Consider the following 44,339-nt stretch of genomic DNA (forward strand, 5'->3'; position numbering starts at 1 on the left):
GACCAGGTAGACCTATTGATATGCGATGAATGGGGATACATTCCAATTGACATTGAAGGGGCTAAACTATTATACCAGGTTATAGCAGGATGCTATGAGAAAAAAAGCATAATATTAACTACAAACCTTGAATTCAGTAAATGGAACAGTATTTTTTTCGATGAAAAGCTAACAAACGCTATACTTGATAGGATGGTCCATCACAGTCATTTACTAATATTTGACGGCCCCAGCTGGAGGCTCCAAAATTCATTAATGAAATACAATTAATTTACAATTATGGTAATGCGGATGTTGCAAAGATTTTTTTCAAAAGTTTGTATTTAATTATTGCAAAACACAGAAGATTAGTAATTCTATGATAGCGAGGAAGGAATTCAATATTTTCATAAAATCTTTTACCACAAACATTACAGCGGTACCTACGTTTTTTAATAATAAGTACAGTAGATTTTAAGAATAAAGGAAGATGTTTAACACATTGAATTCTATAGTCGTGAACTCTACTAGTTTGAGAATTACAACAAGGACAAGTGTGAGGTTTTCTTTTCATTTCTAAATAAACCTCAATACAGTTATCAGAATTATTTATTTTTGCAATTCGTTGTATTTTTATTTTACACTAAACATCTAAAACAGGTGCATATTTTTTTGTAAAAAAATATGCTGGGGCTACGCCCCAACATTTATTATAGAACCTTAATATATATATAATACTTAAATAATAGTTAATATGTTTCATAAAAAGGAATACGAGGAAGTTATAATATTTAAGTTTACTATTTTCGTGTTGCGATTATCTCCTCATCATATTTTTTTATCTTTTCTATATTATCGGCAGTAAGCTTTTTAAAAGTTTCTTCTCTGAATTTCATGCCAAGTTCCTGCCTTGTAAATCCTTTAGTTGAAGGCTCAAGGGCTTCAACCCAGTCAACCTTTTTCCCTTTATAAATAAGGTCTAAGTCTGAAATTCTTGTTCCATCCTCAAGGTATTCCATTGATAGAAGCATTTTTTTGATTTCAATAGGATTTAGTAATGTAAAGAGCCTTATCTGATATACAAGCACGCTCATTAAAAACCTCGGGTAGTCCTTTGCATAGGATTCACCAAGTACAAGCCCCGATTCGAGGTTATCAAGTACAATAGACAGTCTTTCATAATGGAGGCGGTACTTACTGTATCTGTCGTATATTCTAATCTGAAGATCATACCAATTTTTGTCCTCGAGCCCCTCGTTTAAAAATCTTAATGACTGGCTCATAAGCCTCTTATGGAGAATATGAGGAGGCATGTCAATAAGCATGTGCTCATCTTTAAAATCCTTTAAATTAAGATTTTTGTTTATGGGCTTTTCGGTAAAGCTCAATATAGTTTGATTGGATATGCCAATATCGAGGCATTTTTCAATAGACATTATCTTGCCGTCGTAGGTTTGCCTTATGCTTTCTATTATTTTTTCTGTATTTCCTAAAACCCTCATTATAACTGTACCTGGTGCTATATGGGAGTCCTTTATATATGAATAGGCATTTAAATTTAATATTGAAGAAAAAAGATAATCTGACCTCTCAGGAACTAAAATTATAGACTTTACATCCTCAAGGCGGGCTATTTTTTTCCCCGGCTCTGTAATAAAAATTATGGTGTTATCCTCCTGCGCTATCTCAAGAGCTTGTATTAAACCAACAGAAATTCCCTTTAAATTATCTTTGAAAAAGTTTGATAATTCACAAACGTTATCGCTTCCAAAAACGATGAGCTTTGGACCTGTTCTAACAAATGAAAACATAAAAAACCTCCTAAATCCCCATTTTCTTTTTTCTTGTTCTATGCGCATCTGTTCCAGATGGATAGTGAAGTTTAATTATATTCATATCCTCTATATTTATTATATTAATATTATCTATTCCATTCAAATATTCTTTTTGGTTTGTTATAATTTTGTCATGGCCGTATAAATATAAATTACATTCGTTAGGAAGATTATAAAAATCATGGGATAATCCAATGCTTATTCCATCTACGTTCAATATACTTCCTTCAGTTATTATTTCAATTGAATTTATAGATTTTAAAGTTTCGAAATCATCGTGATTCCCAGGTACGACTATTATTCTATCTTTAACATAAGGAGAAAGGGATGATAAAAATCTTGTAACTTTTACCCTATAGCTGTTTATAAGCTGAGGAGCCATCTGAAGTTTAATATCGTCAGCAACATCTCCGGTGTGTATTAAAATATCAGGTTTTGTATTTTTAATAAGCCTTATGATGCTTCCATATATTACAGTTGGGGTATCGCTTATATGAATAATTTTTCTATAATTTAAAGAGGCGCATTCAGGTATATAAATTTCTCCAGCTAAATTAAACAAAAATCTTTTTATCTTTTCCATCTTCTTCTCCTGTAGTTTGAATATTAAAATAATTATAGCAAATAAGATGCTTTTTTCAATTAAAATAAATATTTAACAAATTGTATTTGTTGACAAAATTTTCATGATACTTTATAATAAGCTTAGTTTAAGGAAAGGGGTTTTAATAATGTTGGAGGTTGTTCTTAACTAAAAAATATAAATATCAATACAATTTTTAACCTATTATTTAGGTTTATTTGTGTTGTATTTTTTGGTTTAAGACAGCCCGATATAAAACCTTAATTTATAGTTCATGTTTTATTTTTAAAGCTATACTATGCATTGCTTGTAGCGCTTTAAAATATCTAAAAATTTTTGATAAAATATGAAAATTAAGGCTGTAGATGGCTGTATCATCTATAGCTTTTTATTTTAGGGGGGATTCATCAAGATGTTTTTAAGGAAGGATAGGGATATTTGATTGTCAATTTGCAGAGGCTTAAAGAATTCGGAGGTGATAGAATGAGAAGAATATCTAATCTTTTAAATCCCTATAGAGGACTGCCAAAGGAGATATATGTTATATTCATATCGAGAATAGTTAACTCAGTAGGAAGCTTTGTAATGCCTCTTATGACATTAATACTAACTCAGAAGATTGGGCTTTCAAAATCAGAGGCAGGCTTATATATCAGTCTTGCAGGATTTTTGATGATGCCTGTATCCATACTTGGAGGAAAGCTTGCTGATACTATTGGGAGAAAGAAATTAATAATGGTTTTTGGATTTCTTGGAACATTGATGTATATAATATGTGGTTTTATGAAACCGACTATAAACATGATGTATGTTATTATGGCAGCTGGAGCCTGTCATTCAATATCAGGTCCTGCCTATGATGCACTTCTTGCTGACCTTACAACTCCAGAAAATAGAAAGGGCGCCTATTCTCTCGTATATATGGGGTGGAATATAGGCTTTGCAGTAGGCCCCATTATAGGAGGTTTTTTGTTTGAGAGGCATCTTCCAATCGTATTTATAGGGGATGCGGCAACAACTATAATATCTCTTATACTCGTTGGGATATACGTAAAGGAAACTATTAATCTTACAAAACAGGATATAGAGGATGAAGGCAGGGCTTTAGAAAAAAGAGAAGAAGGTTCAGTTATTTCGGTGCTTTTAAGAAGGCCAATTCTTCTTTATTTTGCCCTTATAATTTTTGGATATAATTTTGTATATTCACAGTGGTCCTTTATGCTTCCAATGCATGCAAGTCAGAACTTTAAAGAAATGGGTCCGAAATATTACGGCTTTATTGCAAGTTTTAATGGGCTTATCGTTATGCTCTTTACTCCGATTGTAACAAAGCTTACAGAAAAAATAAAAAACATAAGATGTATGTTTTATGGAGGAATATTATATGCAGTAGGATTTGGGATGCTTGGATTAATTAGTACCCTTCCTTTATTTTTCGTTTCAGCATTTATATTTACAATTGGAGAAATAGTTCTTTCAATAAATACATCTCCCTTTATTGCAAACCATACGCCTATATCCCACAGAGGAAGGATGAATGCAGTTCTTCCTATGATTTTAGGCCTTGGCTACACATTAGGACCTATGGGAATGGGAAAAGCTCTTTCCTATATAAGCATAGAGCAGGGGTGGATTATACTTGGAGGAGTTGTATTTGTTGCTTCTCTATTTATGAGAGGGCTTGAGGCATATGATGAGAAGACTTCAATTCCTGCAGCTGAAAATTGTTCATAATAGTACTGCAAATTGACAAGTGACAAATTCTATTTAAAAGTTTTGATTAAGTTTAAGCCCATAAACTGCTAAAGCCAATATAAAGCGAATTTTAGAAGCTCTTGCCTTGATGACGCAGAAAATCTTAGAACTTTTGGTTGTTTGAGCTTGCGAGTTTCCAAAAGTTCTTGATTTTCAAGGAATCAAGGCTTAGAGCTTATTAATGAGTGAAAAAGATTGGCTGTGCAGTTTATGAGCTTTAAGTATTATGGGCTTTGCAAATTTACTGTAAATCCTTTTTATTAATATATTAATCCTTTATTTTTTATGCTATCATAATATTTGTTCACATATTTCATAATGACAGGAGGATAATATGGATAGGTCAAAACAGCTTGGAGAAGAAAAAGTAGGAAAGCTTCTTTTAAAATTTTCAATACCTGCTATTGTTGGTATGATTGTAAATGCTCTTTACAATATTGTAGATAGAATATTCGTAGGACAGGGAGTAGGCTCCCTTGCTATATCAGGTATTGCAATAACTTTCCCCATAACTACGGTTATAATGGCCTTTGGAATGCTCGTTGGAATAGGCTCTGCTGCTCTTGTATCCATAAGGCTTGGGCAAAAAAGACGTGATGAGGCAGAAGAAATAGTAGGAAACGCCCTTGTACTTCTTATAATTATATCTTCCCTTCTTATGATTTTTGGTTTGATTTTTGAGAGAAGGATTTTAAGAAGTTTTGGGGCAGGGGATGCAGTAATAAAATATGCGCAGGATTATATAACTATAATATTGTCAGGAGTTATATTTCAAAGCGTTGGCTTTGGTATGAACAATTTAATAAGGGCTGATGCAAATCCAAAGAACGCAATGTTTACAATGCTAATAGGTGCTGTAACGAACACAATACTCGACCCTGTATTTATTTTTGTATTCCATATGGGAATAAAGGGGGCAGCTATTGCAACAATAATATCGCAGGCATTAAGTGCTGTATGGGTTCTGTCATACTTTTTCAGCAAAAGAAGCATGCTTAAGATTCATAGAAAAAATTTAAGGCTTAAAAAAAATATAATTCTTTCAATATTTTCAATTGGCATGTCTCCTTTTTCCATGCAGCTTGCTGCAAGCGTTGTTACTATAATTTTAAATAGAAGCCTTGTAAAATATGGGGGAGATATAGCAGTTGCTGCTATGGGGATTATAAACAGCATATCCATGCTGATTTTAATGCCCATATTTGGTATAAATCAAGGTGCTCAGCCTATTATAGGCTACAACTATGGAGCACAAAAATACGATAGAGTAAAACATACTTTAAAGCTTGCGATACTTGCGGCAACCACAATTTGTACTATAGGATTTGTTGCAGTTCAGCTTTTTCCAGTTGCTATTATTAGTATATTCAATAGAACGGATAAGGAGCTAATAAAAATAGGCTCAAATGGACTTAGAATATTTTTATCTATGCTTCCTATAATTGGCTTTCAAATAGTAAGTTCAAACTATTTTCAGGCTGTAGGAAAACCAAAGCATTCTATGTTTTTAAGCCTTTCAAGGCAGGTTATTATTTTAATACCGTTGCTTTTAATATTGCCACGAATATTTAAATTAAAGGGCGTATGGCTTGCAGGCCCAACAGCAGACTTTTTATCTTCACTTCTTACAGCAACATTTTTAATGTTTGAAATAAGAAATCTTAAACAAAAACATAGAGAAGGAGTATAAAGGAGGTTTTATTATGCGTTATGAAGCCACCTTAGAAGAGTGGAGAGAATTATATGAAGCTGCAATAAAGATTAAAGAAATGAAGCCTTGGGAAAAATTATGGGATATGGATTTGATAACCATAATGCCTGATAAAGAATCTGAGCCTACTATTTGCAGCATAATGGGAAAAGGTGGTAATTTTTGTGGAATAGGTGCATATATAGGATTAGAGGCAATACATAACTTCTTTTTACTATCACAAAGTGAAGAAATGCCCCCAAATCAATCTGTGAGATATCAGAAGTGTATATTGTGCAATTATGGAAATAGAGAAGAATTAACTCAAGATGAATATGAAATAATAAAAAAGTTAGGATATAAATTTAGAGGTAAGAATAATTGGATTTACTTTAAAGTTTATGATCCAATATATATGCCATTTATGCCTGATAAGAGTGAAGTTATTAAAATGACTGAAATTCTAAAACAGTTATATTTTGCATTAGAAGAACTAAATGATGGATTAAAAGTAAATTTTGAAGACGGAAATACATTGCTTAGAATGTTTGATAAAGAAAACAATACGTGGATAAATAAAGAAATGCCTGTGTTTATGCCCGAAATAGAATATAAAGTTCCAACATTAGATGATGAAGTGCTTATAAAAAGGTTAAAATCTAAAAAACCAAATAAAGCAATTTTAAATTTAGATATAGCATATTTGAATTCAGTAATTAATGATAAAAAATATGATAAGCCTTTGGCAATGAGATTATGTATTTTATCTGACATAAAAAATGGTATGGTTTTGCAACAGCATGTGATGGTTCCCGAAGATGATGAAATAAATGTAATATTTAATGTGGTTATTAGCTACATACTTAAAATGGGCATACCTAAAACGATTTATGTTAGGGATAAATATATGTATTGCATAATAAAAGACTTATGCCAAAAGGTAGGAATAGAATTAAAGATATCTCAGCAGCTACCAGCAGTAGACTTTTTTGTAGAAAGTTTTAATTCCTTTAGGTTTTAACTTTTGTCAATATTTTAAGCAGGTATTTACTTAGAATGCCTGCTTTTTAATTTTTTAGAAAACTTGAAGGGAAATATAATTTGATGTGGAAATATTAAATAATTGAAAGAATTAAATTTAAGGAGGCAGAAAAATGTCAACAGCAAATGTAGGTTTTGAAGAACAGCTTTGGAAAGCTGCGGATATATTAAGAGGAAGTATGGATGCGGCAGAATATAAGCATGTAGTTTTAGGATTATTATTTTTAAAATATATTTCTGACAGGTTTGAACAAAAGTATAGGTATCTATTAGAAGAAGGAGAAGGATTTGAAGAAGATAGGGATGAATACGAAGCAGAAAATATATTCTATGTACCAAAAGAGGCAAGATGGGACAATATAAAGAACAATGCAAAGGATCCAAGGATAGGACAAATAATAGATGACGCAATGCTTTTAATAGAAAAGGAAAATCCAAGCTTAAAAGGTGTCCTCGATAAAAGATATGCACGACCAGAGCTTGATAAAAGAAGGCTTGGTGAACTTATAGACGTTATTTCAAATATTAAGCTTTATCAAGACGGTCAAAAGGATATTTTAGGAAGAGTGTATGAATATTTCTTAAATCAGTTTGCTGAAAAGGAAGGCAAAGGCGGAGGAGAATTTTATACACCAAAAAGTGTTGTTAAAACATTAGTTGAAATGATTGAGCCTTATAAAGGAAGAATATATGACCCATGCTGTGGCAGTGGAGGTATGTTTATACAAAGTGAAAGGTTTGTTCAGGAACATCAAGGTAAGATAGATGATATATCAATTTATGGTCAAGAACTTAATCCTACAACATGGAAGCTATGTAAGATGAATCTTGCAATACACGGGCTTGATGGTGATTTAGGGCCACACAATGCAGATACATTCCATAACGATTTGCATAAAAATTTAAAGGCTGATTATATTTTAGCAAATCCTCCCTTTAATATTAGTGAATGGGGTGGAGAAAAACTTACAGAGGATGCAAGATGGAAGTATGGCATTCCTCCAGCAGGAAATGCAAACTATGCATGGCTGCAACACATGATATATCACTTAGCACCAAATGGAGTAGCAGGAGTTGTTCTTGCCAATGGTTCATTAAGTTCAAATACATCTAATGAGGGAGAAATAAGAAAGAATTTAATAGAAGAAGATATTGTTGATTGTATAGTTGCCTTGCCAGATAAATTATTTTACACAACAGCAATTCCAGCCTGCCTTTGGATATTAAACAGAAACAAAGCAAACAATCCAAAATACAGAAGCAGACGACATGAGTTTTTATTCATAGATGCAAGAAAACTTGGACAGCTTGTAGATAGAAGACATAGAGAACTTTCAGATGAAGACATAAAGAAAATTGCGGAAACTTATCATAATTGGCGAAATAAAGATGGCCAATATGTGGATATAAAAGGATTTTGCAAATCAGTAACAATTGATGAAATACGAGAGCATGAATATATTCTAACCCCAGGAAGATATGTAGGAATAGAAGAAGTTGAAGGTGATGGAATTGATTTTGAAGAGAAGATGGAGAACTTAACAAGTGAGCTTGCAGAACTGTTTTCAAAATCAAGACACCTTGAGGAAGAGATAAAGAAGAACTTAAGGGGGCTTGGATATGAGCTGTAATGAGTGGAGAGAGACAGAATTGGGATTAATTCCAGCTGATTGGGATGTAAAAGTAATTGGAGAAATTGGAAAAGTAGTTGGTGGAGGAACTCCTAATACAAAAGAATCTAAATATTGGGATGGAAATGTTAGTTGGATTACACCCAAAGATTTATCGGGTTTTTATGAAAGATATATATATAAAGGTGAACGTTCTATTACAAAGGAAGGTCTTGAAAATTCAAGTGCTAAATTAATGCCAAAGGGAACAGTTTTATTTAGTTCGAGAGCACCTATAGGATATGTAGCTATAGCAGGTAAAGAATTAGCTACTAATCAAGGATATAAAAATATTATTTGTAATGATGAAATAGCTTATAATATTTTCGTTTATTACTTAATGAAATATAAGAAGAATGAGATTGAACAAATAGCTAATGGGTCAACATTTAAAGAAGTATCAGGTAAAGTATTAAGTGAATTTAAAATTATTCTTCCTCCCCTTCATGAGCAAAAGGCCATAGCTAAAATTTTATCAGACATTGATGAAAAGATAGAAATAAACAACAGGATAAACAAAGTATTAGAAGAAATAGCCCAAACAATTTTTAAACACTATTTTGTGGATTTTGAATTTCCAAACGAAAATGGAGAGCCATATAAGTCAAGCGGCGGTGAAATGGTAGAAAGTGAACTTGGCCCTATTCCTAAGGGGTGGGAGGTAAGAAGGTTAGGAGAAATTTTAGAAACATCTTTAGGAGGAACACCTAAAAGGGAAAAGAAAGAATATTGGGAAAATGGAACTATACCTTGGTGTAATTCAGCAAAAGCAAATGATTTTAGAATAATTGAGCCTACAGAATACATAACTGAAAAGGGATTAAAAGAATCTTCTACAAAACTACTACCAAGGCGAACAATTGTTATTGCAATAACAGGAGCTACACTGGGTAAAATTTCATTGTTAGAAATTGACAGTTGTACTAATCAGTCTTTGGTTGGTATTTTAGAAAATAAATTATATAAAGCTGAATTTATTTATCCTTTAATGAAAATGCAGATAAAACAATTAATTAACTTACAAACAGGAGGAGCACAGCAACATATTAATAAAGATAATATAAATAAATTAAAAATAATATTACCCCAAAAGGAATTGTTAGAAAAATATTACGATATTACAGAAAAAATATTCAAACAAATTTCCATAAGAACATTTGAAGTAAATAATCTCTCCCAACTTCGTGATACCCTTCTTCCAAAGCTTATGTCTGGTGAAATTAGGGTGCCTCAAAATAATAAAAGAAAGGAATATAAAAATGTCTGAGGATATAAAAAATACAATTAAAGAACTAACATTAATGCTTATGTACTTAACATCATGGAAGGAAAAACAGTTTGGCATGGAATATCTAAGAACATGGAAAGGATATGACTTTGATATTTTAAATGAACTGACTGATGAAGATTTAATCACAGGCTCATATCGTGCTAAATCAGCTTTTATTACAGAAAAGGGAGAAAAGATTGCAGAAGAATTATTAAAAAAATACCAAATAAATATAAAATAAAGTATTTGAGAGTTAATAAAATTGTATAAATTCTATTTCAATTAATCAAAGGTGGGGATTTAAATGGGTTTATTAATTGATTTTACAGAGCAGCAGCTTGAAGAGGCGACAATAGAAATACTTGATGAGCTTGATTATGAACATCTGTATGGTCCAGATATTGCACCAGATAGCGATAATCCTGAAAGAAGAGACTTTAGAGAAGTAATATTAAAAAACAGAGTATTAGATGCTTTAAGACAAATTAATCCTACTTTGCCAGAGGATGCAATAGAAGAGGCATACAGGAAAATAATAACCTTCAACAGCCCGATACTTGAAGAAAACAACAGATACTTTCATAAACTTATGGTTGAAGGAATAGACGTTACATTTAAAAAGAATGGAATAATCAAAACAGAAAAGGCATATATAATTGACTTTATAAATATAGATAAAAATGATTTTTTGGTGGTAAATCAATTCAGAATAGAAGAAGTAGAAAAAAGAAGACCAGATGTAATTATATTTGTAAATGGTATTCCCCTTGTTGTAATGGAGCTTAAATCCTCAACCGATGAAAATGTAGGAATAGAAAAGGCATATAATCAAATACAAACATATAAAAGGGATATTCCAACACTTTTTTACTATAATGCATTTATAGTAATAACAGATGGAATAAATGCAAAGGCAGGGACAATAACAGCTAACTTTGAAAGGTTTATGAACTGGAGAAGTATAGATGGTATAAATGTAGAGCCACTATCTATTCCACAGTATGAAATTTTATTAAGAGGTATGCTAAGGAAGGATAGATTACTTGACATTGTAGAAAACTTCTTAACATACCAACAAACAAGTGCAGCAGACTATGATTCAAAGGGCAGAAAGATTGGAGATAAAATAAAACTTAATAAAATACTATCTGCATATCATCAATATTTTGCTGTAAAAAAGGCAGTAGAAAATACAGAGAAAGCTATAAATTCAATAGATAAAAAGATTGGTGTTGTATGGCATACCCAAGGTTCAGGAAAGAGCTTTACAATGGTATTTTATGCTGCACAGCTTGTTAAAAAATTTAACAACCCTACAATTGTGGTTATAACCGATAGAAACGACCTTGATGACCAGCTATATAATACTTTTTGCGGGGCAAAAGATATATTAAGACAAGATCCTGTTCAGGCAGATGTAAGAAAACTTTCTGACGAACAAAAAGAAAATAACAAAAAAGAAAAATCAAAAGTAATACATGGATTATTTGACCTTATTAATGAAAGAGAAGCAGGAGGAATAATATTTACTACTATACAAAAATTCAAAATAGAAGAAGGCGAAATGCCTGTTTTAACAGACAGACACAATGTAATAGTAATTGCAGATGAGGCCCATAGAAGCCAATATGGTTTTGATCCAAAAACTAATGTTAAAACTGGTGATGTAAAATATGGGTATGCTAAATATGTTAGAGATGCCCTGCCGAATGCTTCCTTTATAGGATTTACAGGAACGCCTATTGGAATAGAAGGTGAAGCAGGGGCTAAATCAACAACAGAAGTCTTTGGGGATTATATAGACATATATGATATGACAAGGGCTGTTGAAGATGGAGCAACAGTAAAAATATATTATGAAAACAGGATAATAAAGCTTGAGGCGGAGGAAGAAGAATTAAAGAAAATAGATGAAGAATTTGAAGAGCTTATGGAGGGACAGGAGGATGAACTAAAGGATAAATATAAAGGGCAGTGGTCAAGACTTGAGGCGGTTGTTGGTTCACCTAATAGATTAAAACTTTTAGCACAGGATATAGTAAATCATTTTGAAGAAAGAATAAAAACAATTGATGGGAAAGTTATGATTGTCTGCATGAGTAGAAGAATTTGTGCAGATCTTTATGAAGAAATAAAAAATTTAAGGCCGGATTGGCATAGTGATGATTTAAATAAAGGAAAGATTAAAGTTGTAATAACTGGGGATGCATCGGATGAAGAAAAGCTGCAAAAACATCTAACAGGCGGTTCACAAAGGAAAGAAATACTAGCAAAAAGAATGAAGGATATAAACGATGAACTTAAAATTGTTATAGTAAGGGATATGTGGCTTACAGGATTTGATGTTCCTTCAATGCACACAATGTATATTGACAAGCCAATGAAGGGACATAACCTAATGCAGGCAATTGCAAGAGTAAATAGAGTTTTTAAAGATAAGCCAGGTGGTGTAATTGTTGATTATATAGGAATATTCGAAAGCTTAAAGAAGGCACTTAAGGTTTATACAGAAAGCGATAAAAAGACAACAGGAATAGATACATCCGTTGCAGTTTCAATAATGCTTGAAAAACTTGAAGTTTTAAAAGATATGTTCCATAAATTAGATTACTCAGGATATGTAAACGGAACTGAGAAGCAAAGAATAAGAGCTATTACAGCGGGGATGGATTTTGTGCTTTCAATGGAAGAAAAGGAGCAAAAGGAATTTAAAAATACAGTTGTAGAACTTTCTAAATCCCATTCACTTTGTGCATCAACTAAGGAAGGAAGAGCTTCTGCCCTTGAGGTCTGCTATTTTAAAGCTGTAAAGGCAAGCCTTGTAAAGCTTGAGAATAAGGCAACAAACAAACTTTCAAAAAAAGAAATAGAGCACAGAGTAAATCAGCTTTTACAAAGGACAATAATATCGGAGGAAGTTATTGATGTTTTTGATTCATTAGGACTTGAAAGACCTAATATATCAATATTATCAGATGAATTTTTAGAAGAAGTAAAATCTATAAAGTATAAAAATCTTGCTGTTGAAATGTTAAAGAAACTTCTTGAAGGAAAAATAAAATCAATAGAAAAAAGAAATGTAGTAAAATCTGAAAAATTTTCAGAAAAGCTGGATAAGGCATTAAATAAATACAAAAATCAAGCAATAACAAATTTAGAAGTAATTGAAGAACTTATAAAACTTGCAGAGGAAATAAAAAAGGCAAGAGAAGAAGATATGAGTCTTGGTCTTTCAGAAGATGAAATAGCCTTTTATGATGCCTTAACATCAGATGATGCAGTAAAACTTTTTATGAGTGATGATGTTCTAAAACAAATAGCACATGAATTAACTGAAGCTATAAGAAGCAGCATAACAGTTGACTGGAGCAAAAGAAATTCGGCAAGGGCTAAAATGAGGACGATTATTAAGAGGCTGCTTAAAAAATATGATTACCCGCCAAAGCAGGCAGAAAAGGCGATGGATATAGTAATGAAGCAGGTTGAAAAGATGTGTGAAAATGAAGTGGAAGAATTGGATGAAGATGGTGACAGCACTGCAGTATCTATGGTGGCTGAAGGTAGAATAAAGTATAGGGTTTGAAGTAATTAGTTTTATAGAATTAAAGAGAATAGGTAATAATAATGGAGTTTACAAAAATGTGGATGGTTTTTTGCAGGATAAAAGTTAAAATAATCATCCAAAGATATATTTGAACGTTCTATTTATATGATAGATAGAAGCCTTGAGAAATCGGGGCTTTTATGTTTTTTTGATGGCAGCCATAACTTTTAGGTGGAATAAAGATGACACATTGTTGATTGTATGTATACAAGTTGAAAAAAAGGATTAAATATAATAATATAAAATTAAAGAATATATTTATTGATATTATTAATTGAGGCAATGTAGAAAAATTAGTAGGTGAAAATATGAAAATACAAAATCCCCACGATAAATTTTTCAAAGAAACCTTTTCTGATATAGATGTAGCAAAGGATTTTATGATAAACTATCTACCACAAGAAATAGTAAAACTAATAGATTTAGAAACATTGGTACTTCAGAAGGATAGCTTTATAAACGAAAAGCTCCAAGAAGTATATTCAGATATGCTGTTTAAGGTAAATATAAGTAATAGGGAAGGATATATATATTTTCTATTTGAACACAAAAGCTATGTAAGTAAACAAACAGCCCTGCAGTTATTAAGATATATTGTAGAGATATGGGAGATGAGCATAAAGAAGGAGGGAGTGGGTAAATTACCAATAATTATTCCTCTTGTAGTATATCATGGAAGTGAAAAATGGAACATAAGAAATGATTTAGGAACAATAATAGAAGGATATGATGAGCTTACAGAAGAAATAAAAAAATATATACCAAACTTTGAATATCTACTGTATGATATATCAAGATATAAAGATGAGGATATAAAGGGACGAGTACAGTTAAGAATAATGCTATCAATATTAAGAAATATATTTTCAGATGATGTAAGTAAGATGAAAAAAACGATATTAAATGCAGCAATGTATTTATCTGAACTTGAGGATAAACAAACAGGGCTGCATTACTTTGAAACATATATAAGATACATATTTAGTTCATATCAACAAATGACAGAAAGTGATTTTAAGGAGATAACTAAGGATATAGAGAAAATATTTGTAGAAGGGAGTGAGTATGCTATGACTTTAGCAGAAATATTTAGACGAGAAGGTATGGAAAAAGGTATAGAAAAAGGTATAGAAAAAGGTATAGAAAAAGGAGAAACTATAGCACTTTCAAAAACAGCAATAAAATTATTAACAAAGAAATTTGGCATAATACCTAATGAATTAAAAATGAAAATACAGGAGTTAGATGTTGCTACATTAGAAATTATAGTTGAATATATTTTAGACATGCAAAGCATAGATGAAATAAATAAGTATTTTGTTAAATAGTGTCACCCAGTTGACAAGTGACAAACTCGTGCATCTTTATGGCATTTTTTATAAAGAAAAGCCCATAAAACTGCTAAAGCTAATATAAAACGAATTTTAAAAGCTCTTGCGTTGATGACGTTGAAAATTTTAAAACTTTGGTTAGTTTGAGCTTGCGAGTTTATAGAAGTCCTTGATTTTTAAGGAATCAAGGCTTAGAGCTTATTAATGAGTGAAAAAGGTTGGCTTTAAGTTTATGGGCTTTATAAGTTTGATACAAGGAATATAATTTAAAAACTTTAATAATTATGCTTAAGCGCTCCTTCGTGCTTTAAAAGCCATTCCTTTATCCCTAATCCTCCTGCATAACCTATAAGTTTTCCATTGTTTCCTATTACCCTGTGGCAGGGGATTATAATAGGTATTTTATTTTTATTGTTGGCTCCTCCGACGGCTCTTACAGCTTTTTCATTTCCAATGGATTTTGCAATATATAGGTAGCTTACTGTTTTTCCGTAGGGTATTTTCATAAGCTCATTCCAAACTTTTTTCTGAAATTCTGTACCTGCAATATTTAGTTTAACGTTGAATTCCTTTAAGCTTCCTTCAAAATATCTTTGAAGCTGATCTATGCAGTCTATAAGGCTTGGATGGATTTCACTTGCCTTGGTCGGCTGCAATTTCCCATTAACAAAGTTTATAGCTGATATACCATCTTCGTTTCCTAAAATTTCAAGCATACCTATTTTAGACATGTAATAGGCTCTGTATATTTCCATAATAAAAATCCTCCAAAATGAATATATTTGTATATAATTTTACATTAAAAAATGGAAAAGCTAAATATATATTATCCTTTATTAAGGAGTGGACTTATGGCTTTAAAAAAATCCAAAAGGGAAGATTATCTTAAAAAGATATATGAAAGAAATCCTGATACAGGAAACTATATTATAGAGGTATCCCTTAATAAGTATACGGATATATTTAACGATTGGGACAACGCTCCCTTTCAAAAGAGAGATTTGGATCCTGATTTAGACTTTTTTTTGAGGAGCTGCTCCTATGATATACCCTTTAAACATGATATAGAAATATGTTTTTACATATCAAATGAGGTAAGAAATGAAGAGGCGGAGAGGCTTATAGCGTTAAAACTTAAAAATTACTATTCCTTTTATTTAAGAGGAGAGATACGAGTGCTGAGGCAGTCTTACAGAAGAGTGGCTTTATATGCCTTTATTTCCTTTTCTCTCTTGTTTTTAGCCTTGGTATTGGAAAAACAATTTGAATCTAATATATTTTTAAACACTGCACTTCAGGGGTTTAACATTGGAGGATGGGTACTTTTATGGGAAGCTATATCATTTTTGATTTCAAAGAGGAAGGATATTATAAATGATATTAATGTATTTGAACGATATGTCCATTGTGATGTTTATTTTAAATACAGTAAAGATTAAGGGAATAGTTTACCTATTCCCTTAAATATGATGCGCCATCAAGAGGAATGAGTACCTGAAGTGAGGGCTTTCCTCCTGCAAGGCCTACTGCATATATAGTATAGTATCTGTTTGGCAGAAGCCTGATGTTTGGTACAGTTAAAACAGTATTATTTGTGCCCGCTATATTTACATTTACAGAATAGGTACCGGGACTTATTTCTATATAATCAGCAACTTCTTTATAGGATATATCCTCAAAAAGTTTATTTCCATCGGGAGTTACTATATCAACAGCAGGCGCATCGGGAGATAGATGGGCAAATCTTAAATATAGTTTGTCTGGATTAAGGGGTTTTTTGTGCTCTACAATTGGGAATAGGTTTATATTCGGAAGCATACCAATTGCAGCAACTGTAAAAGCAGAGGAGCCTGGAAGTTCAATGCTTGTGTCTATTAGTGGGTTTTGAGTTGTATTAGCTTTAAAGACCTTTATTCTGTATTCTCCAACAGGAACTCCTATATATTGGGTAAAATTTCTATAGGAAAGATTTTTAGCTATTATTTTATCGTTGGCATATACATCAACTGCAGGTGTATTGGGAGATGCGTGAAGAATTCTTACGTAGGATACTTGGGGCTTCATCCTGTAAAGTGGGCAGTTATAGCATTCGCTGAAGGGATAGTTATACATTAAATCACCTCATATTTTGTTTTACTATATCATTATATGAAAGGATTTTTTTATTTGATTATAAAAAAATAGTTATAACATAAAAAAGATGATATAATATCAAAGGAATATTATAAGAAAAGGGGAATAGATATGAGTTTATTTGAAAAGTGGGAAGAAATTGCATCCATGCCAAGGACGCAGGAAGAATACGATAAGTTCTGGGAAGAATATTTAAAAAAAGAAATGGACATTTATGATGATATACTTAAAAACAAAGAGAATGTTATTGAAACAACAGTTAAGGGATTTGGAGAAAAGTATAATTTAAGCAGTGAAGAGGTTTTAGGTTTTCTTCAGGGCATAAATACGAGTTTAAATGAAATGCTTGAGCTTGAAAGCCTTGAAGAGGACTCAAATATAAAACTTGATATAAATTTTGAGAAGCTCTTTTATAACATGATAGATGCTAAGGCAAGCTGGCTCTATGAGCTGAAATCCTGGGATAATATACTTACATCTGAGAAAAGAAAGGAAATAAGAAAACAGTATAATATAGATCATACAGTTGTTAAGGAGAATAAAATAGGGAGAAATGATCCTTGTCCCTGTGGAAGCGGTAAGAAATATAAAAAATGCTGCGGTAAAAATGAATAAAAATATTAACTTTTTTCTCTCCTGATTCATATTATGTAATGAAATTATTTTAAGGGGAGAAAGTATGGATTTTGAATTTTATGAAGTCCCAATCGGAAATATAATGGAGCAGTTTGGAATGGGATTTGAAATGCAGGAAGAATTAAACATGAGGTCCTATGATGATAATCGCCAGTTTCCTTTTGGACCGTCCTTTAATCCATCTATAGCGGGACCTCCAAAGAACATGCCTCCTTTATCTGCTCCTTCAAAACCAAAGACCCAGGGCTTTAGTGCAGTTGATCCAAGAGCTATTAGAAAGTGCCTGTTTAGATTCACCTATATATGGCTTAGAAACGGCAGAGCCTTTTGGATGTATCTGACCTTTGTTGGGAGGAACTCTATAGCAGGCTGGAGATGGAATGGGAGAAGATGGGTTTATGTTGGTATTGATATTGACAGAATTGAATACTTTTTATGCAATTGAGCCTTCAAATGAAGGCTCATTGTTTTAACTTTTAAATGTGTTGTATTATAATAATATTTAGAAAAATAAAGGAGATGATAAGATGTCAGGCGTTTTGGGGAAATTTTTAGAATATGTTAAATTTGATACCCGCTCTGATGATGAATCAGATACTACTCCAAGTACTAAAAATCAGCTTAAACTTGCAGAATTTTTAGTAAAGCAATTAAAGTCAATAGGCATACAGGATGTATCGATGGACGAATATGGATATGTATACGCTTCTCTTCCTAAAAACACAGAAAAAGATGTCCCAACGATAGGCTTTATAGCACATATGGATACATCCCCAGAGATGGCAGGGGATGGTATAAAGCCTAATATAATTGAAAATTATGACGGTAAGGATATTGTTCTTAATGATGAGAAAAATATTATAATGCTTGTAGATGAGCATCCTCATCTTAAAAACTACATAGGAAAGACTATTATTACAACCGATGGAACAACCCTTCTTGGAGCCGATGATAAGGCAGGTATTGCAGAGATTGTTGAGGTACTTGAGTATCTTATAAATCATCCTGAAATTCCCCATGGTACGATAAAAGCTGCCTTTACTCCCGATGAAGAGGTTGGAAGGGGTACGGAAAAATTTAATCTTGAGAAGTTTGGGGCTGATTTTGCTTATACTGTTGATGGGGGAGCCCTTGGTGAGTTTGAATATGAAAGTTTTAATGCTGCTGATGCGAGGATAACTATAAATGGTGTAAACAGCCATCCCGGGGATGCTAAGGGCAAAATGAAAAATTCCCTGCTTATTGCCAATGAGCTTATAGATATGATGCCAAAGGATGAAATACCTTCAAGGACGGGAGGGTATGAGGGATTTTATCATCTTCTTTTTATAAGAGGAGATGTTGAAAAAACAAACCTTCGCTTTTTAATAAGGGATTTTGATAAAGATAAATTTGAAGAAAGAAAAAAATTCATTGTTGATAATGTTGATAAATTAAATAATAAATATGGAAAAGATACAATCGTTATAGAGGTTAAGGATCAGTATTATAATATGAGGCAGAAGATAGAAGAGGACAGGAAGGTTGTAGATATAGCATTAAAGGCTATTAAGGAATGCAATATTACTTCAAAAGTGAAGCCTATAAGAGGAGGAACTGACGGCTCGGCTTTAACCTTTAAGGGACTTTTAACACCAAACCTTTTTACAGGAGGACATAACTTCCACGGAAGGTATGAATATATCTGCAAGGAGTCTATGGAAAAGGCTGTTGAAGTTATATTAAAAATAGTTGATATATGTGCAAAAGAGCTGCAATAGCAGCTCTTATTTTATTATATATTTTGGTTCAAGAAATATGGGATTGTAGGACAGTTTTGCTTTTCTAAGGTTTTCTATTCCTAAATCCTCTTCACGGTTTATATAGAGTATATCTTTGTAAAAAGTTTCTGCAAAGCGTTTATTTATAAAGCTGTAAAGCCCCCTTATACTTCTATCGGCTTTTTCAACGTGAATTACTGCCATGTTTTCATTTAGTATCTCCCCTATTGAAAAAGCACAGGGTTCGTTATATACATACACTACCATGCATTGCAGATTTAAAATTGAAAAGTTTAATAGAACATCGTGTACTGCTTCGATTTCATGGGAAAGAAAATGCAGCTTTGGGCAATTTTTGTACCAGTTTTCTATTATATATATGCAGTCTTTTAAAAGGCTTTCATTATAAATTTTTACATCATAGATGTTATTTTTTACGAAATGGTTATAATTGTTTCTTTTTTTTGAAAGGGAGTTTGAAGAAAGTGAAATGAGCCTTTTAGTATCATATATATAATCGAAGTTGTCCCTGTCTTCCTCTATTATATATTTATCCGGCAAAAGCGCTTTTAAATCCTTTATAAAGTGTGATTCAGCGTATTTTATCAGATGCTCTCCATTTTTATAATCTTTAAGTTCATTCAATATTTTTTCAAGATTATCCATTCTATATCCAAGGGGTTCGAGGAAAAAGTATGGTTCATCAAATTCTTTTTTTCTGATTATTAATGCATCATCATAAATACAGTACTCAACATGGAATAAATTCCTCCACATATATAAGTCTATAAAGGAAAAATCGCAGGTGAAAAATTTATAGGGCTTAATATATTTTTCAAACAATGCCTTATCATTGATTGAAAGTGGTTTGAATTTTAGCATAGCTCCTCACCTTACTTTATTTTGGGTGCAATTTATATGATATTATATGTTGAATCTTGGAATATTGTTTTAATAAAGTGTGAATTATTAATTTGTTGGTAAATTTTTAATGCAAAAATTATAAAATAGTGATACCATAATCTATATAGTATTTTTGTCCTAAAGGAGGAAAGGCATTGGATAGCATAAAAGTTTTTGTTAAAGAATGGGTAATACCTATAGTAATAGCTTTTATAATTGCCCTTGCAATAAATAAATTTTTATTTTTTAAGATATTAGTTCCTACAGAGTCCATGTATCCAACTATTAAAGTTCAGGATAGAATATTTGTAACAAGGGTTTATCATCCTGAAAATCTAAAAAGGGGAGATATAGTTGTATTCTATTCCGATGAGCTTGGTGAGAGGCTTGTAAAAAGGCTTATAGGTCTTCCGGGGGATAAAATAGATATTAAGGATGGAACAGTTTATATAAATGGTAAAAAATATGAAGAACCCTATGTAGTTAATAAGGACGATTATACTGCTTCAGAGCCCTTTGTGGTACCTGATGGTGAATATTTTTTCCTTGGCGATAACAGGGCTAATTCTTTAGACAGCAGATATTGGCAGTACAGTTATATAAAAGCTGATAAAATAGAAGGTAAAGCCATATTTACTCTGTTTCCTTTCAATAGGATGGGAGTACTTAAATAAATCTGCATAGAACTCATAAAAATATAACAGCCTCTAACTTTTGAATTAGAGGCTTTTTGCATGTGTTTAAACAATATAGTTTTCAAGCTCTGATATGTTTTTAATCGTTACTGTATCCTTATCGTAATCTATTAAATTTTCCTCTTTCATCTTTATAAGTTCCCTCGATAAGGAGGGCCTTTGAACTCCTATCTTATCTGCCCATTCCTTTTTAGACATTCCGATAAATATAGTATTGTTTTTTTGAATGGAATACTGCCATAAAAGATATTCACATATTCTTTGCCTTATAGTTTTTAAAGTTACTTCCTTCAGCTTTGTGCTTAAGACTATTGCTTTATTTGAAATTGTTTTTAAAAATTCGAGATGAAACTTTTGATTTTTAATACAAAGCTTTATTACTGACTGCTTATCAATATGCAAAATAACAGAGCTCCCCTTTGAAACAACGGTCATGGGATATTTATCTCTGTTTCCAAATATGAGATTTTCACCAAATACGTCAAAGGCAAAAAATTCTGCTACAGTTAAAACCTTCCCTAAGGAATCTATCTTTTGAATTCTGACGCCTCCTTTTAAAATTAAACTTAAGTTTCTGCATTCTTCGTTTTCAAAAAAAATCACATCTTCATCTTTATATTCAACTATTTTGTAGTTTAACTCTTTAAATAACTCTATAATGTTTTTATCATCGTATTCTTTAAATAAATCTGAATTTTTAAGGTCTTTTACATATTGCTCAATTTTCATAGAAAATTTCTCCTTTTTTTATATGGTAACATCGGTTACCGAGTTTGACCTTAAAATTTATTATAATCTAATCATAAAGCAAAGAAAAGTTCTAATTTAAAGGAGGAATTTTTTATGGATATGTTCTGCTATCAATGTGAGCAAACACCAAAGGGAGGATGCACAAAGTTTGGAGTGTGCGGCAAGAACCCAACAATTGCAAGCCTTCAGGATACAATAATACTTGGACTTAAAGGGGTTGCGGCCTATGCAGTACATGCAAGACAGCTTGGATATACTGATGCTGAAGTTGATGCTATAACTCAGGAGGCTTTATATACAACTCTTACTAATGTTAATTTCAATCTTGAGGACAACATAAACATGGCTTTAAAGGTTGGAAGTGCAACAGTTAAGGTTATGGAACTTTTAGATAAGGCACATACGGATTATCTTGGCATTCCAACTCCGGTTGTTGTATCAGAGGATAAGGTTGAGGGCCATGCAATACTTGTAACTGGACATAATCTTTATGCCTTAAGAAAACTATTAGAGCAGACTGAAGGTAAAGGAATTAATATTTACACACATTCAGAGATGCTACCAGCCCATGGATATCCTGAGCTTAAGAAATACTCTCATCTTAAGGGGAATGTAGGAAAGGCATGGTATGACCAAAGAAAAGTGTTTGAAGAGTTCCCAGGAGCAATACTTGTTACAACAAACTGTGTAATGCCTATTTTAAATGGAACATATAAGGACAGAATATACACTTATGATGTAACAGGACTTGAAGAAGTTACTAAAATAGAAAATGATGACTTTACACCAATAATTGAAAAGGCACTGTCCCTTAAAGAAGCAAATATAGAATCTGATAAAACATTAATAACTGGTTTTCATCACAGCACAGTTTTAAGTTTAGCACCTGAAATAATAGATGCAGTAAAAACTGGAAAGATAAGAAGGTTCTTTACAATAGCAGGCTGCGATGCCCCGACTAAGGGAAGAGACTATTATAGAGAGCTTGCAACATCACTTCCAAAGGACTGTGTACTTCTTACAACTTCCTGTGGAAAGTTCAGGTTTAACGATGTTGATTATGGAACAGTACCGGGTACAAATATCCCAAGATATATAGACCTTGGACAGTGCAACAACTCAATATCTGCTGTTAAAATAGCTCTTGCTCTTGCTGAGGCATTTAACTGCACAGTAAATGATTTGCCTTTAACTATAGTTCTTTCATGGTTTGAGCAAAAGGCTGTTGCAATACTTCTTGGACTTTTCAGCCTTGGAGTTAAGAACATATATATAGGACCTAAGGCTCCAGAGTTTTTATCACCTCAGGTTGTAGATGTCCTTGTAAATAATTTCAACCTAAACCTTATAAGCGGTGATGCAAAGGCTGACCTTGAAAAGATGCTTGGATAATTAAGAATAAAAATTGACTCATTAAGAAAAAGTAAATATAAAGCATCAGGGTAAAACAACACATAATAGTTTTACCCTGATAAAACCCTAAATATTATAATGAAAGGAAGTTTATTATGCAGGGACAGAATTTTTTAAAGAATATTGATTTTGCAAAGGTTCTCGATTTAGAATCCCTTGTTGATTATGGTGAAGGTAAGGTTATAAGCAGAACATTATGCCAAGGAAAACCACTTAGCATTACTCTGTTCGCCTTTGATAAGGGAGAAGAGGTGAGCACCCATTCAGCCCCAGGCGATGCTATGGTTTATGTTATAGATGGAACTTGCGAAGTTACAATCGGGGGAGAGAAATTCCTTCTTAATAAGGGGCAGACTATCGTTATGCCTGCAAACATTCCCCATGCAGTATATGCAAAGGAAAGATTTAAAATGCTTTTAACTGTTGTATTTAGTTTATAATCGATTTATATTAATATTGAAGGAGGGTTAATATGGCAAAGAGAAAGATTGTTCATATAGATGAAGAAAAGTGCGATGGCTGCGGTCTTTGCGTGCCAAACTGCGCAGAGGGAGCCATTCAGATTATAGATGGAAAGGCAAGGCTTGTTAGCGATACCTATTGTGATGGGCTTGGAGCTTGCCTTGGACATTGCCCAAAGGATGCAATTAAAATTATTGAAAGAGAAGCAGAGGAGTTTGACGAAGAGGCAGTAAAGGAGTATTTAGGCAAAAAGGATGATGCAAAAAAAGCACATGCACATATGCACCATACAGGGTGCCCTGGAAGCCAGATGAGGCAGATAAACAGGAGTGCTCAGGAACAGTCAGATGTAAAAGTAACATCAAAATTAAGACAGTGGCCTGTACAGCTTGCCCTTGTTCCACCTAACGCACCTTACTTTGAAAATGCGGATCTTTTAATTACTGCAACCTGTGTTCCTTTTGCTTACGGAAACTATCACAACGATTATCTAAAGGACAGGGCTGTTGTAGTAGGGTGTCCAAAGCTTGATGATATAGAATTTTATACTGAAAAGCTTGAGGAGATTATAAGGGTAAACGATTTAGAGAGCATAACAGTTCTAAGAATGCAGGTGCCATGCTGCGGAGGAATTTCAATGGCGGCTAAAACTGCCCGTGACAGATCAGGTGTTAATATACCTATTAAGGTTGTGACAATAGGCATTGAAGGCGAAGTTATTGGTAAAGAATATATATAAAGCATAATATGAATCTGCTTCTATAAGTGATATAAAATGAAGAGTATATTTTATATAAAGAGTGCTAAGCCTATAATACTGATAGGAAAGAATAATGCTTTTCAAGAAAGCTGAAAGTTTATTGAACAGTATTATAGGCTTTAGCAATTTAAAAAGAGTAAAAAATAAACAAAATTAGAATAATCAATTTTAAAATTCCTGCATATAACATTGACAATAGAAAAATTAATTAATATAATAATAAGTGTTCTTAATATGCACCTGTAGCTCAGCAGGATAGAGCAACGGTTTCCTAAACCGTGTGCCGGAGGTTCGAATCCTCTCAGGTGCACCACGAAAGTCCTTGAAGATACTAACTTTCAAGGACTTTTAATTTTTCCTTAAAATAAAAAACAAAATTAAATCATGAAAAGCTTTTTAAATAAAATACAAACAAAAATTCTATTAGGAAATATAAAATAGTTCTATTACTTTGTTATAGTCAAAAAAAGTTTTAGGTATTATAATTAATATTAGCGGAGGTGAAAATATGGACAATGAAAAATTATTTGAATTTATGGAGAAAATGTATGCAGATTTAAAAAGTAGCCAAGAGAAAATGTATGTAGAGCTAAAAAGTAGCCAAGAGAAAATGTATGTTGAAATGCAGCAAGGTTTTAAAGATGTAAATGGAAGAATTGACGGTTTAGAAAAAGAAGTAAAAAAGATTAATTTTACAATGGAAAATGATATTAAGCCTAAAATTTCTGTACTGTTTGAAGGTTATAGCAGCAATAAAGAGGAAACAGAAAGAAAATTAGAGGAAATTATTAAAGAGCAGAGAGAAACAAAGGAAATATTAACTTTATCTATAAAGAGCTTGTCAGAAGATATAAAAAATTTAAACGAAAAGATGGATAAAGTTGAAAAGGTAACTATGAAAAACACCTATGATGTAGAGTATTTAAAATTAGCAAAATAGATAATTAAAAGTATGGACCTATCACCCGTGACTATGGTATGTAGCAGATGCTATGTACTTTTTTTATATAAAAGATATTAAAGGTGGTATTTATGACAAAGGATGAATACTTTATGTACCTTGCAATAAAAGAGGCAGAAAAAGCTCTTGTTTTAGATGAAGTTCCTATAGGTGCTGTTATAGTTAAGGATGATATTGTAATATCGAGGGCTCATAATTTAAGAGAAACATTAAAGGATGCAACAGCCCATGCTGAAATTATTGCAATTAAAGATGCCTGCACAAAGCTTTTGGGGTGGAGGCTTATAGGATGCAGCTTATATGTAACTTTAGAGCCATGCTCAATGTGTGCTGGGGCTATTGTAAATTCGAGAATTGAAAGAGTAGTTTTTGGTGCCTTTGACTATAAAGCAGGAGCCTGCGGCAGCGTATTAAATGTTGCCTTTAATAACAGCCTGAACCATAGAGCGCAAATTACATCAGGAATACTTGAAGAGGAATGCAGGACTCTTTTGCAGGAATTTTTTAAGAAGAAAAGATAATAAAAAATAAGAGCATATAAAATATAACAGATTATGTTTATTGATTTATCATCATCATTTTAGTATAATATTTAAGTGTATCATGTGGAGAGATGTCGGAGTGGTCTATCGTGCACGACTCGAAATCGTGTGTGCGTTAAAAGCGCACCGTGGGTTCAAATCCCACTCTCTCCGCCATATATAAATTAAATATAGTTAAGATTAACAATCCCCTAGAATAAATTTTAGGGGATTGTTTTATTTTATGTAACTTTTTGTATTTTATTTGAATATTATATACTGTATTTAAAAATTATAGGAGTGAAGGATGTGGATCAATTCTATTTCCCATGTATGAATCGAATGTATATGCAAAAGCAAATCTCTATACCCAATGGTATTAAAATTACAATATCGAGGGCATTTGTTCCTGACCAGCCCTATACAAACATGTTCCCTCTTGATGAGGCTTTATTAAAGGGTACTCTGTTTCCTAATCTCTACGTTCCTTATCCTATAAAATCGATGGAATAGGAGGGGATAAAATGGATAACATGTATTTTGGAAATATGTCACGTTCAGATATGATGAAAAGGATTAAAGAACTCGAATTTGCAGTTATTGAATTAAATATTTATCTCGATAATCATCCTATGAATCAGCAGGCTCTGATGGATTTTAATAAATTTACAAAGGAACTTATGGCTTTAAAAGAAAAGTATGAAGAGAAGTATGGCATGCTTACTAATTTTGGATACAGCCAGAGCCAGTATCCATGGACTTGGGTTAATGAGCCATGGCCTTGGGAAAGTGGAGAATAGGGGGGATATGAATGTGGATTTATGAAAAGAAACTGGAGTATCCAGTTCATATAAAAAGCAAAGACCTTAAAATGGCAAAGCTTTTAGTTGCTCAGTATGGAGGACCCGATGGGGAACTTGGAGCAGCAGTAAGATATCTAAATCAGAGATATACAATGCCAACAGGAAAGACTAAGGCTCTTTTAAATGATATTGGCACTGAGGAGCTTGCCCATGTTGAAATAATAGCAACTATGGTTTATCAGATATTGCATAATGCAACTCCTGAAGAATTAAAGCAGGCTGGACTTGGAGGACAATATGTACAGCACGATAATGCTCCGTTCCCAACAGATGTAAATGGTGTTCCGTGGACAGCAGCATATATTGCAACTCTTGGAGACCCTGTTACTGATATTCATGAGGATATGGCAGCAGAGCAGAAGGCAAGGGCAACCTATGAACACCTCATAGCTTTAACTGATGAGGAAGATATAAAAAAGGTATTAAAATTCCTCTGGCAAAGAGAAGTAGTACACTATCAGCGCTTTGGGGAAGCTTTAGTTGATATATATGAATATCTTGACAGCAAGAATGTATTTGACATGTCAATAAAAAAAGAAAAGTCAGCAGAATAATAAAAATAAGGGCTTTAAGTTTTTTTAAAGCCCTTTGCTGCATATCAAGAGAGAATATGAGTGTTTATAGAAAATTATTCTATATGCTGTATTAAATACAATATTGACATAGCGATATAATTTCTTTATAATAGTATAAGTCAAGACACATAAAACACAATAATAAAAGTGGAGAGATGGCTGAGCTGGTCTAAGGCGCACGACTGGAAATCGTGTGTACTCATAAAAAGGGTACCGAGGGTTCGAATCCCTCTCTCTCCGCCATTTTTATTTAAAAAGTTAAGATTTGGCCGTGCTAGATGGGGAGGCAGCGGTGCCCTGTAACCTGCAACCCGCTATAGCAGGATTGAATTCCCTGCTCAGGTTTGCTTATGTGAGGTCTGCCTCGGAAAAGTGGTGTTGAGGATTGGGTCCCGCGCAACGGAAATTCATGAACCCCGTCAGGTCCGGGAGGAAGCAGCGGTAAGTGAACCCTTTCGTGTGCCGTGGGTGTGCCTGGTCGGAGCCAACTGCCCGGGTAACGCTCGGATGAGCAATATCAAAGCAGGGTGCACGGCCTTAAATATAAAAAATATGGTCTGTTTACAGACCTTTTTTTATTACCCTTGAGTAAAAATATTATAATAATTATAATTGTATATAAAAGAAGCTATTTTTAGGCTTTTAAGAGGTGATATTATGTCCTATACAGCGCTTTACAGGGAGCTTAGGCCTAAGATTTTTGAAGATGTTATAGGTCAGGAGAATATAATAAGGACAATAAAAAATCAAGTTATATCAGGAAGGATTCCCCATGCATATCTTTTTTGCGGAACCCATGGGACAGGGAAAACATCAACTGCAAAAATACTTTCAAAGGCGGTTAACTGCCTAAGCCCTAAGGATGGCAATCCATGCAATGAATGTGAAATATGCAGGGAGATAAACTCTGGAACTTTAATAGATGTTGTTGAAATCGATGCAGCTTCAAACAGAAAAGTGGAAAATGCAAGGGATTTAATAGATACTGTACAGTATCCCCCGCAAAGGGCAAAGTATAAAGTATACATAGTAGATGAAGTGCATATGCTTACAACAGAGGCTTTTAATACCCTCTTAAAGACCCTTGAGGAACCCCCTTCCTATGTTATTTTTATTCTTGCAACAACAGATCCTCAAAAGGTTCCTACAACCATTCTTTCAAGATGCCAGAGGTTTGATTTTAAAAGAATAAAGTCTGAAGACATGGTAAAAAGGCTGAGAAAAATTGTTGATGAAAATGGAATACTCGCTGAGGATAGAACTTTAAAGATGATTGCAAGATTTTCTGACGGGGCTATGAGAGATGCCCTTTCAATTCTCGATCAGGCAATGTCGATGTCGCAGGGGAAAATTGAATATAACGATATAATATCCATGCTTGGACTTACATCCAACGAGTTCATATTTTCCCTTACAGATTCAATGATAAAAGGAGACGTAGAGGAATCTATAAAAATTATAGACAACATTCTTTTAGGAGGAAAGGATGTAAATCATTTTATTACTGAACTTACTATGCACTTTAGAAATCTTCTTATGGTGAAAATAAGCAAACGTCCTGAGGAAATTATAGATGTAAGCGAAGAAACTATAAGTCTTATAAAGGAACAGTCGAGAAAGATAAAAAGCGAAGATATAATGAGGGCTATAAATATTCTGTCAGAGGCTGAAAACAATTCTAAATACACATCTTTGCCGAGGATATTTTTAGAAATGGCAGTTATTAAATACTGCAGAGCTGAATTTGATACTTCGCCTGAAACTATTTTAAGCAGAATAAATATGCTTGAAGAAAAATTAAAATCAAAATCAATAACGATAAAGGCTGATGATATAGAAAAAGAAGAGGAAAAACCTAAGAGAGCAAAGCTTAAGGATGAGGCAGCAAAAACTGTCGTAAAAAAAGATGTGCCTGAAACTGCAGGTAAGGTATCGATGGATGAGGTTACTTTGGATGAGGCAAGAGGCGCCTTTCAAGATGTTTTAAATCTTTTAAGAGCAAACAGGAAGATGGTTTTATATGCATACCTTGCCCCAGGAGATGTAATAGATGTAAAGGAAAACAATATTATAATAGGGTTTGATGAAAAGTATGCTTTCAGTAAAAAGAACATAGAAAGTTCAAATGATAATAAAAATACTATTGATGAATATTATTCGAAGGTATTAAACAAATCAGTTAAAGTAGCCCTTAAGATTATTGATAATAAAAGCGATATAGATAAAAGCATAGAACTTGCAAGGGATATTCTTGGAGAAGATATTATTGAAGTAATTGAATAGTAATCTTTGTAATGTTACAATAAGAAGGAAAATGCATATAATAAGGTAAGAAGTTTAAGGAGGTTATAGTATGAAAGGTGGAATGCCTCCTATGGGAGGAAATATGAACAATCTATTAAAGCAGGCTCAAAAGCTTCAAAAGCAGCTTGAGGATATGAGAGTTGAGCTTGAACAAAGGACAGTTGAGGCATCATCAGGCGGCGGTGCTGTTGTTGCAGTTGCTAATGGAAAGAAACAGATTCTTGATATAAAGATTAAGCAGGAAGTTGTTGATCCAGATGATGTTGAAATGCTTCAGGATTTAGTACTTGCTGCTGTTAATGAGGCACTAAACAAAGCTGAAGAAATGATGGCAACGGAGATGGGGAAAATTACAGGGGGATTAAATATTCCGGGCCTCTTTTAAGGAGTGATTTCTTTGAACTTTTATCCGCAACCTATAAGCCGTCTTATAGAGGAGTTTTCAAAGCTTCCTGGAGTTGGCCCGAAAACGGCACAAAGGCTGGCATTTTATGTACTTAATATGGATATGTCAGAGGCTGAAAAGCTTTCAAGTGCGATTATTAATGCAAAAAACAATATAAAGTATTGTTCAGTTTGCGGCAATCTGACTGACGATGACCCTTGTATTATCTGCAGAAATACATCAAGGGACAGCAATCTTATATGCGTGGTTGAGGAACCTAAAGATGTTATTGCTATGGAAAAGACGAGGGAGTATAAGGGACTTTACCATGTGCTTCATGGCGTTATATCCCCCCTTGGAGGAGTAGGCCCTGACGATATTAGAATAAAGGAGCTTTTAGGGAGGATTACTCCTGATATAAAAGAAATAATTATAGCAACAAATCCTAACGTTGAGGGAGAGGCTACTGCTATGTACATCGCAAGGCTTATAAAGCCTCTCGGGGTTAAGGTAACAAGAATAGCCCATGGTATTCCAGTAGGCGCTGATCTTGAATACGCCGATGAGGTTACATTAAGCAAAGCCCTTGAGGGAAGAAGAGAGATATAGGAGAAGGTAGATGTTGTATACCTCAAATAAACTCCTATCATTTTGCAAATTATCGATAGGAAGAAAATAAAGTTCTTACAGAAAACATGGTTTTATTAGGGCAAAGGAAAGCCCAGTAAGCCATGTTTTTTTATGTATTAGTTTTAAGGGATAAGGAATAAGGAGCAAGGCCGAAATTAAGATAAATCAATGGATTAGAAGATTGAATGGAAAAGAAAATGGAATGAAAAATGGACAAAATCCCCCCTTAAACCTTCCCCCTTAAACCTCAATCCTAAAAGCACTTTATTTTCATTTTTTGCCCCAAAAATTGAGGAATGAAAGGACTTTAAGAGACAGGAAACAGGGGAAAGGGTATAAATGGGAAATAAGGGACAAGATAACAAGGCAGTGGTATCAAGGGTTTGAGGGGTGTTGGCGAAAGGAGTTTATTTGAAAAAGGAAAGGAGTTTGTTTGGATTACATATAGTTAGGATTAAGGAAAAAGGGGTAAGGAAAATAGGAAATATTTTAGGCTTAAAATAGGGCTTAATTAGTTGTTTCAAAAATAAAATAAAGTTGTATTATTTAAAGGGATAAGGTATAAAGGAAAGTATTGGGAATATTGGCTTTCATGTATTTTTAGGCTTTAAGGGAAAAGGGAAATAAAGGAATTTTATGAAAGGACATTATTTACTTTTTAGATATAACATAGGGCTTTTTTTCTGTTTCTAAAATTCATATGGGTAAAAATTTTAGAAACAGAAAAGTTCTTTCATGACAGAAAAGTAGTTACAAAAAGAAAATAAAGTCCTTAGATTAAGGTTTTAACCACATTTCTTGATGCAAGAATGGGGATAAAGTATAAAAAATATTAGGGAGATGTGGATAAAAGGGTAAAGGGATAAGGACATTATTTACTTTTTATAAGAACTTGACGTATTTTTTCTGTTTCAGAAATGATGAAGAAGAAATTCTATAAAAAGAAAAGGTATTTTTACGGATGTTAAAGTTCTTTTATTATGAAAATAAAGTTGTGATATTGGAAGGTATAGGGAACAGAAAAAAGTATTGAAAATACGGAGTTTGATAAGGGTTTAAGGTATAAGAGGATTGGTAATTGCAGGGAATCTATGTAAGGACTTTATTTGCGTTTCCTATAGAACATACCCTGTTTTTTCTGTTTCTAAAACTCATGTAGATAAAAATTTAGAAACAAAAAATATTTTTACTAGAAAGGAAAGTCCTGTTAAAATGAAAATAAAGTTATTGTTTGGTACTGGCAAGGTTTTTTGGTATAGGAGCAGATGAACTTTTTATAAAAGAGTTAAATTACAGACATTTCGGAGAAGAGCCCTGGGTTTGAGCATATGGAAACAGTGACAAAGGTGCAAGGTGAAAGGGGCAGCAATATGGATGGAGTAGGAAACAGGTATAGGAAGCAGGTGGTAGAGGAGGTTAAAAGAGTGCTGGAGGATATGAGTTTATAAGAATTGTAATATTTGGATGATTTATTAAAAATACATATGATATAATCTAAAAAACACATTTGTTTGATATTATGAATATGGTTTAATAATTTGGGAGGGATGAATAAATGAATGAGATTATAATTAAACAAAGCAAGGTTAAATCAATAGGCTTTATAATATTAGGAATTGTTATGTTGCTTGCATGCGTCTTTGTTTTAGCATTTGGAACAATTCACAAGAATATAGTTTATATAATAATCGGAATAATAGGAATGGTTTTTTTTGTTCCTTGTGAGATATATTCTGTTAAAAGAGCATTAAATCCAAAACCATTATTGGTGATTACAGAAGATGGTATCACTGATATGTCATCTGCAAGCAGTGTAGGATATATTGCTTGGAATGAAATTGAATCTATTTCTGAAATAAGAATTTTCACACAAAGAGTCATAGCAATTGATGTTTATGATATAGATAAATTATTGCACAGAATTTCTCCCGCAAAGCAAAAAGTAATAAAAGCAAACTTGAAATTAAATTATCCCCCTATTGCGATATCGGTAAATACAGCAGATGTAAATTTTAATGAAGTATTATCTATAATCCAGAGCAAATTAAATGAGCATAATCTTAGGGTCAACAATTAAACAATATTTTTATATTTTGCGTCAAACAGTTGGATATTTGAAGCAAACATTTCAGTAAAGGAGATAGGCGAAATGACTAAATTAAGTGATATGCCAAACATAGGCAAAGAATTGGAAAAGCAATTAAAAAAAGCAGGAGTGGAAACGCCTGGACAGTTAATAGAATTAGGAAGTAAAGAAGCATTTCTGCGTATTAGAAGTATTGATAGCAGTGCTTGCATAAACAGGTTGTATGCCTTGGAAGGTGCCATACAAAATATTAGATGGCATTACTTATCACAGGATATCAAGGATGAATTGAAAGCATTTTATTTATCGTTAAATGTCAAATAATAAAATGCTGGAAGTTTTTTAAGATTTATTGGTTATATATGGTAATATGTGGTTAAATAATTCTCCAATTAGTTTATTAGAAGGGGTAGATAATTTTGCTTTTTAGCAGTGAACAGGCTAACAGGGGCAGGAAAATCGTAAATACAGGTATAATTATTTTAATTTTTCTTTTACTTGCAGATATTGCTATAAGTTTAGTATCTAACGGCATTAAAGGATTAACGGGAAAAACATTTATTAGCGGAATAATTCTATTTAACATATTTTTGTACTGTAAAGGCAACAGGATAGCATTTAAAATAACAATGTTTTTACTTTCAGGAGTTTATATTTTTATCTTTGGTTTACTGCCTGTCTATTTGGTTTTGGGACTGCTGCGCATGCTAAATATTTTAGATGCTTTTGGCGGTGCTTTATATTTGGTTGTCCCAGCCATAATTATTATAGCAGTAAGCATTTTGGTATTTAAAACAGAATTTTATGAGGATGTTTTGGCTTTTAAAAACTACTGCGATAAGATATATAAAACAAGCAAATAAAATAGGGAATAGGGAATGATACCATGTCAAATATCAAGGAAAAAGCAATCCGAATTATATTATTTTTTGTTTTAGGAATCTTTTCTGGATTCCTGGCAAAATACGTTGACACCATACCTTCTAATAGTGCAATTGGCAGTTTGATTAATATAATTAGCAATATAAGTTCAAGAATTGGAATATGGGTGTTTATTGCTGCTATTATTGCTGCACGGAGCAGAACACCCAAAGTGGGAGCAATTCATGTTTTTACCTTTTTTGTGGGAATGCTGCTGGCTTATTACATATATTCAATGAAGTTATTTAACTTCTTTCCCGTATATTATTTTATTCGCTGGGGATTAATTGTCTTAGCATCTCCGCTGGCTGCCTACGCTGTCTGGTTTAGTAGGGGGAGTGGATGGTTTGCAGCACTGTGTGCTGCTCTTCCTATTGGGATGCTGGTTTCAGAAGGGTATAACTTTCTTTATACATTTTCCCCAGTTTCAGGATTTTATTTGATTGCTGCTATCATACTGTTTTGCATTTTACCCAAAAATAAATATCAATATTTAAAGGTATTGATATTTACAATATTAACATCAGTATTACTCAGTAAATTTGATGTGTTGTCCTATATAATTGGCGGATTATAAAAGAAGTATGCAATGTATAAAAATTAATAAGAATAAAGGAAACTTAAAGGAATAAATACTATGATGAATAAGGTTTGCTTGCAGGAATTGTAAAACATTTTCGAAAGAAGTGGTAGACTTTTATACATTGTTAGGGATTGACCCTCAAAAAGAAGGGGAATTTATGGAATTTGAAACTGATGCAGATGAACACTAGATAGAGTATTTCGGGATAATGGGGGCGCTGATATTAGAAATGTTAGAGAATAACCAATTTATAAGGCAAATAGTGTATACCCCAAAAAAACTCGTGTCACGAATAAAAAAGTTGTGTTAAAAGTCATGGTGAAAATAGGGTAGAAAACCTTATTGGAGCCATGATTTTTGTTTTAGGATGAGTAGGGTAAAGGGGTAAGGTATAAGGTTAAAAGTATCGATTTTAAAGGATTAGAAGGGAGTATTGATGAAAGATATTGATTAAAACTTTCCCCTTTTCCCTTGATACTTATCCCTATTTATGACACGACTTTTTTATCTAAAATGAGAGGGAAAATAGGAAGAAAATAGGAGAGGGGAATAAGGAAAATGGGTGATTTTTGACATGACTTTTTTATATGGAAAGAATTAGTGGAATAGGGTTAAGGTGAGAAGGGACAAGGGTTTTAGGAGTGTGGGGGTTTGACATGAATTTTTATGTGTATACATATTTAGGATTAAGTTTTATTCTAAAAAGGGTTAAGAGATAAGAAGGAAAATAAAAAAGTTGTGTCAGAGATAAAAAACTTGTGTTAAAAATAATAAAGTCACATCAAATAGATAATAAAGTTGTGTTAATAAATTTAATGTATAATAGTTATATATGAGGAAGAAAAGGGGCGGTAATTATGCAGGGGTATTTTGCAATAGCAACGATAATCTTACTTATAATAATGGTTTTGTTTCGTGTTTTTCAATTGCGTAAAATGGGTATTAAAGCCATGAAGTTTGGCCAGATGGATAAAAAAGATTTCTTGATTATTCCATTTGCTTTGCTGTTTTTTTATATTGTGTTTTCCAGTGTTTTAAACTTACCCCAATTGGGAGCCGGATTATTTAGCAATGAGGTTGCCCGTTGGTTTGGTGTAGTGTTGTGTATGCTAGGACTAATATTTTTCCTGTTAACTCTGATTTCTTTTAGCAAAAGTTTTCGAGTTGGAATAGATGAAGAACAACCAGGTCCTTTAATAACAACAGGCACTTTTGCAATCAGCCGCAATCCGATTTATACTACTTTTGGATTTGTATTACTTGGGATATTTTTGATTTTTTCAAACTGGATATTATTGCTGCACTTAATTGCAGGCATATGGATTTTTAATCGTCAGGTTCTTCGGGAGGAAGATTCTTTGAAAAAGATTTATGGTGAAGAATATATGGAATACTGTAAAAAAGTCCGTAGGTATCTTTAATAGCAAGCGAAGAATTGTATGAATTAAATTAAATTCATATATTTCTTCAATAGTAGGCTGTTAAAGAGTCATAAAAGTATGAAAATGTGCAACAAAGATTATTTTATATAATCTATGAGTGGGAGGAACAACAGTGAGTATAATATCAGAATGGAATTCAAAACAAAAACATTTGAAAGAAATGATAAGAAAACCCGAAAAGTTTGACGAATCTAAGAAATTATTCATTTTTATGCATGGGTCGGTACATTTTGCAGAAGTAAGCAACGCAAAAGAACCAACGATTATGGATGGGCTTTGTGACGGATTACAGAAAAAAGATTATACTATTATGCCGACAGACAAGGATGTTACTATTGCTTGGAATATTTGGCATATAACAAGAATCGAAGATTTAACTATTAATATTTTAGTAAACCATTCGGAACAAGTGTTAAGTAGTGATTGGCTTACACGGCTAAGAATCGATGTCACTGATACAGGAAATGCAATGACAGATGATGAAATAATGGATTTCAGCAAACGTATTAATATAGAGGAATTGCTAAAATATAGAATTACTGTTGGGATGCAAACGCAAAAAATATTGTCGTGTTTAAAATATGAGGATATGAAACGTAAAATTGAGAGAAAAGATACAGAGAAGATTTTGAATGATGGTGGCGTATTGAACAATCCAGATTCCATTTGGCTACTGGATTTTTGGGGTAAAAAAGATGTAGCAGGCATTATTTTAATGCCAATTACAAGACATCAAATAGTTCATTTAAATGATTGTTTTAATCTGAAACAGAAAATTGATAAGAAAAAAACATTTTACAGAGTATGAGCATAATCTTCAGTTTTATTTAAAGCGCATAATTTATAAAATGCGAAGTAAAGATAATTAATATATTGTCTTTTACAACCCTGCATTTTTAGGCATGGTTTGCAGGGTATACTACAAGTATCTCCTATATAATAATTTACGAAAGGGGGAAATAATGTGGATTGGCTTGATAGATTTAATGCGGCTATAGATTATATTGAGAACAACCTTGATAGTAAAATCGAATATTCTTCGGTTGCTCATACAGCCTGCTGCTCTGAGTATCACTTTTCAAGGATGTTTTCATCTTTAACAGGAATTTCTCTTTCAGAGTATATACGTCGTAGACGCCTTACAAAAGCAGCCTTTGATATTCAAACAAGCAATGAAAAAATCATTGATATTGCATTGAAATATGGTTATGACTCATCTGATGCTTTTACTAGGGCGTTTAAAAAACTACATGGTGTCACGCCTAATGCCGTCAGGGAGAACAGTGTACAGTTAAAAGCCTTTCCTCGAATCTCCTTTCAAATTACAATAAAAGGGGATGTTGAAATGGAATATCGTATTGAGAAAATTGATTTTGAATTGCGTTTTGTTGGAAAAAGACAATGTGTAAAAACTTCTCGTGCATTTAAAGAGATTCCTGCTTTGTGGAGAAAATCCAATAAAGATGGCTTCATGCAAACATTAATTGATATGTCTTGGATAAATCCGAAATGCAAACTTGAGAGCCTTGTAGGTATTTGTGGCAAAGAGGCGTCTATCATGGATGAGGAATTTGACTACTTCATGGGGGTACGATATGACTCCGAAGTACCTAATGGCATGGAGGAACTAATAATTCCACCATGCACATATGCCGTATTTCCTAATGTTGTTGATGCTTGGAAAAGGTTATATTCAGAATGGCTTCCTGCATCAGGCTATGAACTTGCAAACCAACCTTGTATTGAGCATTTTCTAGGACCAGGAAATAAAATTAAACATGAGTTGTGGGTGCCAATCGTTGAAAAGTAAATAGCAAATTAAGAATATATCATCACTCTTTCACATTTTTTATAAAATGCGTTTACATTTTGAAAGGACAAGATTATATGTGAGTATAAAATAAACTCATTCCATTCTATCCCCGCAAACCCGCAAGATTGATTGGCAGAATAAAATTGATGAAAATAAAGATGTTCCGAAAATAGGACGGTTAGTGTGAAAATGTTTCATGTATTCGTTGCGGCTATCGATTAGTCATGGGTTATTAGATAGAATTAAATGGGAAAAATGGAATAGATAATAGGGAATAAAGTTGTTCTATTTTGAGTGGGAGGAATAAGGGGAAAGGGATAAGGAGAGAAAAATAAATCCTTCGTAATCTGTATGATAAGTAGATTGTGAAGGATTAATTAATTTTATTGGATAATATCTTTACCCCTTAAACCTTTGTATAATGTCATTTTTGAGAGGGAAGTTGGAGCGCTAACTAAACTGAGAACCTGTAGTAATATAGTTAGATTAGAGCATTATGATATTTATAATGATAAAAAATATGGAAAATGTGGACGAGTTTTTTTGGAGTATATTGAAGGAGAAACGCTTCAAAAAACTGATGTTATAGAGTTAAGTAATTCCGAAAAATTTCATATTGTTGAACAGTTGATAAATGCAGTCCAGATAGCACACGAAAATAGCATAATACATAGAGATATTAATCCTAAAAATATTATAATTACACGAGACAAGCAAGTTAAATTAATCGACTTTGGTATTAGTAAAATAAAAGATATGGTAAACACAGATACATTGTACCAATTTGCAACTAATAAATATGCCGCTCCAGAGGTTCACAAACATAGTGAAAATGCCACTGAAAAGGGTGATATATATTCATTGGGTGCTGTACTATATTTTATTTTTACTGGTGATGATCCTCCAACGGTAGATGAGTTTGAAACCAAACTAATTAAAACTGGTGGAATTGATATAGAATTGAAAGGCATAATTGAAAAAATGGTAAAGTTATTGCCTGAAGATAGATACAATAATATTTTTGAAGTCAGGAAGGCATTGTTAAAATTATTTACCAGATTTACTAAAGCCAATAGAACATTTATATTTTCTATTGATACAAGTAAGATTGAACATATGAGAAATCTCTCGTTGGTTGCCAATAGTGGAAAATATGAGGACATCATAGAAAATAATATTAATGAAGATTTTTTGGAAGCATACATATTTATAGAAAATGAGGATAAGCCAGAAGAATTATATCGACTCTATGGAATGCACTATTATTTTGAATGTAATTACGATGATAGAAATCAAGTATTTCATGTCGCATTTAATTGCAAAAATAAGCGTAAGAAGAGGTAAAGGCTTGAGAACAAAAGATGATATTTTAAAAATTCTCGATTGGAAGAAGTAGAACAATTTATATAGGCAGAATATATGTATTTCATGGCATGGAGATATATCTGAGTTTAACGGCATGAGGCAATATGCTTTGATGGTATTGAAATATATAGATTGTCTTTTCATGGAGGATATATAAAATAGTATTAAATACTTCACACATTATGATAGAAATGATAACGAGTAATAATCTTGAGAAGGCTATTGAAAGATATATAAGGAAAAAAAGCAAAACATTTCAGATTTATTAGTTAGACAGGAGAGTATATTATGGAAACTATTAATATTAATCTAACGAATGGATATAGTATTAAATCTCTTTGCGCTGATGATTTTAATATCGTTAAGGAACTATGTGAGAAATGTTCCGATTATTATCTTTTAATCGAGGGAGTATTACCGTCTAAAAAAGATGTTGATGAAATATTTATTGATTTACCACCAAATAAAAGTTATGAAGATAAATATGTTTTGGGGATATTTAAATATGATGAGTTGGCAGGTATAGTTGATATTGTAAGAGATTTTCCTGATGCTGGTGAATGGATGCTTGGTTTAATGCTGATAAAGATAGATGAAAGAGGCAACGGCTTAGGAAGAAATGTGCATAGGGCTTTGAGTGAATGGGCATCTAATTTAGGTGCAAAATCTTTTAGAATAGGTGTAGTCATAGATAACCATAAGGCTATGAAATTTTGGTCTAACTTAGGATATAAAAAGATTAAAGAAGTTGATATGGAATTTACAGCAAAGAAACATACAGTAAATGTTATGAGATTACAGCTTGATGAGTAAATTTATTTATGTCTTACGGCAGCTTATTAATTTTACCTTCCATAATTGATTTTAACTAATAATAGATATATAATTTTTTTAGTGTTATAAATAAGTTTTGTAGAATTAATATTGTTTGGGGAGGTATTTTTACTTGCTTTTTAATTCGGTGGATTTTGCAGTTTTTTTCCCTTTTGCAGTTTTTGTATATTTTATTATGCCTAAAAGATTCAGGTGGGTGTGGCTTTTAATTTCAAGCTATATCTTTTATATGAGTTACAGCGTAAAATATACAATATTTTTAGTCATATCTACATTAGTTACATATTTAAGCGGTATTTTAATTGAAAGAGCAGATAATATTAAAGATGAGAGAAAATCAATAAAATTAAAAAAAACATGGGTTTTTTTAAGCTTTGCAATAAATTTAGGAATATTGTTTGTTTTTAAATACAGCAACTTTTTTAATAGTCTTATGCAAAAGCTTTTATCTAATTTTAATATCGCGTTAAATACTCCTAAATTTAACTATCTTCTTCCCCTTGGCATTTCCTTTTATACATTTCAAGCCTTAAGCTATACCGTTGATGTGTATAGAAAGGATGTAAAAGTTCAAAGGAATTTAGCAAAGTATGCTTTGTTCGTATCCTTTTTTCCACAGGTTATAGCAGGTCCTATAGGAAAATCAAAGCACCTTCTTCATCAATTTGATGAAGAGTACTCCTTTGACTATGACAGAATAAAAAACGGGCTGCTTCTTATGCTGTGGGGATTTTTCCAAAAGCTTTTTGTAGCGGACAGATTAGCTATTTTAGTTAATACTGTATATAGCGAGCCTTCTAAATATAAAGGCTTTGAAATAATAATTGCGAATATATTTTTCGCCATTCAGATATATTGCGACTTTTGCGGATATTCTGATATTGCAAGGGGAATTGCGGAAATTTTAGGAATCAGGCTTTATAAAAATTTTGAGAGACCATATTTTTCAAAATCAATAAAGGAATTTTGGAGAAGATGGCATATTTCCCTTAGCACATGGTTCAGGGATTACCTTTATATACCCTTAGGAGGAAAAAGGTGCAGCAAAATAAGAAATTATATAAATATAATGATTGTGTTTTTAGTCAGCGGGCTTTGGCACGGGGCAGCTGTTAACTTTATAATCTGGGGAGCTCTTCATGGGGCTTATTTAATACTTTCAGACATATTTAAACCTATAAAAAAAGGTATTGTTAATAAATTTAATATTAAAACTGATACCTTCAGCTATAAGTTTTTTCAGATTATAATTACTTTTATTTTAGTCGATTTTGCATGGATATTTTTTAAGGCGGATTCCTTTACAAATGCAAAAATAATTATAAAGAATATGAATTATTTTAACCCCTTTGTATTAGTAAATGGGGATATATATAAATTAGGATTAGATTCTAAAGACTTTTTTATTGCCCTGCTTGGAATAGCAGTAATTCTAATTGTCAATATACTGCAGAGAAATAAAAGCCTTCGCCTTGAGATTTCAAAGCAAAATTGTGCATTCAGATGGGTTTTATATTTTGCAGCTATTATAGTTATATTAATCTTTGGAATATATGGACCTGCCTATAGCGCTAAACAGTTTATATATTCTCAGTTTTAGGAGGAAAATAAGTGATAAAAAAAGCCTTTTATAAAGCAACTGCTTTTTCTATAATTTTACTCACTTTTGTATATTTTTTAGGTTCAGTCTTTACAATAAAGACTGACCATGGAGCAAAACTATATCAGGGGCTTTATGCTTCAAAGGAGCAGTACGATGTAGTTTTAATGGGTTCAAGCCACATGAATGGAACTATTAACCCAAACGTTTTGTGGAAAGAATATGGAATTACAAGTTTTAATTATGCTACGGGTGGACAGCCTATAGATGTAACCTATTATCTTTTAAAAGAGGTTCTAAAAAAGCAGAAAAATCCAATAGTAGTTGTAGACTTATATTACTTGGGGCTTATCCGTAATTTTGGGGAAGAAGGATATATCAGATATGTTCTTGATAATATGAGGCCTTCTATAAACAAGTATGAGGCTATTTTAAACTGTACTCCAAGGCCACATTGGATAAGTTATGTTTTTAGGATTATAAAATATCATAGCAGGTGGAAGGAGCTTACGGAGCAGGATTTTTATCCCGACCTTAATAAGACATACTATGCAAAGGGCTTTGATGCGGAACATATAATTTATGGAAAAGATAACACATATAATTCTAAAACCAATGAAGTTTCTAATCTTCCGCCAAAGTCATACAAGTATTTATATAAAATAATAGAGATGTCAAAGAAGGAAGGCTTTAAATTAGTGTTTATTAATGCACCCTATGATTATAACATCACAAACGGGACGATGATTTGGCACGAAAAACCTGCAGAAATGTTTAATATGGTAGATAAGATAGCAAAGGAGAACGGCATTCCTTTTATAAATTACAATAATATATTAGATGAAATAGGATTTGACTTTAAAAATGATATGGCTAATGGAGGTCATGTTAATATATATGGTGCAGATAAGGTTTCTCTTCATTTAGGGAAGTTTTTGAAAGATAACTATGATTTAAAGGATCATAGAGATGATAAAAACTATGAGAATTGGAATAAAGACTATGAATATTATAATCAGGTTAGAGCGGCTATTCAGCTGAGAGGAGAAAAGGATATAAAAAGGTATATAGAGCTTTTAAACAATGAAAACTATGCTTTAATAGTAAGCTGCAGCGATTATAAACCTTTAAATATTGAGGATTCTTTAAAAAGCATAGGGCTCAATTTAAAAGAAAATTATAATTATATAGCAGTATTAAACAATAAAAGCATAGATGAAAAGATTAGCAAAGAAAAAATAGCAAAGGATTTAACCTTAGATAGTGCTGAAATAAAAATCAAAACCTGCAGCGATGATAAGAATATCCCAAGTATAGTGATTGATGACAAAGAATATGCAAATTTATCTAACGGAGTAAATATAGTAGTTTATGATAAACTTCTGAAAAAAGTAGTAGACAGCATATTTTTTGATAATGATATAATGAAAAAGAACAGGATATAGAAGTGCACTTCTTGTAAAATGATATATTATATGATATATTTATATCGTAATTTTGGTGATGGAGTTCGCCATAAATGCTTTAAGCTGATGACTCCTGCAAATAACAACTGGTTATTTGCAGGATTTTTTGTTTTCTTTTGTGCCTATCACCAGAGACGGAGAATAGAGGGAAAAAGTGACAACCAATTGACAAGTACAAGCCAAGGGACGGTTACTTATTTTGCTCAATTACAGGCAAAGGGACGGTTACTTATTTCATACACAATATCTGCAAAATTAGGGGGGCATGAATAAAATATTATTAGTAATTAATATAATAAGTAACCGTCCCTCCTGTTTGACAAGCCTAAAACTTTTTCATATATTCATTGTGGCTATTGATGAGGCATGACTTGTTAACAATTTTTAAAATAAATAGGACAAATATGAGTTATTAAGTTGGGCAAGATAAATTAAGGAGGATGCATTATGAGAAAATATATTTTTATTGCTTTTGGGGGAGCAGTTGGAGCGGTTTTAAGGTTTATAATAAAGAGCATACAAATATATAATTATAATGAAAATGTTCCTTTAAATACCCTTATTATAAATATTGCTGGAAGTTTTCTGCTATCTATGATTTTAACAATTGCCCTTGAAGTTTGGGAATTTGACATAGATTTAAGGCTTGGAATTGCTACAGGATTTTTAGGTGCCTTTACTACATTTTCAACTCTTTGCAAAGAAAGTGTAATATTAATTCAAAAAGGATTTTATTTTTCTGCACTATCCTATGTAACTGTATCGGTTATGCTTGGGCTTTTTTTTGCCTATTTTGGAATAATTCTTGCAAGAGAAGTAATATCAAAGATAGTTAAAGATGAAAGCAATAAAGAGTATGAAGGGAAGATTGAGTGATGGAATATTTACTTCTTGGGGTAGGAGGAGCATTGGGAAGTATAACAAGATATAAACTTGGAAAAATGATAGCTGAGAAACATAGTACCACCTATCCTATAGGAACTTTTATAATAAATATTACAGGCGCATTGCTTTTAGGAATTCTTAGCAGTCTAAACTCGAATAAAAATGTGTATATATTATTAGGAGATGGCTTTTTAGGGGCATATACTACCTTTTCAACCTTTATGTATGAAGGGTTTAATCTTTTTCAGGAAAACGAAAAAATAAATGCTTTTATTTATATACTATCAACCTTGATATTGGGAATTATAGGTTATACAATAGGGTTAAAGATAGGCAGTTTATTTATTTAGAAAGGTTTTAGATTTTAAAAATATTTTAAAATCAGGAGGATAAACATGGATATTAATAAAAAATGTAAACTCCTAAAAATCTACTTAAGCGAAGATACAAAGTATAAAGGTCATAATCTTTATCATGCTCTCGTATTAAAACTCAAAGAGATAGGAATGGCAGGGGTTACAGTAACAAGAGGAATTGAAGGCTATGGTGAGGGCAGGTATCTTCATACAGCAAGGGTTATGGACTTATCCTTAAGCCTTCCTATTATAATTGAGGTTGTTGATAATGTGGAAAACATAGAGAAGGCACTTCCAATAATAAAGGAAATGGTTAATGAAGGACTTGTATTTACTACCGATGTTGAAGTTTTAAAATATGGTAAAAATATAAATAAAGATTAATGTGTTTTGCAATAATTAAATACAAACTTTTGAAAAAAATCTTTGCAACATCCGCATTACCATAATTGTAAATTAATTGTATTTCATTAATGAAT

The 44,339-nt window shown here is 32.4% G+C and carries 46 protein-coding genes, 3 tRNA genes, 1 other RNA gene and 1 riboswitch; of the genes, 43 read left to right on the forward strand and 7 right to left on the reverse strand.

All coding sequences use genetic code 11. The features are described from left to right. A partial coding sequence (locus B5D15_RS11775) for an ATP-binding protein (RefSeq protein ID WP_179122294.1) occupies positions 1–270 on the forward strand: 270 nt, incomplete at its 5' end. Between the two features lie 7 nt (positions 271–277). Here B5D15_RS11775 and B5D15_RS15875 read toward each other — a convergent pair. The 3 genes from B5D15_RS15875 to B5D15_RS11790 all read right to left on the reverse strand — a co-directional run bounded on the left by B5D15_RS15875 (position 278) and on the right by B5D15_RS11790 (position 2,397). Beyond that, a complete protein-coding gene (locus B5D15_RS15875) occupies positions 278–553 on the reverse strand; it encodes a transposase family protein (protein WP_078697327.1) in 276 nt (91 codons plus the stop codon). Positions 554–779: 226 nt separating this feature from the next. After that, positions 780–1,790 (reverse strand): hypothetical protein, encoded by a 1,011-nt coding sequence (locus B5D15_RS11785; protein ID WP_078697328.1) that lies wholly within the window; start codon positions 1,788–1,790, stop codon positions 780–782. Positions 1,791–1,800: 10 nt separating this feature from the next. Then, on the reverse strand, positions 1,801–2,397 hold the full coding sequence (locus B5D15_RS11790) for a metallophosphoesterase (RefSeq protein WP_078697329.1): 597 nt from the start codon (positions 2,395–2,397) through the stop codon (positions 1,801–1,803). A gap of 483 nt (positions 2,398–2,880) precedes the next feature. Here B5D15_RS11790 and B5D15_RS11795 point away from each other — a divergent pair, with 483 nt between their 5' ends. From B5D15_RS11795 to B5D15_RS11830, 8 genes are all read left to right on the forward strand, one after another. Beyond that, positions 2,881–4,131: an MDR family MFS transporter gene (locus tag B5D15_RS11795; protein ID WP_078697330.1), complete on the forward strand. Its 1,251-nt coding sequence runs from the start codon at positions 2,881–2,883 to the stop codon at positions 4,129–4,131. A gap of 355 nt (positions 4,132–4,486) precedes the next feature. Next, on the forward strand, positions 4,487–5,842 hold the full coding sequence (locus tag B5D15_RS11800; RefSeq protein ID WP_078697331.1) for an MATE family efflux transporter: 1,356 nt from the start codon (positions 4,487–4,489) through the stop codon (positions 5,840–5,842). A 13-nt stretch (positions 5,843–5,855) separates the two neighbouring features. Beyond that, the gene (locus tag B5D15_RS11805) at positions 5,856–6,863 is read left to right on the forward strand and encodes a DUF7309 domain-containing protein (protein ID WP_078697332.1); all 1,008 of its coding nucleotides are present in this window, start codon (positions 5,856–5,858) and stop codon (positions 6,861–6,863) included. Positions 6,864–6,996: 133 nt separating this feature from the next. Then, positions 6,997–8,514 carry a class I SAM-dependent DNA methyltransferase gene (locus tag B5D15_RS11810; protein ID WP_078697333.1) on the forward strand — a complete coding sequence of 506 codons (1,518 nt, stop codon included), beginning with the start codon at positions 6,997–6,999 and terminating at the stop codon, positions 8,512–8,514. After that, a complete protein-coding gene (locus tag B5D15_RS11815; protein WP_078697334.1) occupies positions 8,504–9,820 on the forward strand; it encodes a restriction endonuclease subunit S in 1,317 nt (438 codons plus the stop codon). The genes B5D15_RS11810 and B5D15_RS11815 overlap by 11 nt, the downstream gene beginning before the upstream one ends. Continuing rightward, positions 9,813–10,064, forward strand: coding sequence for a DUF6429 family protein (locus B5D15_RS11820; protein WP_078697335.1), 252 nt, complete (start codon positions 9,813–9,815; stop codon positions 10,062–10,064). The genes B5D15_RS11815 and B5D15_RS11820 overlap by 8 nt, the downstream gene beginning before the upstream one ends. Positions 10,065–10,127: 63 nt before the next feature. Next, on the forward strand, positions 10,128–13,406 hold the full coding sequence (locus tag B5D15_RS11825) for a type I restriction endonuclease subunit R (RefSeq protein ID WP_078697336.1): 3,279 nt from the start codon (positions 10,128–10,130) through the stop codon (positions 13,404–13,406). A gap of 329 nt (positions 13,407–13,735) precedes the next feature. Then, entirely contained in the window at positions 13,736–14,755 is a 1,020-nt protein-coding gene (locus B5D15_RS11830; protein ID WP_078697337.1) for an Rpn family recombination-promoting nuclease/putative transposase, read from the forward strand. 278 nt (positions 14,756–15,033) lie between these two features. Here B5D15_RS11830 and B5D15_RS11835 read toward each other — a convergent pair whose 3' ends face one another. Further along, positions 15,034–15,513 (reverse strand): methylated-DNA--[protein]-cysteine S-methyltransferase, encoded by a 480-nt coding sequence (locus tag B5D15_RS11835; RefSeq protein ID WP_207651468.1) that lies wholly within the window; start codon positions 15,511–15,513, stop codon positions 15,034–15,036. Positions 15,514–15,609: 96 nt separating this feature from the next. Here B5D15_RS11835 and B5D15_RS11840 point away from each other — a divergent pair, with 96 nt between their 5' ends. Then, positions 15,610–16,197 carry a hypothetical protein gene (locus B5D15_RS11840; protein WP_078697338.1) on the forward strand — a complete coding sequence of 196 codons (588 nt, stop codon included), beginning with the start codon at positions 15,610–15,612 and terminating at the stop codon, positions 16,195–16,197. Between the two features lie 13 nt (positions 16,198–16,210). Here B5D15_RS11840 and B5D15_RS11845 read toward each other — a convergent pair whose 3' ends face one another. Continuing rightward, positions 16,211–16,870, reverse strand: a complete 660-nt coding sequence (locus B5D15_RS11845; RefSeq protein ID WP_078697339.1) for a DUF4397 domain-containing protein — start codon at positions 16,868–16,870, stop codon at positions 16,211–16,213. A 132-nt stretch (positions 16,871–17,002) separates the two neighbouring features. Between B5D15_RS11845 and B5D15_RS11850 the strand changes: the two genes are divergently transcribed. From B5D15_RS11850 to pepT, 3 genes are all read left to right on the forward strand, one after another. Next, positions 17,003–17,506, forward strand: coding sequence for an SEC-C metal-binding domain-containing protein (locus B5D15_RS11850; protein ID WP_078697340.1), 504 nt, complete (start codon positions 17,003–17,005; stop codon positions 17,504–17,506). 64 nt (positions 17,507–17,570) lie between these two features. Further along, positions 17,571–17,972: a hypothetical protein gene (locus B5D15_RS15630; protein ID WP_207651469.1), complete on the forward strand. Its 402-nt coding sequence runs from the start codon at positions 17,571–17,573 to the stop codon at positions 17,970–17,972. An 82-nt stretch (positions 17,973–18,054) separates the two neighbouring features. Continuing rightward, entirely contained in the window at positions 18,055–19,287 is a 1,233-nt protein-coding gene (pepT, locus tag B5D15_RS11860; protein ID WP_078697341.1) for a peptidase T, read from the forward strand. A 6-nt stretch (positions 19,288–19,293) separates the two neighbouring features. Here pepT and B5D15_RS11865 read toward each other — a convergent pair whose 3' ends face one another. Beyond that, positions 19,294–20,169: a DUF2156 domain-containing protein gene (locus tag B5D15_RS11865; protein ID WP_078697342.1), complete on the reverse strand. Its 876-nt coding sequence runs from the start codon at positions 20,167–20,169 to the stop codon at positions 19,294–19,296. Positions 20,170–20,345: 176 nt separating this feature from the next. On the opposite strand from B5D15_RS11865, the gene lepB reads away from it, so the two are divergent. After that, positions 20,346–20,864: a signal peptidase I gene (gene lepB / locus B5D15_RS11870; RefSeq protein ID WP_078697343.1), complete on the forward strand. Its 519-nt coding sequence runs from the start codon at positions 20,346–20,348 to the stop codon at positions 20,862–20,864. A 66-nt stretch (positions 20,865–20,930) separates the two neighbouring features. On the opposite strand, the gene B5D15_RS11875 is transcribed toward lepB, so the two are convergent. Beyond that, complete coding sequence (locus tag B5D15_RS11875) at positions 20,931–21,614, reverse strand: Crp/Fnr family transcriptional regulator (protein WP_078697344.1); 684 nt, start codon at positions 21,612–21,614, stop codon at positions 20,931–20,933. A 120-nt stretch (positions 21,615–21,734) separates the two neighbouring features. Between B5D15_RS11875 and hcp the strand changes: the two genes are divergently transcribed. The 29 genes from hcp to B5D15_RS12030 all read left to right on the forward strand — a co-directional run bounded on the left by hcp (position 21,735) and on the right by B5D15_RS12030 (position 44,244). Beyond that, complete coding sequence (gene hcp, locus B5D15_RS11880; protein WP_078697371.1) at positions 21,735–23,027, forward strand: hydroxylamine reductase; 1,293 nt, start codon at positions 21,735–21,737, stop codon at positions 23,025–23,027. Positions 23,028–23,143: 116 nt separating this feature from the next. Continuing rightward, positions 23,144–23,488, forward strand: a complete 345-nt coding sequence (locus tag B5D15_RS11885; protein ID WP_078697345.1) for a cupin domain-containing protein — start codon at positions 23,144–23,146, stop codon at positions 23,486–23,488. Positions 23,489–23,520: 32 nt separating this feature from the next. Beyond that, positions 23,521–24,249, forward strand: a complete 729-nt coding sequence (locus B5D15_RS11890) for an ATP-binding protein (RefSeq protein ID WP_078697346.1) — start codon at positions 23,521–23,523, stop codon at positions 24,247–24,249. A 257-nt stretch (positions 24,250–24,506) separates the two neighbouring features. Next, positions 24,507–24,583: transfer RNA gene (locus B5D15_RS11895), tRNA-Arg, on the forward strand. Positions 24,584–24,778: 195 nt separating this feature from the next. Next, a complete protein-coding gene (locus B5D15_RS11900; protein WP_143287298.1) occupies positions 24,779–25,210 on the forward strand; it encodes a hypothetical protein in 432 nt (143 codons plus the stop codon). A gap of 92 nt (positions 25,211–25,302) precedes the next feature. Continuing rightward, a complete protein-coding gene (tadA, locus tag B5D15_RS11905) occupies positions 25,303–25,752 on the forward strand; it encodes a tRNA adenosine(34) deaminase TadA (RefSeq protein WP_078697347.1) in 450 nt (149 codons plus the stop codon). An 86-nt stretch (positions 25,753–25,838) separates the two neighbouring features. Further along, positions 25,839–25,929, forward strand: a tRNA-Ser gene (locus tag B5D15_RS11910). Between the two features lie 132 nt (positions 25,930–26,061). Then, positions 26,062–26,265 carry a spore coat associated protein CotJA gene (locus B5D15_RS11915; protein ID WP_078697348.1) on the forward strand — a complete coding sequence of 68 codons (204 nt, stop codon included), beginning with the start codon at positions 26,062–26,064 and terminating at the stop codon, positions 26,263–26,265. 11 nt (positions 26,266–26,276) lie between these two features. Further along, complete coding sequence (locus B5D15_RS11920; RefSeq protein WP_078697349.1) at positions 26,277–26,552, forward strand: spore coat protein CotJB; 276 nt, start codon at positions 26,277–26,279, stop codon at positions 26,550–26,552. An 11-nt stretch (positions 26,553–26,563) separates the two neighbouring features. Further along, complete coding sequence (locus B5D15_RS11925; protein WP_078697350.1) at positions 26,564–27,169, forward strand: manganese catalase family protein; 606 nt, start codon at positions 26,564–26,566, stop codon at positions 27,167–27,169. A gap of 170 nt (positions 27,170–27,339) precedes the next feature. After that, positions 27,340–27,433, forward strand: a tRNA-Ser gene (locus B5D15_RS11930). Positions 27,434–27,459: 26 nt separating this feature from the next. After that, an RNA gene (ffs, locus tag B5D15_RS11935) (signal recognition particle sRNA large type) lies at positions 27,460–27,725 on the forward strand. 122 nt (positions 27,726–27,847) lie between these two features. Further along, on the forward strand, positions 27,848–29,473 hold the full coding sequence (gene dnaX, locus B5D15_RS11940; protein ID WP_078697351.1) for a DNA polymerase III subunit gamma/tau: 1,626 nt from the start codon (positions 27,848–27,850) through the stop codon (positions 29,471–29,473). A gap of 70 nt (positions 29,474–29,543) precedes the next feature. Beyond that, a complete protein-coding gene (locus B5D15_RS11945; protein ID WP_078697352.1) occupies positions 29,544–29,879 on the forward strand; it encodes a YbaB/EbfC family nucleoid-associated protein in 336 nt (111 codons plus the stop codon). Between the two features lie 12 nt (positions 29,880–29,891). Next, entirely contained in the window at positions 29,892–30,488 is a 597-nt protein-coding gene (gene recR / locus B5D15_RS11950; RefSeq protein ID WP_078697353.1) for a recombination mediator RecR, read from the forward strand. Positions 30,489–32,064: 1,576 nt separating this feature from the next. Further along, the gene (locus tag B5D15_RS11960; RefSeq protein ID WP_078697355.1) at positions 32,065–32,586 is read left to right on the forward strand and encodes an STM3941 family protein; all 522 of its coding nucleotides are present in this window, start codon (positions 32,065–32,067) and stop codon (positions 32,584–32,586) included. Between the two features lie 72 nt (positions 32,587–32,658). Continuing rightward, entirely contained in the window at positions 32,659–32,919 is a 261-nt protein-coding gene (locus B5D15_RS11965) for a TfoX/Sxy family protein (protein ID WP_078697356.1), read from the forward strand. A 95-nt stretch (positions 32,920–33,014) separates the two neighbouring features. Beyond that, positions 33,015–33,458, forward strand: a complete 444-nt coding sequence (locus tag B5D15_RS11970; RefSeq protein WP_078697357.1) for a hypothetical protein — start codon at positions 33,015–33,017, stop codon at positions 33,456–33,458. 23 nt (positions 33,459–33,481) lie between these two features. After that, positions 33,482–34,093 (forward strand): DUF6518 family protein, encoded by a 612-nt coding sequence (locus B5D15_RS11975; RefSeq protein ID WP_078697358.1) that lies wholly within the window; start codon positions 33,482–33,484, stop codon positions 34,091–34,093. A gap of 863 nt (positions 34,094–34,956) precedes the next feature. Continuing rightward, positions 34,957–35,520 carry a methyltransferase family protein gene (locus B5D15_RS11980; protein ID WP_078697359.1) on the forward strand — a complete coding sequence of 188 codons (564 nt, stop codon included), beginning with the start codon at positions 34,957–34,959 and terminating at the stop codon, positions 35,518–35,520. A gap of 133 nt (positions 35,521–35,653) precedes the next feature. Then, a complete protein-coding gene (locus B5D15_RS11985) occupies positions 35,654–36,349 on the forward strand; it encodes a DinB family protein (protein WP_078697360.1) in 696 nt (231 codons plus the stop codon). A 156-nt stretch (positions 36,350–36,505) separates the two neighbouring features. Beyond that, a complete protein-coding gene (locus B5D15_RS11990; protein ID WP_078697361.1) occupies positions 36,506–37,351 on the forward strand; it encodes an AraC family transcriptional regulator in 846 nt (281 codons plus the stop codon). A 417-nt stretch (positions 37,352–37,768) separates the two neighbouring features. Next, a complete protein-coding gene (locus tag B5D15_RS11995; protein WP_179122295.1) occupies positions 37,769–38,698 on the forward strand; it encodes a serine/threonine-protein kinase in 930 nt (309 codons plus the stop codon). Between the two features lie 309 nt (positions 38,699–39,007). Next, positions 39,008–39,532, forward strand: coding sequence for a GNAT family N-acetyltransferase (locus B5D15_RS12000; protein ID WP_078697363.1), 525 nt, complete (start codon positions 39,008–39,010; stop codon positions 39,530–39,532). A 133-nt stretch (positions 39,533–39,665) separates the two neighbouring features. Continuing rightward, positions 39,666–41,153: an MBOAT family O-acyltransferase gene (locus tag B5D15_RS12005; RefSeq protein WP_078697364.1), complete on the forward strand. Its 1,488-nt coding sequence runs from the start codon at positions 39,666–39,668 to the stop codon at positions 41,151–41,153. A gap of 11 nt (positions 41,154–41,164) precedes the next feature. Further along, positions 41,165–42,598, forward strand: coding sequence for a hypothetical protein (locus tag B5D15_RS12010; protein WP_078697365.1), 1,434 nt, complete (start codon positions 41,165–41,167; stop codon positions 42,596–42,598). A 45-nt stretch (positions 42,599–42,643) separates the two neighbouring features. Beyond that, positions 42,644–42,702: riboswitch (Fluoride riboswitch) on the forward strand. A 364-nt stretch (positions 42,703–43,066) separates the two neighbouring features. Next, positions 43,067–43,495, forward strand: coding sequence for a fluoride efflux transporter CrcB (gene crcB / locus B5D15_RS12020; RefSeq protein ID WP_078697367.1), 429 nt, complete (start codon positions 43,067–43,069; stop codon positions 43,493–43,495). Next, the gene (gene crcB, locus B5D15_RS12025; RefSeq protein WP_078697368.1) at positions 43,495–43,854 is read left to right on the forward strand and encodes a fluoride efflux transporter CrcB; all 360 of its coding nucleotides are present in this window, start codon (positions 43,495–43,497) and stop codon (positions 43,852–43,854) included. The genes crcB (B5D15_RS12020) and crcB (B5D15_RS12025) overlap by 1 nt, the downstream gene beginning before the upstream one ends. Positions 43,855–43,899: 45 nt before the next feature. Then, positions 43,900–44,244 carry a DUF190 domain-containing protein gene (locus tag B5D15_RS12030; RefSeq protein ID WP_078697369.1) on the forward strand — a complete coding sequence of 115 codons (345 nt, stop codon included), beginning with the start codon at positions 43,900–43,902 and terminating at the stop codon, positions 44,242–44,244. The last annotated feature ends 95 nt before the right edge of the window (positions 44,245–44,339 follow it).

The sequence above is a fragment of the Caloramator quimbayensis genome (assembly GCF_900167605.1).
Lineage (GTDB): Bacteria > Bacillota > Clostridia > Clostridiales > Caloramatoraceae > Caloramator_B > Caloramator_B quimbayensis.

Coding starts and splice junctions, on each gene's coding strand:
- B5D15_RS15875 (WP_078697327.1), bottom strand. CDS start 553: ATGAAAAGAAAACCTCACACTTGTCCTTGTTGTAATTCTCAAACTAGT.
- B5D15_RS11785 (WP_078697328.1), bottom strand. CDS start 1,790: ATGTTTTCATTTGTTAGAACAGGTCCAAAGCTCATCGTTTTTGGAAGC.
- B5D15_RS11790 (WP_078697329.1), bottom strand. CDS start 2,397: ATGGAAAAGATAAAAAGATTTTTGTTTAATTTAGCTGGAGAAATTTAT.
- B5D15_RS11795 (WP_078697330.1), top strand. CDS start 2,881: ATGAGAAGAATATCTAATCTTTTAAATCCCTATAGAGGACTGCCAAAG.
- B5D15_RS11800 (WP_078697331.1), top strand. CDS start 4,487: ATGGATAGGTCAAAACAGCTTGGAGAAGAAAAAGTAGGAAAGCTTCTT.
- B5D15_RS11805 (WP_078697332.1), top strand. CDS start 5,856: ATGCGTTATGAAGCCACCTTAGAAGAGTGGAGAGAATTATATGAAGCT.
- B5D15_RS11810 (WP_078697333.1), top strand. CDS start 6,997: ATGTCAACAGCAAATGTAGGTTTTGAAGAACAGCTTTGGAAAGCTGCG.
- B5D15_RS11815 (WP_078697334.1), top strand. CDS start 8,504: ATGAGCTGTAATGAGTGGAGAGAGACAGAATTGGGATTAATTCCAGCT.
- B5D15_RS11820 (WP_078697335.1), top strand. CDS start 9,813: ATGTCTGAGGATATAAAAAATACAATTAAAGAACTAACATTAATGCTT.
- B5D15_RS11825 (WP_078697336.1), top strand. CDS start 10,128: ATGGGTTTATTAATTGATTTTACAGAGCAGCAGCTTGAAGAGGCGACA.
- B5D15_RS11830 (WP_078697337.1), top strand. CDS start 13,736: ATGAAAATACAAAATCCCCACGATAAATTTTTCAAAGAAACCTTTTCT.
- B5D15_RS11835 (WP_207651468.1), bottom strand. CDS start 15,513: ATGGAAATATACAGAGCCTATTACATGTCTAAAATAGGTATGCTTGAA.
- B5D15_RS11840 (WP_078697338.1), top strand. CDS start 15,610: ATGGCTTTAAAAAAATCCAAAAGGGAAGATTATCTTAAAAAGATATAT.
- B5D15_RS11845 (WP_078697339.1), bottom strand. CDS start 16,870: ATGTATAACTATCCCTTCAGCGAATGCTATAACTGCCCACTTTACAGG.
- B5D15_RS11850 (WP_078697340.1), top strand. CDS start 17,003: ATGAGTTTATTTGAAAAGTGGGAAGAAATTGCATCCATGCCAAGGACG.
- B5D15_RS15630 (WP_207651469.1), top strand. CDS start 17,571: ATGGATTTTGAATTTTATGAAGTCCCAATCGGAAATATAATGGAGCAG.
- pepT (WP_078697341.1), top strand. CDS start 18,055: ATGTCAGGCGTTTTGGGGAAATTTTTAGAATATGTTAAATTTGATACC.
- B5D15_RS11865 (WP_078697342.1), bottom strand. CDS start 20,169: ATGCTAAAATTCAAACCACTTTCAATCAATGATAAGGCATTGTTTGAA.
- B5D15_RS11875 (WP_078697344.1), bottom strand. CDS start 21,614: ATGAAAATTGAGCAATATGTAAAAGACCTTAAAAATTCAGATTTATTT.
- hcp (WP_078697371.1), top strand. CDS start 21,735: ATGTTCTGCTATCAATGTGAGCAAACACCAAAGGGAGGATGCACAAAG.
- B5D15_RS11885 (WP_078697345.1), top strand. CDS start 23,144: ATGCAGGGACAGAATTTTTTAAAGAATATTGATTTTGCAAAGGTTCTC.
- B5D15_RS11890 (WP_078697346.1), top strand. CDS start 23,521: ATGGCAAAGAGAAAGATTGTTCATATAGATGAAGAAAAGTGCGATGGC.
- B5D15_RS11900 (WP_143287298.1), top strand. CDS start 24,779: ATGGACAATGAAAAATTATTTGAATTTATGGAGAAAATGTATGCAGAT.
- tadA (WP_078697347.1), top strand. CDS start 25,303: ATGACAAAGGATGAATACTTTATGTACCTTGCAATAAAAGAGGCAGAA.
- B5D15_RS11920 (WP_078697349.1), top strand. CDS start 26,277: ATGGATAACATGTATTTTGGAAATATGTCACGTTCAGATATGATGAAA.
- B5D15_RS11925 (WP_078697350.1), top strand. CDS start 26,564: ATGTGGATTTATGAAAAGAAACTGGAGTATCCAGTTCATATAAAAAGC.
- dnaX (WP_078697351.1), top strand. CDS start 27,848: ATGTCCTATACAGCGCTTTACAGGGAGCTTAGGCCTAAGATTTTTGAA.
- B5D15_RS11945 (WP_078697352.1), top strand. CDS start 29,544: ATGAAAGGTGGAATGCCTCCTATGGGAGGAAATATGAACAATCTATTA.
- B5D15_RS11960 (WP_078697355.1), top strand. CDS start 32,065: ATGAATGAGATTATAATTAAACAAAGCAAGGTTAAATCAATAGGCTTT.
- B5D15_RS11965 (WP_078697356.1), top strand. CDS start 32,659: ATGACTAAATTAAGTGATATGCCAAACATAGGCAAAGAATTGGAAAAG.
- B5D15_RS11975 (WP_078697358.1), top strand. CDS start 33,482: ATGTCAAATATCAAGGAAAAAGCAATCCGAATTATATTATTTTTTGTT.
- B5D15_RS11980 (WP_078697359.1), top strand. CDS start 34,957: ATGCAGGGGTATTTTGCAATAGCAACGATAATCTTACTTATAATAATG.
- B5D15_RS12000 (WP_078697363.1), top strand. CDS start 39,008: ATGGAAACTATTAATATTAATCTAACGAATGGATATAGTATTAAATCT.
- crcB (WP_078697367.1), top strand. CDS start 43,067: ATGAGAAAATATATTTTTATTGCTTTTGGGGGAGCAGTTGGAGCGGTT.
- crcB (WP_078697368.1), top strand. CDS start 43,495: ATGGAATATTTACTTCTTGGGGTAGGAGGAGCATTGGGAAGTATAACA.
- B5D15_RS12030 (WP_078697369.1), top strand. CDS start 43,900: ATGGATATTAATAAAAAATGTAAACTCCTAAAAATCTACTTAAGCGAA.